At 61.2% G+C, this 56,599-nt stretch carries 55 protein-coding genes and 2 tRNA genes (2 of these 57 running past the window's edge); 47 read left to right on the forward strand and 10 right to left on the reverse strand.

Annotation, left to right across the window (positions count from 1 at the left end):
* Window positions 1-438: the 3' end of an aspartate aminotransferase family protein gene (locus KP004_RS04960; RefSeq protein WP_216801278.1), read on the forward strand. 858 nt of this gene lie to the left of the window's left edge; the window shows 438 of its 1,296 coding nt (coding positions 859-1,296); the start codon falls outside the window, past its left edge; it ends in the stop codon at window positions 436-438.
* A gap of 51 nt (window positions 439-489) precedes the next feature.
* On the opposite strand, the gene KP004_RS04965 is transcribed toward KP004_RS04960, so the two are convergent.
* On the reverse strand, window positions 490-1,077 hold the full coding sequence (locus tag KP004_RS04965; protein ID WP_216801279.1) for a response regulator: 588 nt from the start codon (window positions 1,075-1,077) through the stop codon (window positions 490-492).
* A 131-nt stretch (window positions 1,078-1,208) separates the two neighbouring features.
* Window positions 1,209-2,429, reverse strand: a complete 1,221-nt coding sequence (locus tag KP004_RS04970; RefSeq protein ID WP_216801280.1) for an ammonium transporter — start codon at window positions 2,427-2,429, stop codon at window positions 1,209-1,211.
* 238 nt (window positions 2,430-2,667) lie between these two features.
* Here KP004_RS04970 and KP004_RS04975 point away from each other — a divergent pair, with 238 nt between their 5' ends.
* The 12 genes from KP004_RS04975 to KP004_RS05025 all read left to right on the forward strand — a co-directional run bounded on the left by KP004_RS04975 (window position 2,668) and on the right by KP004_RS05025 (window position 12,946).
* On the forward strand, window positions 2,668-3,825 hold the full coding sequence (locus KP004_RS04975) for an acetoin utilization protein AcuC (protein ID WP_216801281.1): 1,158 nt from the start codon (window positions 2,668-2,670) through the stop codon (window positions 3,823-3,825).
* Window positions 3,803-4,606, forward strand: coding sequence for a hypothetical protein (locus KP004_RS04980; protein WP_216801282.1), 804 nt, complete (start codon window positions 3,803-3,805; stop codon window positions 4,604-4,606). The genes KP004_RS04975 and KP004_RS04980 overlap by 23 nt, the downstream gene beginning before the upstream one ends.
* A 20-nt stretch (window positions 4,607-4,626) precedes the next feature.
* Entirely contained in the window at window positions 4,627-5,571 is a 945-nt protein-coding gene (locus KP004_RS04985; protein ID WP_216801283.1) for a tetratricopeptide repeat protein, read from the forward strand.
* 8 nt (window positions 5,572-5,579) lie between these two features.
* On the forward strand, window positions 5,580-5,675 hold the full coding sequence (locus KP004_RS21265) for a twin-arginine translocase TatA/TatE family subunit (RefSeq protein WP_199389149.1): 96 nt from the start codon (window positions 5,580-5,582) through the stop codon (window positions 5,673-5,675).
* 124 nt (window positions 5,676-5,799) lie between these two features.
* Complete coding sequence (locus KP004_RS04990) at window positions 5,800-6,204, forward strand: CoA-binding protein (RefSeq protein WP_216801284.1); 405 nt, start codon at window positions 5,800-5,802, stop codon at window positions 6,202-6,204.
* Between the two features lie 39 nt (window positions 6,205-6,243).
* Window positions 6,244-6,678, forward strand: coding sequence for a hypothetical protein (locus KP004_RS04995; protein WP_216801285.1), 435 nt, complete (start codon window positions 6,244-6,246; stop codon window positions 6,676-6,678).
* Between the two features lie 183 nt (window positions 6,679-6,861).
* The gene (locus KP004_RS05000; RefSeq protein WP_216801286.1) at window positions 6,862-7,695 is read left to right on the forward strand and encodes an ABC transporter ATP-binding protein; all 834 of its coding nucleotides are present in this window, start codon (window positions 6,862-6,864) and stop codon (window positions 7,693-7,695) included.
* Window positions 7,696-8,697 carry a DmsE family decaheme c-type cytochrome gene (locus KP004_RS05005; protein WP_216801287.1) on the forward strand — a complete coding sequence of 334 codons (1,002 nt, stop codon included), beginning with the start codon at window positions 7,696-7,698 and terminating at the stop codon, window positions 8,695-8,697.
* Window positions 8,698-8,711: 14 nt separating this feature from the next.
* The gene (locus KP004_RS05010) at window positions 8,712-10,982 is read left to right on the forward strand and encodes a porin family protein (RefSeq protein ID WP_216801288.1); all 2,271 of its coding nucleotides are present in this window, start codon (window positions 8,712-8,714) and stop codon (window positions 10,980-10,982) included.
* A gap of 62 nt (window positions 10,983-11,044) precedes the next feature.
* On the forward strand, window positions 11,045-11,962 hold the full coding sequence (locus KP004_RS05015) for an ABC transporter substrate-binding protein (RefSeq protein ID WP_239026945.1): 918 nt from the start codon (window positions 11,045-11,047) through the stop codon (window positions 11,960-11,962).
* A 16-nt stretch (window positions 11,963-11,978) separates the two neighbouring features.
* Complete coding sequence (locus tag KP004_RS05020; protein ID WP_216801289.1) at window positions 11,979-12,365, forward strand: response regulator transcription factor; 387 nt, start codon at window positions 11,979-11,981, stop codon at window positions 12,363-12,365.
* 191 nt (window positions 12,366-12,556) lie between these two features.
* Window positions 12,557-12,946, forward strand: a complete 390-nt coding sequence (locus tag KP004_RS05025) for a hypothetical protein (RefSeq protein ID WP_216801290.1) — start codon at window positions 12,557-12,559, stop codon at window positions 12,944-12,946.
* A gap of 10 nt (window positions 12,947-12,956) precedes the next feature.
* Here KP004_RS05025 and KP004_RS05030 read toward each other — a convergent pair whose 3' ends face one another.
* Window positions 12,957-13,421 (reverse strand): metallophosphoesterase family protein, encoded by a 465-nt coding sequence (locus KP004_RS05030; protein WP_216801291.1) that lies wholly within the window; start codon window positions 13,419-13,421, stop codon window positions 12,957-12,959.
* A 391-nt stretch (window positions 13,422-13,812) separates the two neighbouring features.
* Here KP004_RS05030 and sppA point away from each other — a divergent pair, with 391 nt between their 5' ends.
* From sppA to KP004_RS05090, 12 genes are all read left to right on the forward strand, one after another.
* A complete protein-coding gene (gene sppA / locus KP004_RS05035; RefSeq protein ID WP_216801292.1) occupies window positions 13,813-14,694 on the forward strand; it encodes a signal peptide peptidase SppA in 882 nt (293 codons plus the stop codon).
* A gap of 147 nt (window positions 14,695-14,841) precedes the next feature.
* Window positions 14,842-15,378, forward strand: coding sequence for a YceD family protein (locus tag KP004_RS05040; protein WP_216801293.1), 537 nt, complete (start codon window positions 14,842-14,844; stop codon window positions 15,376-15,378).
* A 13-nt stretch (window positions 15,379-15,391) separates the two neighbouring features.
* A complete protein-coding gene (rpmF, locus tag KP004_RS05045) occupies window positions 15,392-15,574 on the forward strand; it encodes a 50S ribosomal protein L32 (protein ID WP_015721360.1) in 183 nt (60 codons plus the stop codon).
* A gap of 53 nt (window positions 15,575-15,627) precedes the next feature.
* The gene (gene plsX / locus KP004_RS05050; protein ID WP_216801294.1) at window positions 15,628-16,680 is read left to right on the forward strand and encodes a phosphate acyltransferase PlsX; all 1,053 of its coding nucleotides are present in this window, start codon (window positions 15,628-15,630) and stop codon (window positions 16,678-16,680) included.
* Entirely contained in the window at window positions 16,677-17,657 is a 981-nt protein-coding gene (locus KP004_RS05055) for a beta-ketoacyl-ACP synthase III (protein WP_216801295.1), read from the forward strand. The genes plsX and KP004_RS05055 overlap by 4 nt, the downstream gene beginning before the upstream one ends.
* A gap of 146 nt (window positions 17,658-17,803) precedes the next feature.
* Complete coding sequence (gene fabD, locus KP004_RS05060) at window positions 17,804-18,736, forward strand: ACP S-malonyltransferase (protein WP_216801296.1); 933 nt, start codon at window positions 17,804-17,806, stop codon at window positions 18,734-18,736.
* Window positions 18,736-19,476, forward strand: a complete 741-nt coding sequence (fabG, locus tag KP004_RS05065) for a 3-oxoacyl-[acyl-carrier-protein] reductase (RefSeq protein WP_216801297.1) — start codon at window positions 18,736-18,738, stop codon at window positions 19,474-19,476. Before fabD ends, fabG begins: the two co-directional genes overlap by 1 nt.
* A gap of 137 nt (window positions 19,477-19,613) precedes the next feature.
* Window positions 19,614-19,847, forward strand: coding sequence for an acyl carrier protein (acpP, locus tag KP004_RS05070; RefSeq protein ID WP_012531540.1), 234 nt, complete (start codon window positions 19,614-19,616; stop codon window positions 19,845-19,847).
* Window positions 19,848-19,931: 84 nt separating this feature from the next.
* Window positions 19,932-21,164 carry a beta-ketoacyl-ACP synthase II gene (gene fabF, locus KP004_RS05075; protein WP_216801298.1) on the forward strand — a complete coding sequence of 411 codons (1,233 nt, stop codon included), beginning with the start codon at window positions 19,932-19,934 and terminating at the stop codon, window positions 21,162-21,164.
* A 2-nt stretch (window positions 21,165-21,166) separates the two neighbouring features.
* Window positions 21,167-21,613, forward strand: a complete 447-nt coding sequence (gene rpiB / locus KP004_RS05080; protein ID WP_216801299.1) for a ribose 5-phosphate isomerase B — start codon at window positions 21,167-21,169, stop codon at window positions 21,611-21,613.
* Window positions 21,614-21,741: 128 nt separating this feature from the next.
* Window positions 21,742-22,989: a serine hydroxymethyltransferase gene (gene glyA, locus KP004_RS05085; protein ID WP_216801300.1), complete on the forward strand. Its 1,248-nt coding sequence runs from the start codon at window positions 21,742-21,744 to the stop codon at window positions 22,987-22,989.
* 306 nt (window positions 22,990-23,295) lie between these two features.
* Complete coding sequence (locus KP004_RS05090) at window positions 23,296-24,180, forward strand: radical SAM protein (RefSeq protein WP_216801301.1); 885 nt, start codon at window positions 23,296-23,298, stop codon at window positions 24,178-24,180.
* 3 nt (window positions 24,181-24,183) lie between these two features.
* Here the strand turns inward: KP004_RS05090 and KP004_RS05095 are convergent, their stop codons facing one another.
* A complete protein-coding gene (locus KP004_RS05095; protein ID WP_216801302.1) occupies window positions 24,184-24,639 on the reverse strand; it encodes a hypothetical protein in 456 nt (151 codons plus the stop codon).
* Window positions 24,640-25,008: 369 nt separating this feature from the next.
* Between KP004_RS05095 and KP004_RS05100 the strand changes: the two genes are divergently transcribed.
* The 3 genes from KP004_RS05100 to hisS all read left to right on the forward strand — a co-directional run bounded on the left by KP004_RS05100 (window position 25,009) and on the right by hisS (window position 30,321).
* Window positions 25,009-27,366: a DNA internalization-related competence protein ComEC/Rec2 gene (locus KP004_RS05100; RefSeq protein WP_216801303.1), complete on the forward strand. Its 2,358-nt coding sequence runs from the start codon at window positions 25,009-25,011 to the stop codon at window positions 27,364-27,366.
* A 75-nt stretch (window positions 27,367-27,441) separates the two neighbouring features.
* Entirely contained in the window at window positions 27,442-28,821 is a 1,380-nt protein-coding gene (locus KP004_RS05105; RefSeq protein ID WP_216801304.1) for a GGDEF domain-containing response regulator, read from the forward strand.
* A 252-nt stretch (window positions 28,822-29,073) separates the two neighbouring features.
* Window positions 29,074-30,321, forward strand: coding sequence for a histidine--tRNA ligase (gene hisS / locus KP004_RS05110; RefSeq protein ID WP_216801305.1), 1,248 nt, complete (start codon window positions 29,074-29,076; stop codon window positions 30,319-30,321).
* 215 nt (window positions 30,322-30,536) lie between these two features.
* On the opposite strand, the gene KP004_RS05115 is transcribed toward hisS, so the two are convergent.
* Window positions 30,537-31,259 carry a pirin family protein gene (locus KP004_RS05115; RefSeq protein WP_239026946.1) on the reverse strand — a complete coding sequence of 241 codons (723 nt, stop codon included), beginning with the start codon at window positions 31,257-31,259 and terminating at the stop codon, window positions 30,537-30,539.
* A gap of 227 nt (window positions 31,260-31,486) precedes the next feature.
* On the opposite strand from KP004_RS05115, the gene dnaE reads away from it, so the two are divergent.
* The 3 genes from dnaE (at window position 31,487) to KP004_RS05130 (ending at window position 37,161) form a co-directional block, all read left to right on the forward strand.
* Window positions 31,487-34,963 carry a DNA polymerase III subunit alpha gene (gene dnaE / locus KP004_RS05120; RefSeq protein WP_216801306.1) on the forward strand — a complete coding sequence of 1,159 codons (3,477 nt, stop codon included), beginning with the start codon at window positions 31,487-31,489 and terminating at the stop codon, window positions 34,961-34,963.
* Window positions 34,964-35,014: 51 nt separating this feature from the next.
* Window positions 35,015-35,974, forward strand: a complete 960-nt coding sequence (locus KP004_RS05125; protein ID WP_216801307.1) for an acetyl-CoA carboxylase carboxyltransferase subunit alpha — start codon at window positions 35,015-35,017, stop codon at window positions 35,972-35,974.
* A gap of 362 nt (window positions 35,975-36,336) precedes the next feature.
* On the forward strand, window positions 36,337-37,161 hold the full coding sequence (locus tag KP004_RS05130) for a hypothetical protein (protein ID WP_216801308.1): 825 nt from the start codon (window positions 36,337-36,339) through the stop codon (window positions 37,159-37,161).
* 160 nt (window positions 37,162-37,321) lie between these two features.
* Here KP004_RS05130 and KP004_RS05135 read toward each other — a convergent pair whose 3' ends face one another.
* A complete protein-coding gene (locus KP004_RS05135) occupies window positions 37,322-38,584 on the reverse strand; it encodes a DUF445 domain-containing protein (protein WP_216801309.1) in 1,263 nt (420 codons plus the stop codon).
* Window positions 38,585-38,684: 100 nt separating this feature from the next.
* Window positions 38,685-39,656 carry a YncE family protein gene (locus KP004_RS05140; protein WP_216801310.1) on the reverse strand — a complete coding sequence of 324 codons (972 nt, stop codon included), beginning with the start codon at window positions 39,654-39,656 and terminating at the stop codon, window positions 38,685-38,687.
* Between the two features lie 225 nt (window positions 39,657-39,881).
* Between KP004_RS05140 and KP004_RS05145 the strand changes: the two genes are divergently transcribed.
* The gene (locus KP004_RS05145) at window positions 39,882-40,670 is read left to right on the forward strand and encodes a pseudouridine synthase (protein WP_216801311.1); all 789 of its coding nucleotides are present in this window, start codon (window positions 39,882-39,884) and stop codon (window positions 40,668-40,670) included.
* 194 nt (window positions 40,671-40,864) lie between these two features.
* On the opposite strand, the gene KP004_RS05150 is transcribed toward KP004_RS05145, so the two are convergent.
* Window positions 40,865-41,371: a Ros/MucR family transcriptional regulator gene (locus KP004_RS05150; protein WP_216801312.1), complete on the reverse strand. Its 507-nt coding sequence runs from the start codon at window positions 41,369-41,371 to the stop codon at window positions 40,865-40,867.
* Between the two features lie 192 nt (window positions 41,372-41,563).
* Between KP004_RS05150 and KP004_RS05155 the strand changes: the two genes are divergently transcribed.
* The 9 genes from KP004_RS05155 to hrpB all read left to right on the forward strand — a co-directional run bounded on the left by KP004_RS05155 (window position 41,564) and on the right by hrpB (window position 48,991).
* Entirely contained in the window at window positions 41,564-41,767 is a 204-nt protein-coding gene (locus KP004_RS05155) for a 4Fe-4S binding protein (RefSeq protein WP_216498335.1), read from the forward strand.
* A gap of 141 nt (window positions 41,768-41,908) precedes the next feature.
* A complete protein-coding gene (locus KP004_RS05160; protein ID WP_216801313.1) occupies window positions 41,909-42,979 on the forward strand; it encodes a 3-methyl-2-oxobutanoate dehydrogenase subunit VorB in 1,071 nt (356 codons plus the stop codon).
* A 22-nt stretch (window positions 42,980-43,001) separates the two neighbouring features.
* Window positions 43,002-43,742, forward strand: coding sequence for a thiamine pyrophosphate-dependent enzyme (locus tag KP004_RS05165; protein WP_199389179.1), 741 nt, complete (start codon window positions 43,002-43,004; stop codon window positions 43,740-43,742).
* Window positions 43,743-43,808: 66 nt separating this feature from the next.
* Window positions 43,809-44,363, forward strand: coding sequence for a 2-oxoacid:ferredoxin oxidoreductase subunit gamma family protein (locus tag KP004_RS05170; protein WP_216801314.1), 555 nt, complete (start codon window positions 43,809-43,811; stop codon window positions 44,361-44,363).
* Between the two features lie 41 nt (window positions 44,364-44,404).
* A tRNA-Gln gene (locus KP004_RS05175) sits at window positions 44,405-44,478 on the forward strand.
* 38 nt (window positions 44,479-44,516) lie between these two features.
* Window positions 44,517-44,591 (forward strand) — tRNA-Glu (locus KP004_RS05180).
* Window positions 44,592-44,805: 214 nt separating this feature from the next.
* On the forward strand, window positions 44,806-45,624 hold the full coding sequence (locus KP004_RS05185; protein ID WP_239026947.1) for a phosphatase PAP2 family protein: 819 nt from the start codon (window positions 44,806-44,808) through the stop codon (window positions 45,622-45,624).
* Window positions 45,625-45,835: 211 nt separating this feature from the next.
* Window positions 45,836-46,510, forward strand: a complete 675-nt coding sequence (locus tag KP004_RS05190; protein ID WP_216801316.1) for an HAD family hydrolase — start codon at window positions 45,836-45,838, stop codon at window positions 46,508-46,510.
* 3 nt (window positions 46,511-46,513) lie between these two features.
* Window positions 46,514-48,991: an ATP-dependent helicase HrpB gene (gene hrpB, locus KP004_RS05195; protein WP_216801317.1), complete on the forward strand. Its 2,478-nt coding sequence runs from the start codon at window positions 46,514-46,516 to the stop codon at window positions 48,989-48,991.
* Window positions 48,992-49,153: 162 nt separating this feature from the next.
* Here hrpB and KP004_RS05200 read toward each other — a convergent pair whose 3' ends face one another.
* The gene (locus tag KP004_RS05200) at window positions 49,154-49,900 is read right to left on the reverse strand and encodes a peptidoglycan DD-metalloendopeptidase family protein (protein WP_216801318.1); all 747 of its coding nucleotides are present in this window, start codon (window positions 49,898-49,900) and stop codon (window positions 49,154-49,156) included.
* Window positions 49,901-50,309: 409 nt separating this feature from the next.
* Between KP004_RS05200 and KP004_RS05205 the strand changes: the two genes are divergently transcribed.
* The 3 genes from KP004_RS05205 (at window position 50,310) to glnA (ending at window position 54,517) form a co-directional block, all read left to right on the forward strand.
* Window positions 50,310-52,358, forward strand: a complete 2,049-nt coding sequence (locus KP004_RS05205) for a glutamine synthetase III family protein (protein ID WP_239026948.1) — start codon at window positions 50,310-50,312, stop codon at window positions 52,356-52,358.
* 370 nt (window positions 52,359-52,728) lie between these two features.
* Window positions 52,729-53,067 (forward strand): P-II family nitrogen regulator, encoded by a 339-nt coding sequence (locus KP004_RS05210; RefSeq protein ID WP_012531513.1) that lies wholly within the window; start codon window positions 52,729-52,731, stop codon window positions 53,065-53,067.
* A gap of 37 nt (window positions 53,068-53,104) precedes the next feature.
* Window positions 53,105-54,517, forward strand: coding sequence for a type I glutamate--ammonia ligase (glnA, locus tag KP004_RS05215; RefSeq protein WP_183348026.1), 1,413 nt, complete (start codon window positions 53,105-53,107; stop codon window positions 54,515-54,517).
* Between the two features lie 78 nt (window positions 54,518-54,595).
* Here the strand turns inward: glnA and KP004_RS05220 are convergent, their stop codons facing one another.
* Complete coding sequence (locus tag KP004_RS05220) at window positions 54,596-55,285, reverse strand: hypothetical protein (protein WP_216801320.1); 690 nt, start codon at window positions 55,283-55,285, stop codon at window positions 54,596-54,598.
* Between the two features lie 239 nt (window positions 55,286-55,524).
* Here KP004_RS05220 and KP004_RS05225 point away from each other — a divergent pair, with 239 nt between their 5' ends.
* The 3 genes from KP004_RS05225 to gluQRS form a co-directional block, all read left to right on the forward strand.
* Window positions 55,525-55,872, forward strand: coding sequence for a hypothetical protein (locus tag KP004_RS05225; RefSeq protein WP_216801321.1), 348 nt, complete (start codon window positions 55,525-55,527; stop codon window positions 55,870-55,872).
* Between the two features lie 72 nt (window positions 55,873-55,944).
* Complete coding sequence (ppnP, locus tag KP004_RS05230) at window positions 55,945-56,256, forward strand: pyrimidine/purine nucleoside phosphorylase (RefSeq protein ID WP_216801322.1); 312 nt, start codon at window positions 55,945-55,947, stop codon at window positions 56,254-56,256.
* Window positions 56,257-56,305: 49 nt separating this feature from the next.
* Window positions 56,306-56,599, forward strand: the 5' end (the start) of a protein-coding gene (gene gluQRS, locus KP004_RS05235) for a tRNA glutamyl-Q(34) synthetase GluQRS (RefSeq protein WP_216801323.1). It continues 639 nt past the right edge of the window; only the first 294 of its 933 coding nucleotides appear in the window; it begins with the start codon at window positions 56,306-56,308; the stop codon falls past the right edge of the window.

The raw sequence follows: 56,599 nt of genomic DNA on the forward strand, positions 1-56,599 counted from the left end.
TCCCAAGCGCTCATGAAGAGATGGGACTCCCCCTCCCACGGCTCGACGTTCGGCGGGAACCCCGTCTCCTGCGCTGCCGCCTTGGCGACACTGCGGGTGATCAAGGAAGAGGGGCTTCTGGATCGCGCCTGTGTCGCCGGCGCCAGGATGGTTTCCTATCTGCAGGAAGTCGCCATGCACAACCCGAGCATCGGCGAGGTCAGGGGCATGGGATGCATGATCGGGGTGGAGTTCGTGGACGAGGCGGGCGCCGCCGACGGCAGGCTCTGTCAGAACATGATCGACGAGTGCCTGGCCAAGGGGGTGATCCTGATCGGCTGCGGTTTGAAGCGCAACGTGGTGCGGCTGATACCGCCTCTGAACGTGACCGACGCCGAACTTAAGGAGGCGCTGGGGATCTTTTCCGATGCGTTGATCGAGCTGACCAGGAGAAAGTAGGGGGACCCGGCAGCGACTGGGGGGGGCTGCCGGGAAAATGGGGCGATCGGTTCAGGCGGGGGGAGCCGTGTCGGGCTCGCGGTACTTGTCCATGATCTCGAAGGCGCGCTTCACGCGGGAAACGACGCGGATGGTCATGACCGGTTTGGCGATGAAGTCGTGGAACCCGGCCTTGAGCGCGCGGTGCTCCTCCTCGGGGGAAGCCTTGGAGGTGAGTAGGATCATAGGCGTTCCGGCACTGGCGGGGTTGGCCTTGATGGCGCGCATGAGCGCGTAGCCGTCCATCCTCGGGGAGGTTGCGTCGCACAGGATCAGGTCGGGCTTCTGCGAGAAAGCGATCTTCAGCCCCTCAACCCCGTCGCGAGCGATGAAAACCTGGTACCCCTCCTTTTTGAGGGCTCCTTCCACGTCGCAGTTCATGGCTGCCGGGTCATCCACCAGCAGGACCTTCATCTCCGCCAACGCCTGGGCCTGCTGCCCCAGCGCCTCACGCAGTTCCTCTGCGGTAATAACTCCCATTTCCAGGAGCACTTCACCAAGCCTCAGGCCGCATCCCTGCTGCCGCGCCAGGGCCCGATCCAGTGTCTTTACCGTTATGATGCCGGATTGAACCAGCAACTGTCCCAAGGGTATCTTCATGATAAGGTACGCCTTTTAGGGTAATGAGAAATAATTAACATCGCAAATAATACATTCTTCTCGTAAAAATACAAAACAAAAAAAAAGAGGCCCCGATTGGGGCCTCTGCGTTGCTGGAGGTTGGTGCCGGGCTAGCGGATGTGGTCTTCCGGGTAGGCGCCGATGCTGTGGATGGAGAGGTCGGCACCGGCGAACTCTTCTTCCTGGCTCAGCCTGATGCCAACCGTCTTGGCGAGCACGCCGTAGACGATGAAACCGTTGATCAGGGCAAAGACGATGGCGGAGAGCGAACCTAAAAGCTGCGAGACGAAGGTGATGCCCCCCAACCCGCCCAGGGCCTCGTGCCCGAAGATGCCGGCGGCGATGCCCCCCCAGGAGCCGATGATGCCATGCAGCGGCCAGACGCCCAGAACGTCGTCGATCTTCAGTTTTTCCTGCTCGATGTGGAAGCCGTATACGAAGATCACCGAGGCGATGGCGCCGGTGACGAAGGCGAAGAGCGGGTGCATGATGTCGGAGCCGGCGCAGACGGCGATGAGACCGGCCAGCGCGCCGTTGTGGACGAAGCCCGGGTCGTTCTTGCCGGCGATGAGGGCCGCCAGCACCCCGCCCACCATAGCCATCAGCGAGTTGACCGCGACGATGCCGGAGATCTTGTCCAGGTGACCGGCGCTCATGACGTTGAAGCCGAACCAGCCTACCGCCAGGATCCAGGACCCCAAGGCCAGGAAGGGGATGTTGCTGATCGGGATCGGGTGCGACTTGCCCTTGATGTAGCGCCCCATGCGCGGCCCGAGGATCAGGACCGCGGGAAGGGCCAGCCAGCCGCCGATGGAGTGCACCACCACGGAACCGGCGTAGTCATGGAACTCGGCCCCGCCGAACTGCTTGAAGAGCCCCTGCAGCGAGGAGCAGTTCTGCCCCCAGATCAGGGATTCGAAGAGAGGGTAGGTGAGGCCGGCGAAGATGGCGCCGGCGATTACCTGCGGCCAGAACTTGGCGCGCTCGGCGATGCCGCCGGAGATGATGGCCGGGATGCAGGCCGCGAAGCAGAGCAGGAAGAAGTAGTGGGTGATGTCGTAGCCCTGGTTCGGCCCCAGGAGCTCCTTCACCGGCTTCAGGAAGCTGATGCCGTAGGCGATGGGGAAGCCGATCAGGAAGTAGACCACGGTGGATACGGACCAGTCGGTCAGGATCTTCACGAAGGCGTTCACCTGGTTCTTCCGACGCACCGTTCCCACTTCGAGAAAGGCGAATCCGGCGTGCATGGCGAATACCATGACTGCCCCGAGCATCAGGAAAAGTACATCGCTGCTGTTGGCAAGTGTCGTCATCGTTGACATCCCGTTCATTTGCTACCTCCGTTGGTATCTCGCTCCCCGTCGTTGGAGAACACCACGCACTAGCAAGCACTCTGCCAAGCCGTTATCCCCTTGAAATCACGTGGTAGCCGTTGTGGGGCTAATGAGAGGATGACGGAGAATTGCCTGGAAAACAGGCAGCGATGCTTAAGGCGTGGGCAGGATTTAAAGGTTGACCTGTAAACGGCCAGCAGGTAAATTTGTGCAGAATTTCGCCGGAGGTGGCCCGTTGCTGCGCAAGACCGCACTCATCGCCTGTACCGACCTGTCCGGGTACTGCTACGGCGAACAGCACCCGTTCAAGGTGCAGCGTTACCGGCTGGCGCGCGACCTGATGGACGCCTACGGCCTGCTTGACCTGCCCGCCATGACCCAGGTGCGTCCTCGCCCGGTGAGCGAACCGCAGCTGTTGAGCGCCCACTCTGCCGAGTACCTGGATCGGCTGCGGGAGTTCAGCGCGGCCGGCGAGCCCAGGGCCGACTTCCGCTACGGGCTGGGCGACGTGGAGAATCCCGTCTTCCCCGGCGTTTACGACTGGGCCTGTCTGGGGGTCTCCGGTACCCTGGAGGCGGCGCGGCTGGTATCCGAGGAAGGGTATGCCGCCGCCTTCAACCCCTTGGGCGGCTACCACCACGCCCAGGCGGGGCGGGCCTCGGGCTTCTCCTACCTAAACGATGCCGTGGTCGCCATCAACCACCTGCTTGAGCAGGGAAAGACGGTGGTCTACCTCGACCTGGACGCCCACCACGGCGACGGCGTGCAGAACGCCTTCTACGCCGACGACCGGGTGCTCACCATCTCCATGCACGAGAGCGGGGTCTACTTCTTCCCGGGGACCGGATTCGAGAACGAGACCGGGGAAGGGGCGGGGCGGGGTTACTCGGTGAACCTTCCCCTTTTGGCCCACACCGACGACGCTTTATTCATGAAGGCCTTCGATGAGGTGGCGTTCCCCCTGATCGCGGCCTTCGACCCGGACGTCCTCTTCACCCAGCTCGGCGCCGATACCTTCAGGACCGACCCCCTCACGCGTCTCGAGGTGACCACCCACGCCTACTCCTATATCATGAGGAAGTTGCGGGCCCTGGAGATCCCCTGGGTAGCGGTGGGGGGAGGGGGGTACGACCAGATGAACGTGGCGCGCGCCTGGACCATCGCCTGGGGCATCATGAACGACCGTGAGCTTGCGCCGCGGCTCCCCGCCCGGTTCGTGGAGCTGATCGCCAAGCTTGGCTACCCACACCGGATGCTCCTCGACGCCATGCACTGGGCGGAAGAGGACGACCGCAACCGGGCGCTCGACGCGGTGGAGAAAAGCATCGCCTACGTGCGCGACCACATCTTCCCGGTCCTGATCGGCGACTATGGCATACGAAACCGGACATGAGGCACTGAGGGACAGCGGGGGGAGGCAGCTCTTCTCCCTGTACGACATCAACCGGTTGCCTGCCGCGGAGAAGGAGGCGATCTACGGCAGACTTCTGCCCGGCCGCCTGCTGGAGCTGGTCCGGGACCGGGGCAGCATCGAGGTGATCGCGCCGCAGGGGCTTCGCTTCCTGCGCCTGGTGGTCCGCCGCGCTCCCGAGGACCGCGACCCGGTGTTCTTCCTGGAGCTGTGCGACACGCATCACGGCCAGATGGAGCTCTCCTTCTGCACCATCGCGGACCCGGCCGCACCCCGGTTCGACGTCGACCTCGACGAGCACGGCAAAAACAACGTCTTCGCGTCCCTTGGGCGCAACCTGGCGGAAGAGGAGCGCGCCATGGAGGCCGGGCTCTTCCCGAACCAGACCCGGCGGGGACTCAGGATGTTCGGGGAGTTTCTGCCGCTTCTGGAGCAGTTCACCGCGGCCCTGGGCATGCAGCTCATCGTCGGGGAGCCCTTAACCTACGACAATGCGATCCGCTACGAGAAGTACGGGTTCGACTACACGGTAGGCAAGAGGCTGATGCAGGAGATCGACGCCGGCTTTGCCCCGGGCGGCGTCTTGTACCGCAGGTTGGACGGTTCCACCCCCTTCCGGCGGCCCGGGATGGAGAAAAGCGTGCAGGGGCGCAGTTGGGCCATCCACGACGGCATACTCGACGAGCCCTGGGACGAGGTGCGCATCTACAAGACCATCGGCGTGCACGCCGGTGTCAACACGTTCCCGGGACGGGAGCGTTAGCGGAAAAAGGAGTGCGTTGCATGGAAAGAGATATGACCCCTCTCACAGGTATCAGTTACTATCGCCCCCCACAAGGGACCGAGGTGAGCGGGCTGGACGGCAAGGTCGTCTTCACTGTGGGGCCGGAGCCGATCCCGCTGCTGGACGAAGACTACAAGGCCCTCGATGGGCAGGTTCCCGGCTATGACGTCGTGGGGCGCGGCGTGTACCAGGCGCTACGCCAGGATCCCGGCTGCCGCTACTGCGAGCTCTACGCGGAGATGCTCAAGGGATACCCGCACTACGTCTCCGAACTGGCCAGCCACATCCTGATGCTCGGGGAGAAGGACGTCGAGGTCCCCTACCTGGAGCGGCGCGTGAAGCTGTTGCGCATCTTCGCCCTGATGGAGCCGGAGAACGCGCACTTCCCGCTGGAGATCGGGGCCACCCTTTTGGAGCAGGCCTGTCGCTTCTCGGCGCTGCACCTCTCCACGGTCACCCTGTTCAAGGCGGAAGGGTACCTGGAGCGCGCCCGTGAGCTGGGAGGCGACCAGCCGCGCTGCCTCACCACCCTGGCCGAGGTCTCGTTTCTTTTGGGCAAGTACGACAAGGCGGCCTCGCTCTGGAGCCTGTTGTTGCCGCAGGTCGAGGCAGCCGCGCAGGCCGAGCTGAGGGCGCGCCTGGAGCGGATCGAGCGGGGCGAGGTGCCCCGGGTGCCGGCGGTGGACTACCTGGAAGCGATCGCCGGCGCCATGGCCCTGCGCGAGGACGGCGGCTACCAGGAGGCGACCGCGATCCTCAACGACGTCATGGCCGACGCCTGGTTTGCGCTCGAGTTTCCCATGGCCGAGATCCCGTACCTGCTGGCGCTGTGCTGCAAGGATCTCGGCGCCGCCGGGGACGCGCGTTTTTACCTGCGTCAGGCCTTGAAGATCAACCCGGATTTTGAAGAGGCCAAGACCACGCTGCAGCAACTGGAACAGTAGGAGGAACTATGTTTGGATTCAGCCCGGCAGATTGGATCTTCATCGCCGGCGTAATGGTGGTAATCTTCTTCTTCGTCGCCATAAGCGGCATGCGCAAACGGTAATCGCGAAAAGCGGTTACGCTCCAGCTCTCCCCCTCCCTTGACGGGAGGGGGTTAGGGGGTGGGGGCACTGCAACATCCTAACCGGACAACAACGCATCCTGATACTGGTCTCAAGGAGGTTCTTATGCAAGTTCCCGACATCAAAGAGATTCTGACCAAGTATCGTACCGTCGCCGTGGTGGGGCTCTCCCCCGACGCCGGCAAGCCCAGTCACGAGGTCGCCGCCTATCTCAAGCGGGCCGGCTACCGCATCATCCCGGTGAACCCCGCCGTGGACGAGGTGTTCGGCGAGAAGAGCTACCCGAGCCTCGCCGAGATACCCGAAGCGGTGGAGATCGTCGACGTGTTCCGCCGTTCCGAGTTCGTGCCCGAGATCGTGGAGCAGGCGATCGCCAAGGGGGCCAAGGTGATCTGGATGCAGGAAGGGGTGGTCCACGAGGACGCCGCGCGGCGCGCCCGCGAGGCCGGGCTCGAGGTGGTGATGGACCGCTGCATGTTGAAGGAACACGTAAAGTGGGTGAAACGTTGATACTGCTGCATGTTGGTAGGAAAAACGGCGGGGTGCCCCATGACCGTTGAAAACGGCAGGCGCCCCGCCTCGCTGTGGCCCCTGGTCCTGCTCACCTCTTTCTCGCTGCTGCTCTGTTTCTCCAGTTACGGCAACCCTTTTCCCTTCATGGGGACCCTCTACCAGGGAGGGGCCGCCGAACGCTTCGTCTTTGCCGACAGCCTCATCTCGCTGTACCTGCTGATCGGGGTGCTCAAGCGGCAGCGGCTCACCGTCTGGCTTTTGATCGGCTACAACCTGTGCGACATCTTGAACGCCTGGGTCAACCTCGCCCTGATCCCCGCGGCCGAATACGCGCGCCTGGCGGGGGCTCCCGTCCCGGAAGGGGATCTGCTTTCCACGACGCTCCTCGCGACCATCGCCCTGATCCTCATGAACATGTACATCTTCAGGATCAGGCGTGCATTCGACAATCCCTCCCCGTATCTTTTCTGACTGTCACCGGTCCAGCCAAGATTGTGTAAACGTTAAGTGTCCTCAAATATTCCCCCTTGCCAGCGGCCTCACAACTCTGGTAGTATGTGCGCGCTTCTTTGCAACGGCAGATGGCAGAATTTACTGGCAAAGCCGATAGTATCACGGCGGCCGGCGTGACACTTCGTTCTCAAAAGGATAGCGATGTTCGAGAAGCTTAAACACGGCCTCCCCGGGTCTTTCTTTCACTCAGAGAACGGCCAGCAAGCCGTCAACCTGCACGACACCAGGGGCGTGGGGATCAGGATAGAGCAGTTGAACAAATCTTTCGGGCCCAACCACGTGCTCAAGGACGTGAACCTCGAGATCCGGGCCGGAGAGACCTTCTGCATCATCGGTCCGTCCGGCACCGGCAAGAGTGTGCTGCTCAAACACATCGTCAAGCTGGAGACCCCCGACAGCGGCGAGATCTATATCGACGACCTCCCCATCTTCGGAGAGGGCGCCAAACCCGCGGCGCACGACTACCGCTACAGCATGGTGTTCCAGTCCTCGGCCCTGTTCAACTCCCTCACCGTGGGTGAGAACGTGGGACTGTGGCTTCGGGAGAAGAGGGTCTGCAAGGAGCTGCAGATCCGCGAGATCATCAAGCAGAAGCTGGAGATGGTGGGACTCGTCGGCAAGGAGGAGCTGCGCACCTCCGAGCTTTCCGGCGGTATGAAAAAGCGCGTCGCCATCGCGCGGTCGCTGGCGATGAACCCCGACCTGATCCTGTACGACGAGCCGACCGCGGAGCTCGACCCGGTCACCACGGACGAACTGGCCAACACCATCCTGAAGCTCAAGGAGAGCACCAGGAACACGACGGTGATCGTGACCCACGACCTGAACTTCGCGCTGTACATCTCGGACCGGATCGCCATGATGCACGGCGGGTCGGTGGTCGAGATCGGCACGCCGCGCGAGATCAAGAAAAGCGACAATCCCATCGTGCGCGGTTTCATCTACACCACGACCAAGGGGATAAGGGGGGAATAGATGGCAGCACGTCTTCTGCGCCGCGGCAAATTCGTGATCCTCATGGCGCTTTTTCCCCTTATTTCGGTCTCCTGCGCCGACCTCAAACAGAGCAAACCCATCCTTCCCATCCGCGACTATGAAAAGATGATCGTGGGCCGGCTCGATGCCGAGTACGTCGGCACCAACAACTGTGTCTCCAAGTGCCACGCCCACGACAAGATCACCGACGACTTCAGCCACAGCATCCACGGCGAGCAGATCAAGCCCGAGACCGGTCTGCCGCTGGTCAACTGCGAATCGTGCCACGGTCCCGGCAGCCTCGCCATCGCCCACCTGAGCGACGACCGCGAGGAGAACACCCGCCTCAAGAAGAAGTGCGACACCTCGACTTTCCTGGACATCATGCACCTGCCGCCCCAGGCCCAGTCCCTGATCTGCCTGAAGTGCCACTCCGCCGCCTCGATCCCCGTGCTCTCCCACTGGAACGCCAGTCCGCACGCGCTGCACGACGTGAGCTGTTTCGATTGCCACAAGTTGCACCAGGGACCGCAGCAGAAGGTGAGCCGGCAGGCGATGTCGGAGATGTGCTTCAGCTGCCACCCCGAGGTGCAGGCGGAGAATTCCCTGTTCTCTCACCATCCGCTGCGGGAGAAGAAGATGTTCTGCGTGGACTGCCACGAGGTGCACGGCTCGACGCAGGATCGTCTGCTCAGGGGGAACACCCCCAAGGAAACCTGCACCAGGTGCCACATGGAAAAGCAGGGGCCGTTCGCGTTCGAGCACGGTGACGTCACCGAGAACTGCATGAACTGCCACACGCCGCACGGGTCCATCAACAACAAACTCCTGAACGCCGCGATGCCGTTTTTGTGCCTGCAGTGCCACACCGGGCACTTGGCCACCAACACGCCGGGGCTGAAACAGCTTTTCGTCAACCGCTGCACGGACTGTCATTCCCAGGTGCACGGCACCGATACCCCCTCTCCGGCCATCACCGGCAGGGGCACGCTGCGCCAGTAAAGGAAAGGAGCCGGATGGTGGAAAAACCACTCATATCAACGGTCGTCTCACCTCTGCTGCTTCTGCTGCTGGCGGTGGGTGGGGTCGCTGCGGCCGAACTGGAGCCGGTTCCTGCCGCGAGCCTGGAGTCTGCCGCGGCTGCGGAGAAGGATGCTCCTGCCGACGAACCGTCCGGTCCCGCCACGGACCAGGAGGGAACAGCGGTCGCCCCTGCGCCTGCAGAGCAGGAGCCCGCGGAGCAGGCGCCCGCCGGCGGGGAGACGCTGCCGCTCCCGGCAGTCCAGGAGCCCGAAGTACAGCCGCCGACAATCGGAGCGGTGCCGCTGCCCGAAGACGAGCGCCAGGTGGAGGTGCTGGAGCAAAAGGGCGGGGTGCTGGGCTACAACTTCGTCTTCGGAGATGACAACCGCGGGCGTGCACTGGAGTACGGCTTTCTCAAGTCCAGCCGAAGCGGCGGGCTCTTCTACCGGCACATGGAGAAAGACACCAACTTTGAGCTGGAAGGGTTCTACCTGAACGAGAACGACTACCACGCCGACCTGCTCATGGACTACAAGGGCGATTACCGTCTCCATCTCAGGACGGAATCCCTGTACCACAACCTGGACCGAGAGCTCCTGTTCACTCCCTCCTTCCCCAGCGGGCGGACCGACGACCGCACCTCACCGGCTGAATACAGATCTGTTCAGGACCCGGTTACGAACTACGGGGTGAGCGTGGTGCAGGACCGGGCCGATTTCCGCTACCGGTTGCACAACTTCCCCCTGCACGTCAATCTCGGTTACTGGCGCTACGTCAAGGAAGGGACCATCCAGCAAATCTTCGCCGATACCGCCTTCGAGGGGCCTCTCAACACGGTCTACGCCGAGCGGCGAGGCGTGAACCAGCAGATTCAAGAGGGGCGCGTGGGGCTGGACACCCACCTCGGCCCGGTCGACTTGATCTATGACTTCAAGGTAAGCTACTTCGAGGACCGGCTGCCAACTCCGGTGCACGATTATCAGGAGCGCAGCCACTTCAACGGCGCGGATGATTTTGCCGGGGGGGTGCGGCAGCACAACGAAAACCCCGACAGCAGCTTCTTTTCCCACACCATCAAACTGCACACCTCGCTGGCCGGCGGTCTGGTCGGCTCCGGTTCGTACAGCTTCGAACAGCGTGAGAACCTGTCCGAGCTAAGCGACACCACCGGCGCCCGCCATCTGAAAAGTTACCTGCAAAACGCCGCCGGGGACCTCACCTATACCCCCAGTCGCGAGTACACCTTCGCCCTGAAATACCGGCGCCAGGAAATCGATCACAGCAAGCGCGAGCCACTCACCAACAGCGCCTTTGCCGATCCGGACATAACCGTCAAGTCCCCTATCGAAACCACCCGCGACCTGGTAACCGGCACGTTCTCCTACCGTCCCATCCTGGACCTCGCGCTGGTAGGTGAGTACCGCGGCGACTTCCTGCGCAGGAACAACGTGTCGGAGTTGCCGACGGAGACCAGTTGGGGGCTGCCGGAAAGCACCTCGACCCATACCGGGTCGCTCTCCGCCTACTACCGCCCCATCAAGGGGCTCAGGACCAGCGCCACCCTTAGCTATGCCAACGCCGATCACCCCGCCTACGGCGCTTCCTTCCAGAACCGTCAAGAGGCGAAACTGCTGGCGACCTACACGCTCAACAACCGTTGGGGGCTTACCAGCCATGCCATCTTCCGCCGCGACGAAAACGACGAGGTGCGGAAGTACCTGGTGAATTACCCGTTCGAACCGCTCTCCTTCTCCCTGGCCCCTCTGACCTCCCGGAGCGCCAACAGCGAGAACGCGAACATCGGCGTGTGGTGGGTGCCGCTGCAGGGCCTCACGGTCGGGGCGAACTACTCGTACCTGCACCAGGAGGTGGAACAGGGCATCCTTTTCACCGGCGTGGTGGTCGGCAGCGAGGCCGTCTCGCAGTTTTCCAGCAGATCCCACATTTACGGCGTCAACGCCTCCTATGTCTTGAGCGCGAAGAGCGATCTCGCGGTGGCGGCGCAGCAGATCAGATCCTCGGCCGCGTTTGCGCCGAGCGATATCAACTTTTCGACTACCAGCAGTACCGACGGCATTAAGGAGATCACTGAGCAGGACACCGTGATCACCTCGCTCTCGGCGCGCGGCGAGTACCGCTTCACGAGTGCACTTTCCACCACGTTGGAATATTCATTCAACGATTACAACGAGATGAAGTCCGCCTACAAGAGTTACAGCGGCACCGTTCACACCATCGTCGCCGGCCTCGCGGCCAGGTGGTGACCAAGGGGTAACGTATCAAGACACTGGTCCGTTCCATATTCCTGCTCCTGCTGCTTTGCGCGGTGATCCCCGCGGCGGACTCCCGTGCGGCCGGAAAGCTGGTCGCGGCGTTGCTGACCTGCGACCTGCCGCGCTACCGCGAGGCCCACAAGGCCTTCGTGAAGGCGCTGGTGCAGAAGGGATACGACCAGAGCAACGTCGAGGTCATCACCCAGACCCCCAACCCGGACCTCATCTCCTGGTCCAACAGTGTCAGGAAGTTCAATGCCATCGGCGCGGACGTCATCGTCGCCTACGGCACCTCCGCCACGCTGGCCGCCATGCGCGAAGCCCAGGACATCCCGGTGGTGTTTGCCGACGTGTACGGCCCGGTGGAAACCGGGATCGCCAAGAGCATGAATTCCACCGGGCATAACAGCGCCGGGATCAGTTCGAAGGTTCCGCTGGTAACGCTGATCAAGACCGCCATGGACCTAAAGCAGATCAAGACCCTCGGCATCATCTGCGCCAACCGGGAGGAAGGAGCCCTGGTGCAGCTCAAGGAGGCCCGCAAGATCGCGGCCCAGTCCGGGGTGGTGCTGGTGGAAACCAATGTGGGTTCTGCGACCGCACTGGACGCGGCCTTGGCCACCCTCTTCGCCACCAGGGTCGACTGCGTCTACGTCACCGAATGCACAGCGGGAAGCCGCTCCTTCGAGAAGATCGTCCATCGCTGCAATGAATTGAAGATCCCGGTTATATCGCAGATGCCCGGTGCTGCCCACAAGGGGGCCCTGATCTCCCTGGAGGCGGACCCCGCCGAGCAAGGGCAGATCGCCGCGGAGTACGTGGCGCGTGTCCTGAGCGGGAAGAAACCGGTGCACCTGCCGGTGGCCACCCCCAAGCGGGTGGATCTCATCGTGAATATGAAAGCGGCCCGGCTGCTTGACCTGAATGTCCCCTTCCCGGTGCTCACCGCTGCGACCCGGGTGCTTAAGTAGATACATAGAGGTATGGATGGGAAAAATTCTGATCGTTGATGACGACGCCGCTTTCGTGGGCGCACTGAGGGACAAGATCCATGCGCTCTACCCGCTGTTGGACGTGATAACCTGCACCGAACCGCTGCTGGCCCTGACCATACTGAGGCAGGGGAAGGTCGACTTGTTGCTGGTGGACCTGGAGATGCCTACCCTTGACGGCTCCAAGATTTTCAACTATGCCCTTTCGGTCGGGATCGACAAGAACCGGATCGTGATCCTTTCCGGGCGGGACTCGGACTATCTGCACGAGCAGTTCCCCATGGGGACCTGTCTTGCGGTGTTGAACAAGTACGAAGCGAAGCAGAAGGCGGTGCTCGACATGATCTTCAGCTCGATGCAGAGAAAGGCCGCGGGGAGTTAAAGGCGGGGACTAGGGGCTAGACGGGCGAGGTCAGAGGTCAGAGGTCAGAGGTCAACAGAGACTTGGGAGTTGGTCGGCTGTTGCCACGAGAGAACAATTTATTACAGGGACAGGTGTTGAGAAGGGAAGGGCGGTTTTACCAGCCCCTAGCCCCCAGCCCCTAGCCCCTTGGTTTTAGGAGTTAACACAGCATGGCAAAACAGATGAGACTGACCTGTTACGGACGCAGCAAGAGCAAACCGGAGTGGGAAACGATCCTTTCGGGATTCACCTTTGATATCTTCTTCGCGGAGCTGGCGCAGGAACTGCAGCGCTTCGGGATTACGCTGGAACTGGGGGAGGACCCCGGGCAGGTGATAGAGGTTAACGGCTACGGCGACCTTTTGAATTCCATCCGCATCGCTTCGCCGTCGGACGGCATCAGCAACGTCTGCGTCGGCCACGTTATCGGCCAGAGCCCCCGGCTGGACCTGCAGGAGGACATCAGGCGCGCGGTGAACCGGATCGCCTTCGCGCCGGAAACCGTCGCTCCCGACGCTGAGAACCGCAAGGTCTGCCACAACTGTGGCTGCGGCTGCTAGAGAGAGAAAGCTAGAGAGGGAAGATCTCGGCCTTGGCCGTGGCCCCCTCGACGGTGACGATGGCGTAACTCCCGGGCAGTCCCTCCTTGAGGGCTCCCGGGTTTACCAGCAGCATCCCGTCCGTTGCCTCTACCGCTGCGCAGTGGGTATGGCCGTAGAGCACTACCGACGCCCCCAGTTGCATTCCCCTGTTTATCAGAAGAGATAGCCCGCTCTTTACGTGCTGACGGTAACCGTGGGTCAGCAAGAACCGGCATTCACCGAGCTCGAGGGTGAGCTCAGCAGGTACGCGGCGATCGAGGTCGCAGTTGCCCGCGACCCGGTGTACCGGCACCGCCAGCACTTCCTCCAACATGCGAGCATCCTCGCAGCCGTCCCCGAGATGAACGATGTGATCCACCGGACCGGCCAGTTCATGCGCCCTGAAGGCGTGGGCGTAGTTGCCGTGGCTGTCGGAGATTACCAGTACTCTCATAGTCCCTCTTCCCGTATCTCTTTCACGACAGCAGGATACTCAGTCGAGACCCCGCTGCGGGATATTTGATTTTGCGCCGTGCCTTGCATAGTGTAGAGTTGTTGGCGGCGTGCGAAATGTTTTATGTCACCCTACTGTTCAGATATAGGACAGAGTCTCGGTAAAAGACAAGCAAAATAAGCTGTAAACGTTTGTTCCTGTAGGGACAATCAATATCCCCCTTTTCCTGGTGCCCAATCTCCAGCTTGGGAACCCCATATGGCGCAAAGCTCCAGCTTTGCATCCGAGGAGGTTGAAGCTTCCGAGAGGCTTTGCGTTCCCAAGGTGGACCTTGGGAACGAGATCACAGATGTGCGTAACAATGTCAGCATATGGAAGAGACGGAGGAATCATGAAGAAATTGCTACTGTGGATCGCCGCCTTCGTTGTCGGCCTGTTCCTCCTTTTCAGCGCCTGCGTCGCCGTGGTCACGGCCCTGGTCGGCGACCGCGACACCCTCTCCGGAGGAGACGGCGTCGGCATCGTTGAACTCAAAGGGGTCATCGTCGACGGACAGGAGACCATACGCCAGTTGCGGGAGATGAAGAAGGACGAGCACGCGAAAGCCGTGGTGTTCCGGGTCGATTCCCCGGGCGGCGTCGTCGGCCCGTCGCAGGAGATCTACGCGGCGGTAAAGGATCTGGCCAAAGCGAAAAAGGTCGTCGTCTCCATGGGGAGCGTGGCTGCTTCCGGCGGCTACTACGTCTCGGCGCCGGCCACCCTCATCTACGCCAACCCCGGCACCATCACCGGGAGCATCGGTGTCTTGATGAAGTTCTCCAACATGGAGGGGCTGATGGACAAGGTCGGCATGAAGGCCTTCACCATCAAGACCGGCAAGTTCAAGGATACCGGCTCCCCGGCGCGGCCCATGACCGACGAGGAAAAGGCGATGCTGCAGGGGGTGATCGACTCCACCCACGGGCAGTTCGTGAAGGCGGTGGCCCAGGGGAGGAGGCTTCCGGAAGCGCAGGTCAGGAGCATCGCCGACGGCAGGATCTTCTCAGGGGAACAGGCGCTGGCCCTGAAACTCGTGGACCGCATCGGGTCGATGCAGGACGCGATTGACGAGGCCGCGCGGCTGGGAGGGATCAAGGGTGAACCGCGGCTGATCCGCCCGGCGAAGAAGAAAGGGCGAGCACTGGATTACCTGGTGGAAAGCGCGGCCCATCGGCTGGGTGTGTTGTCCGACTCCGACAGCAGTGTGAGCGTCGATTACCGTCTCGGCTGGTAGAGTGCGCGGCGAGTCCGGAGCCTGACAGCAGCGGTGCTGACACAGGCTGAACCCTTGCCAGTGGCCCCGCCGCTCTCTTTAGATTTACCTTGACAAAAAAACCGCCATCTATATACTGGGAAACTTTGAAAAAGGGGAGATCTTCCTTTGAAGATAGAGATAGAAAAGGTGAAAAAGAAGCAGCTCGACCTCTCTGAGTCGGAGCCTGCAACACACTTCCCGGCACTGGTAGAGATGGAAAAAGCGGGCGAGTGTGTCTTCACCGCACCGGTCGACGCCCAGGTCACCGCGATCTGGGAATACGATCACGTGAGGGCCGCCGGCAAGGTGGAGAGCGCGGTGCGCCTCACCTGCTCCCGCTGCCTGGCCGAATACGATTACCCGATCTCCTCCGACTTCACCATCTTCTATACACAGAGTAAGGGTGAAGAGCTGGACGAGGAGGTCGAGCTTTCCGACGAGGAACTGATTTCGGCCACCTACAGCGGCGACGAGATCGACATGGATCCCGAAATCGCCGAGCAGGTCGCGCTGGAAGTACCCTATAAACCGTTATGCAGCGAGTCGTGCCGCGGGCTGTGCCCCGAGTGCGGAGCTGACCTGAACGCCGGAGAATGCGGCTGCGATCGCGGCGGGATAAATCTGAAGATGGCCGCCCTGAAGAAGATCAAGATAGAAAAGTAAAAAGGAGAACACCATGGCTGTACCTAAGAAGAAGACCTCCAAGTCGCGCAAGAACATGAGGCGTGCACACGATTTCCTCACCGCTCCCACCGTCTCGACCTGCCCGCAGTGCAAGGCTCCGAAGCTGCCGCATTGTGTCTGCCCGTCCTGCGGCACCTACAAGGGGCGTCAGGTGCTGAAGGCTGAAGAGCTCTAGGATTTCGTCTCACCTAAGCCGTGACTGTTCGGAATCCGCTCCCTAGGGGAAATATGAGAGTTGCTGTCGATGTAATGGGGGGCGACAACGCCCCTCATGTTGAAGTAGAAGGTGCAGTAGCTGCGGCCAGAGAGTTCGGTATCCCGGTAACTCTGGTCGGAGACGTTGAAAAGGTGCAAGCCGAGCTGGCCCGCCACGACTGCAAGGGGCTGGACATCGAGGTGTGGCATGCCTCTGAAGTAGTGGGCATGCACGACTCCGCCTCCGATGCGGTGCGCAAGAAGAAGGATTCCTCGATCCGCGTCGCCTTCGAGCTGGTCAAGGGCGGCGAGGCCGTCGCCGTGGTAAGCGCGGGGAACTCGGGCGCCACCATGGCGGCCGGCATGTTCGTCCTGAAAAGGATGAAGGGAATCGACCGCGCCGCAATCGCCCAACTCTTTCCCACCGTTACCGGTAAGACCCTCGTTCTCGATGTCGGCGGCAACGTCGACTGCAAGCCGATCCACCTGGTTCAGTTCGCCGTCATGGGCGAGGTGTACGCCAAGTTCGTGATGGGTGTCGATAAACCCAGGGTTGGCCTGCTCTCCAACGGGGAGGAGGACAGCAAGGGTAACGAGCTTACCCGGGAAACCAGCACCCTCCTGCGCGAAAAGCCCATCAACTACATAGGTTACGTGGAAGGCAGGGACATCTTCAACGGCTCGGTCGACGTCGTGGTCTGCGACGGCTTCGTCGGCAACGTGGCGTTGAAACTGTCCGAGGGGCTGGCCGAGGCCGTGGGCAAGATGCTCAAAGCCGAGATCAAGCGCAGCTTCTTGTGCCAGATCGGGTACCTCCTGAGCCGCAAGGCTTTCAACAATTTCAAGAAGACCGTAGACTACGCCGAGTACGGCGGCGCGCCTCTGCTTGGGATCAACGGCGTGGGGATGATCTGCCACGGCGGCTCGAACACCAAGGCAATCAAGAACGCGATCCGCTTTGCCCATGAATACGCACTCAAAGGGGTCAACGGCCGCATGGCCGAAAAGCTCAACGAGAGCTTCCCCGGTGAGCCTCGCGAGCGTACCGGCCAGAACCCGGACGCCACAGAAAGGGTTGCTTCATGATTAGACCGAGAATCACCGGCACCGGCTCCGCCGTGCCGGAGAAAGTGCTGACCAATTTCGACCTGGAGAAGATGGTGGACACCACCGACGAGTGGATCGTCACCAGGACCGGTATCCGGGAACGCCGCATCGCCGCCGAGGGAGAATACACCTCGACCTTCGCCATCGCCGCCGCCGAGCGGGCGCTGGCCGCAGCCGGAGTGAAGGCAGAGGAAATCGACATGATCGTGGTGGGCACGCTCACCCCGGACTTCCCGTTCCCCGCCACCGCCTGCATCGTCCAGCAGGCCCTCAAGGCCACCAACGCCTTCTGCTTCGACCTCTCCGCCGCCTGCTCCGGTTTCATCTACGCCCTCGCCACCGCACAGAAGTTCATCCTCTCCGGACAGGTGAAGAAGGCCCTGGTGATCGGCGCCGAGGTGCTGTCGCGCATCGTCGACTGGAACGACCGCAACACCTGCCTGCTCTTTGGTGACGGCGCCGGCGCGGTCGTGCTCGAGGCGCAGGAAGGGGAGAACGGCATCCTCTCCACCCACATGCACAGCGACGGCAACTACTGGGAGATCCTGTACCAGAAGGGCGCCGGCAGCCGCAACCCCGCCAGCCACAAGAACGTGGACGAGGGGCTGGTCTACCTGACCATGCAGGGGAACGAGGTGTTCAAGCTGGCCGTCCGTTCCATGGGCGAAGTCGCCATGGAGGCACTCGAGGCCAACGGTCTCACCGCCGCCGACGTCAACCTGTTCATTCCGCACCAGGCCAACCAGAGGATCGTCGACTCCGTCGGCAAGCGCCTCGGCATCACCGGCGAGCGCGTCTTCGTCAACCTGGACCGCTACGGCAACACCTCGGCGGCGTCGATCCCGATCGCGCTGGACGAGGCGGTGCGCGCCGGGCGCCTGAAAGAAGGCGACCTGCTGCTGCTCGACGCCTTCGGCGGCGGCCTCACCTGGGGCTCAGCACTCGTTCGCTGGTAAATAGTCCCCCTCTAACGTTCCCGCCCCCGGAGGGGGAGGGACAGGGAGGGGGTGCCTAGCGGCTCGATACGGCTTCCCCCCACCCGGCCTCCCCCCTCCGGGGGAAGGTGCCCAGTCGCTGAACTAAAAAAGAAAAGAGGTTACCTATGCAATCCTATGCATTCATCTTTCCGGGGCAGGGCTCCCAGCACGCCGGGATGGGGAAGGATCTGGCGGATAACTTCAAGACCGCCAAGGTCGCTTTCGAGGAGGCCGACGACGCGCTCGGCTTCTCCCTTTCGAAACTCTGCTTCGAAGGGCCCGAGGAGGACCTGAAACTCACCGCGAACACCCAGCCGGCCATCCTGGCCGCCAGTGTCGCGGCATTCCGGGTGCTCAAGGAGGAGTCGCCGCTGGTTCCCTCCTTCGTGGCCGGCCACTCGCTGGGTGAATACTCGGCACTGGTCGCCGCGGGCGCGCTCGACTTCGCCGATGCGCTCCGGACCGTCAGGGCCCGCGGCAGCTACATGCAGGACGCCGTCCCGGTCGGGGTAGGGGCCATGGCCGCCATCCTCGGCGTCGAGGCGGACGTGCTCAAAGAAATCTGCGCGGAGGCTGCGCAGGGCGAGGTGGTTTCCCCCGCCAACTTCAACTCCCCGGGCCAGATCGTGGTCGCCGGCCACACCGGCGCCGTGAACCGCGCCATCGAGATCGCCAAGGCCAAGGGGTTCAGGAAGGCGATGCTCCTTCCGGTTTCCGCACCCTTCCACTGCGCGCTGATGAAACCGGCCGCGGACAGGCTGGCCCAGACGCTCGAAGCCGTGCAGGTGCACGCGCTGACCGCCCCGGTGGTCAGCAATGTCGAGGCGAAGCCCAACTCCGACGCCGCCCGCGTCAAACCGCTCCTCGTGGAGCAGGTCTGCGCGCCGGTCCTTTGGGAACAGATCATCCAGAACATCGTCGCCGCCGGCGTCACCAATTTCGTCGAGATCGGCCCGGGCAAGGTGCTGGCCGGCCTGGTGAAGAGGATCGACAAGGAAGCTGCCTGCGTCAACGTGCAGGACGCGGCAGGCGTAAAAGCAATCACGGAGGTGGCGTAATGAGCCTGAACGGACAGGTAGCAGTCGTAACCGGCGCCTCCCGCGGCATCGGCAGGGCCATCGCCCTCAAACTCGCGCAACAGGGCGCCGCCGTGGTGGTGACCGCCACCACCGAGCAGGGCGCCGCCAAGACCGCCGACGAGATCGTCGCTGCGGGTGGCAAGGCGCTGGCGGTAAAGGTCGACGTCTCGGTGGCTGCCGAGGTGGAGAACCTCTTCAAGCAGTCGGTTGATGCCTTCGGCAAGGTAGACATCCTGGTCAACAACGCCGGTATCACCAAGGACGGCCTCTTACTCAGGATGAAGGAAGAGGACTGGGACGCGGTGCTCGATATCAACCTGAAGGGGTGCTTCAACTGCACCCGCGAGGCGGCCAAGCTCATGTCCAAGGCGCGCTTCGGCAGGATCGTCAACGTCTCCTCCGTCGTGGGTGAGATGGGTAACCCGGGCCAGGCCAACTACTGTGCCTCCAAGGCGGGCATGATCGGCCTCACCAAGTCGGTGGCCAAGGAGCTCGCCCGGAGAAACGTCACCGTCAACGCGGTCACCCCCGGTTTCATCGAGACCGACATGACCTCGGAGCTGTCCGACAAGACCAGAGAAGCGCTCCAGGAGCAGATCCCCATGGGCAGGCTGGGGAGCGCGGATGACATAGCGGGGGCGGTGCTGTTCCTCGTTTCCGACGCCGCGGCATACGTCACCGGGCACGTTCTTTCGGTGAACGGCGGCATGTACATGTGAGTCGTCTAACGGCGTTGTTTTTACTTTCAGCGCCAAAAATACCTTTTGCAAATTCTACTTTTCATGCTATGAAATAGCAGTCTTTGGCACAACAAATCAAATAACGTCTAACGTTACAATCAAATGGAGGTAATTGAATGGCTTCGATCGAGAAACGCATTAAAGAGATAGTCGCTGAGCAGCTTGGTGTTGACGAGGCTCAGGTGACCAACGAGTCCTCCTTCATGGACGACCTGGGTGCCGACTCCCTGGATACCGTAGAACTGGTTATGGCCCTTGAAGAGGAGTTCGAAATCGAGATCTCCGACGAGGACGCCGAGAAGATCCAGTCGGTACAGGACGCAATCGACTACATCACTGATCACACCTAGTAGAGAGGGGGGAGTTATGCTTCCCCTTTTTCATGCCGCCTCCGGGCGGCCATGAGTCAACAGTACCTAAGGAGAGTTCAGAGTATGAGAAGAGTTGTTGTCACGGGGGTAGGCGTGGTCTCCCCGCTGGGGACCGGTAACGGCAAGAACTGGGACGCACTGGTGTCCGGCACGTCCGGCATCGCTCCCATTACCCGTTTCGATGCCTCCGACCTGCCGGTGAAGATCGCTGGCGAGGTTAAGGACTTCGTCGCCGAGGATTTCATCGACAAGAAAGAGATCAAGAAGATGGATCTCTTCATCCAGTACGCGCTGGCGGCGGCCCATTTCGCCATGGAAGACTCCGGTCTGCAGATCACCGAGGAGAACGCCGAGCGTGTCGGCGTCCTGGTTGGTGCCGGCCTGGGCGGGCTCCCCGCCATCGAGCGTTACCACTCCGCGCTGCTGGAAGGGGGATACAAGAAGGTCTCCCCGTTCTTCATCCCGATGCTGATCATCAACCTGGCTCCGGGACACATCTCCATCAAGTACGGCGCCAAAGGCCCGAACGTCTCTTCCGTTTCCGCCTGTGCTACCGGCACCCATTCCATCGGTGACGCCTACCACATGATTCAGCGCGGCGACGCCGACGCCATGATCGCAGGCGGCACCGAATCCACCGTGACCCCGCTGGGTATCGGCGGCTTCGCGGTGATGAAGGCCCTCTCGACCAACAACGACAACCCGGCTGGCGCATCCCGTCCGTTCGACAAGGGCAGGGACGGCTTCATCCTCTCCGAGGGTGCCGGCATCGTCGTACTCGAGGAGTACGAGGCGGCCAAGGCGCGCGGCGCCAAGATCTACGGCGAAGTCGTGGGTTACGGCCTGTCCGGCGACGCCTACCACCTGACCTCTCCCGCCCCGGGCGGCGAAGGTGCGGCGCGCTGCATGAAGATGGCGCTGCGCACCGCGGGCATCAACCCGGAGCAGGTGGACTACATCAACGCCCACGGCACCTCGACTCCGTTCGGGGACGTCGGTGAGACCACCGCAATCAAGACCGTCTTCGGCGATCACGCCTATAAGCTGATGGTTTCCTCCACCAAATCGATGACCGGCCACCTGCTCGGTGCCGCCGGCGGCGTCGAGGCCGTCTTCTCGCTGCTGGCAATGAAGAACTCGGTAGTGCCTCCGACCATCAACTACAACGAGCCGGATCCCGAGTGCGATCTCGACTACGTGCCCAACACGGCACGCGAGGCGAAGCTCGAGTACGCCATGAGCAACTCGTTCGGCTTCGGCGGCACCAACGCGTCGCTGCTCTTCAAGAGGGTCTAGGCATGATAGTCCTTGGTAGCGATCACGGTGGCCTCGAGCTGAAGAACCAGATCAGGATGCTGCTCGAAGAGCGCGGGCTTGCCTGCGAAGACCTAGGTACCCACAACGGCGATTCCGTCGACTACCCCGATTTCGGGATAGCGGTGTCCCGCCGCGTCTCCGAGGGGACTGCCGAGAAGGGGATCCTGGTCTGCGGCACCGGCATCGGCATGTCCATCGTGGCCAACAAGTTCCCCGGCATCCGTGCGGCGCTGGCCACCGACGTCTTCATGGCGACCATGGCCAAGGAGCACAACAACGCCAACATCCTGGTGCTGGGCGGCCGCGTGCTGGAAACCGAAAAGGCGCGCGAGATGGTGGCGGCCTGGCTCGACACCGAGTTTGCCGCGGGCAGGCACCAGAAGCGGCTGGACAAGATCGCCGAACTGGAGCGCGAGCTCAAGGGATGATGCACCACCCACAAGCGAGCGGATCAGCACAGCGGCACTGGTAAGACAAACGATTCTAAAGCACAGAACGGGACTCCCAGAGTCCCGTTTTCTCATTTCAACGCACTTTTTCACTAGGAGAGTCAGACATGTCAGTACTGGAAACATTCGACCCGGCAGTGGCAGAAGTCATCAGGCACGAGACTGAGCGCCAGGAGTACAACCTCGAACTGATCGCCTCGGAGAACTTCGTCTCGCAGGCCGTGCTCGAGGCGCAGGGATCGGTCCTTACCAACAAGTACGCCGAGGGGTATCCCGGCAAGCGTTACTACGGTGGCTGCCACGAGGTCGACAAGGTCGAGAACCTGGCCATCGAGCGCGCCAAGGAACTGTTCGGCGCCGACCATGTCAACGTTCAGCCGCACTCCGGTTCCCAGGCCAACATGGCGGTCTACTTCTCCGTGCTGAAGCCGGGCGACACCGTGCTGGGCATGAACCTCGCCCACGGCGGTCACCTGACCCACGGCTCCCCGGTCAACTTCTCCGGCAAGCTCTTCAACATCGTTCCCTACGGCGTCTCCCAGGAGACCCAGACCATCGACTACGAAGAGTGCGAGCGTCTGGCCGTCGAGCACAAGCCGAAGATGATCGTGGTGGGCGCCTCCGCCTACCCGCGCGTCATCGACTTCGAGGCCTTCCGTCGCATCGCCGACAAGGTTGGCGCCGTGGTCATGGTGGACATGGCTCACATCGCCGGCCTCGTTGCCGCCGGTCTGCACCCGAGCCCGGTTCCCTACGCCGAGTTCGTCACCACCACCACCCATAAGACCCTGCGCGGACCGCGCGGCGGCATGATCATGTGCCGCGAGGACTGGGCCAAGACCCTGAACTCCAACATCTTCCCGGGCATCCAGGGCGGCCCGCTGATGCACGTCATCGCCGCCAAGGCGGTCGCGTTCAAGGAAGCGCTCACCCCCGAGTTCAAGCAGTACCAGCAGCAGATCGTGAAGAACGCCCAGGCGCTCGCCGCAGGCCTCATGAGCCGCGGCTTCAAGCTCACCTCCGGCGGCACCGACAACCACCTGATGCTGGTCGACCTCTCCCAGACCGAGCTGACCGGCAAGGTTGCCGAGGAAGCGCTCGACCGCGCCGGCATCACCGTGAACAAGAACGGCATCCCCTTCGACACCCGTTCGCCGTTCATCACCTCCGGTATCCGTATCGGTACCCCGGCAGCCACCAGCCACGGCCTCAAAGAAGCCGAGATGGAGCAGGTGGCAGGCTTCATCGCCGAGGTTCTGGGCAACGTGGGTGACGAAGCCAAGCTCGCCGCCGTGAAGACCCAGGTGAACGCGCTGATGAAGCGTTTCCCGATGTACGCCGACCGCCTGAAGTAACGAGCGGCCGCTACTGCAGTAAAGGAAAAGGGGACGATGTCATCGTCCCCTTTTTTTTATTTATTTGGGAGCAAAGGGCGTCTCGTGCATCCTATCAAGCACTGCACGCGAACTGACGTCCTCCCCTTTGCGAAGGGGAGACAGAGGGGATTTGCTTTTTGGGGGGCGCAGTCGCCAGTTGAAGGATGGCACGCAGGAAATGCTGCAACAGCTCATGACACAGTCGGGGGGGATTTGCTCTTTTGCCGTTTCTCAGCTACATTACCCGCCGCAGAACCAAAATGGCCACGCTCAGGGGATCACCGCATGTTCTTCCACTACCACGAACCGCTCTTTCGCCCGCCTTCCGAGGCCGGCAGCCTCATCTTCCAGATCACCATCGGCTGCTCCCAAAACCGGTGCAGATTCTGTGGCATGTACAAGATGAAGCAGTTCCGGGTCCGCTCGCTGGAGGAGATCTTTAGTGAGATCCGGTCCATCCCGGCGCGCTACCGTTCGGGCGTGCGGCGCGTGTTCCTGGCTGACGGCGATGCCCTGATCTATCCGCAGGAAGGGCTGGAGCTGATACTCGACGAACTGAACGATGTCTTTCCCTCCCTTACCCGCGTGGGCGCCTACGCCTCGCCCAACAGTCTAAACCTCAAGAGCGGTAACGATCTGGCCGTCTTGCGTGCGAAGAAGCTGCGCATCCTCTACTACGGGCTGGAAAGCGGCGATGCCGAAACGCTGCGCCTGGTCGACAAGGGATTCGAACCGGACCAGATGCTGGAGCAGTGCCGAAAAGCGATGGCCGCCGGCATGAAGCTCTCCATAACCGCGATCCTCGGGCTGGCCGGAAGAAAGCGCAGCGCCGAGCATGCTGCCGCCACCGCGGAGTGGGTGACGGCACTGTCGCCGGAATACTTCTCCCTGCTCACCATGTTCCAGCGTCACAACGACGACTTCCTGAAGCTGATCGAGCCGTTGAGCCACGGGGAGATCCTGCTGGAGACCCGCGCGCTGCTCGAGCGGCTGGCGCCCCAGGGTACGATCCTGCGCTCCAACCACGTCTCCAATTTTCTCAGCCTAGCGGGAAGCTATCCAAAGGACCGGCAGCGTCTCATCGATACCGTCGACGCTGCGCTTGTGGAAGCAAAAAGGGACCCCCGCTGGTATGCGGAGATCCCTTCCTATCACGAGGAGTACTACTAGCAGTTATCTTGATACGCCGCAGAGTCTCAGTTCGCTTTCCAGCTTCTCTCGGGATATGCCGAGTACCCGGCAGGCCTGCTCGCGGTCGCTCTGGTAGCGCTCCATCACCATCAGCAGGAGAGCCTTCTTCAGCGATGCGGAGAGCTTATCCATGACACCCTGCCCATGGGTCGCCGCCAGGGAAGAGACCAGCGGTTCGAGGTTCTTCTGGAACAGTTCGGCGCTCTCGTTCACGGTGTGGCGTACCGGTTCGGTCCGCTTGAGCCGCACCACGTTCCCCACGCACTGATCCATGTTGTCCTGCACGAAGCGCAGGGTGTCCCAGTGGCTATCCACGGACATGTAGCGCAGGTCGTCCTTGGTCCCTTCCGGCGCCCCCTTCTTCCTCAGGCGTACTTCCATGATGGTATAAGCGTAAGAGCCAGACCTTTCATTGGTGCTGCGATCTCTGTATGCCATGATGTCCTCCCGGATGTTGTGCCGTTTTCCCTTTCTTTTACAACTGGCGTACCAAAAGAGGCCAAGATGATGTCGCATGTGTAAATGCTTGATATTGCATGTCAAATTGTTGAAGGGTGTAGGCTCTCCCGGCATGCTCGGCGAAGCCTTGTCTGTGCTAAACCTGCACAATCCAGCTGTTCGTTCTTTGGTTTCTGCTGTAATTCCGGTGGCTTGGGTGCGTTGCGAAGTCTGAACAGCAGTAGGGGAATGCACAGACGCCGTTGTACAACCCTTGCCGTCTGCTATAACGTGTGTTGTTTTTAATCGTTTTGGTGATGGCGCTCACACCCGGAAGCGGGGAGGTGACCTCTGGAAAGACCTCTGCTGGTGCCTCTTGCCGCGCTGATCGCAGGCCTGGCGACCACTGACCTGCTCAATACCTTCCCACCCACCTGGTGCCTCGCCACCCTTCTCGGCATGACTCTGGCCGCCTCCTTCTTCCGCTCCCGATACCCCTTTTTGATCCTTTTGGCCCTGCTCTTTTTCGTGTGGGGGCAACTGTCGTTGCAGCCGTTCCTCAGACCGCAGCCAGGTCTGGAGCGGTTTGCATCGGACCGGCCTGTGGCGATCGAGGGGACGCTGGATTGCAGACCCGAGCCGACATCCACCGGAGGGAGCAGGGTTTATCTGCGGGTGGCAGGGGTAAGCGTCGACGGCCAGGAACAGCGGGTGTCGGGGCGGCTACTGGTCTACGTGAAGGAAGGGCGGCCCGAGCTCAGCACCGGGGACAGGATACGGTTTATTTCCCGGATCAGGATGCCGCACAACCTGGGGCTGCCTGGCGAACTCGATTCGGTGCGCAGGTTGGCTTACCAGCAGGTACACGTCACCGGCTTCGTGCTGGCGGCAGAGGACCTGGTGCTGCTGCGGGCAGGTGCGGGCCGGCTGCACGACATCGATCTGCTGGCGGCAAGGTTGGGGAATTTCATCACCAGGATCGAGCCGGGGCGGGAAGGGGGAGTCCTGAAGGCACTGCTCCTTGGGGACAGGTGGGACGTGCCGGAGCAGTTACAGGACGCTTTCGCCCGCAGCGGGGTGAATCATATCCTCTCCATTTCCGGTTTCCATGTCGGCATCGTGTTCCTGTCTCTGTGCCAATTCCTCTATTTCCTCGCCCGGCGGTCCGAGTGGCTTGCCCTGCATCTCAAGTTGAAGCCGCTGGTCATGCTGGCGTCCCTGCCGATGGTGGTGTTCTACCTGTTCCTTTCCGGCCAGGCTCCCGCAACGCTGCGCAGCGTGCTGATGATCTGCGTCGTCGTGGCGGCGCTGCAAATGAAGCGCGAAGTGGACCCTATCCACACGATCATGCTGGCCGCCTGCGCTATCCTGTTCGCCGCGCCGCAAACCGTCTTCGACGTCTCCTTTCAACTTTCTTTCCTGGCCATCTGGGGGCTGTCCGTACTGACGCCGACCCTGCCGCCCCCGCAACACAAGGGACGCCGGATGGTACGATGGGTGCTGCTGTTGCTGATCGCTTCAGTGGCAGCGATACTGGCGACTTCGGTCCATGTCGCCTACTACTTCCAGCGTGTGTCGCTGGTGGGGCTGATCGCCAATCTCCTGGTGGTGCCGCTCATGGGCTACGGTGCTGTGGCCGTCGGTTTCAGCGGCCTGGTGCTTGGCTGTCTTTGGGAGGCACCTGCGGCTTTGTTGCTGCACGTTGCCGCCGCCTTGGTGCGCTGGTCGGACCGAGTCGTGGAGCAGTTGGCGCGCGCACCGGTGCTTACCGGTTACATCCCGGATCGCTTTGACCTCCTGCTGGCATGCCTGGTCCTTTGCGCGATTACCTTCCTAAAGACCAGGCAGCATCGTGCAGCATTCGCGATCCCGCTGCTGGTCACCCTCGCGCTTCGCGCCGTACCGGCGGCACAAGCAACGGATGGACTTTTGCGGCTGTACTTTCTGAGTGTGGGGCAAGGGGACGCTGCACTGGCTCATCTGCCGGATGGAAAGTGGATGCTCGTTGATGGTGGCGGCAATGCGACCGACGCCGACACCCGGGTGGGATCACGCCTGCTGGTGCCTGCCTTGCGGGCCCTCTCGGTGCGGCGCATCGATTACCTGGTGCTGTCACACAGTCATCCGGACCATCTGCAGGGCGTGCTGTACCTGGCCGCGAACTACGAGGTAGGTCAATTCCTGGCCCACCCGCTCACCCTGGCGTCACCGGAGGTCCAGCAGCTGAAATGGGTGCTCGCCGCGCGCGGTATCCCGGTGCGGGAGCTTAGGGCGGAGCAGCCTCGTCTGCAGGTCGGGGGCGTGCAACTGCAGCCGTTGTGGCCGGTTGCCGGAAGCGAGCTGCAGTCGGACGCGAATGCCACATCACTGGCCTTCAGCCTGAGTTACGGTAGGGCATCGGTTCTATTCACTGGTGACATTGGCATGAGAGAAGAGCAGGAGCTTCTTGAGCGGAGAGCTTGGCATCCCTGCAGTCTGTTAAAGGTGGCGCATCATGGCAGCAAGTACTCTTCCTGCGAGCCGTTCCTGGTAGCGGTGCAGCCGGTGGCGGCAGTCATCTCTGCAGGCTACCGAAATGTCTTCCATCTCCCTGCCATGGCAACCCTTTACAGATTGCAACGGCAGGGGGCCAGGATCTACCGAACCGACCTCGAAGGTACCATCGTGGCGGACTGCAAAGCGGATGGTGTTGTTATATTATCGAGTCCTTGGGGGCATTTTAATTGACACTCCAGACTGCTATCTGCTAGTTTATGCTCGCATTGTCCCGCGTATAACCCGACAATCCAGGAGATCCGTAGTATGGAGAGGATTCTTTTAGTCGAAGACGACAGCTTTTTCCGAGAGGTCTATACAGACCTGCTCAAGGAAGACGGCTATAGCGTCGAAGTGGCTGCCTCCGGAGAAGAGGCGCTGGAAATGATCGGTAGGGGAGGGTACCACCTGGTCGTCACCGACCTGGTGATGCGCGACGTGTCGGGCCTCGATATCCTGTCGGAGGTGAAGAGGCTGGATCCGGCAACCGCGGTGATTATGGTCACCGGGCATGCAAACGTAGAAACCGCCATATACGCCCTTAAAAATGGCGCCACCGACTATCTCATCAAGCCCATCAACCAGGATGAGTTCCGCCACATCGTCGCGCACTGCATGGAACAGCGCAGGCTTCTTGACGAGAACCTCGAACTGAAGGGGCTGGTCAACCTGTTCCAGGTGAGCCAGAACATCGCCAACTGCCTTGAGCTGGATCGCATCTACTCGATGCTCACGGATGCCGTCGTAAAAGAAGTAGGCGCCACCCGGGCCCTGGGATATTTCACCGACAACGGACAGCTGATGCTGCGCGAACTGAAGGGGATCGAGGAGTTGAACGCGCACCTGCTGGGACAGGCGGTGATCAGCGAATGCGATCTTCGGGATGACGGCAGCTCGAATCTGCTGCTCCTGAGGAACTTCCTCCCGGAGGGCGCCGATTACGGCAACGGAGTCACCGAGGCCATGTGCGTATATCTGCGGCAGAAGGCGGAGCTGCAGGGGGTGATCATCCTGTTCAACGACCCGGGAGTCCTGTTGCCCAGGGACGTCAATCGCAAACACATCTCATTCCTGCTCGATCAAGGATCTCTAGCTCTGGACAATGCAGCACGTTACAACATCGCAAAAGATCTCCTCTACATAGATGAGTTGACCGGCCTGTACAACTACCGCTACCTCGACGTCGTGCTGGAGCGGGAACTGAAGCGCTGCGAGCGCTACGGCTCCAACCTCGGCATCCTGTTCCTCGACATCGACCTGTTCAAGTCCGTGAACGACAACTTCGGGCACCTGATCGGCAGCCGCGTGCTGCGCGAGGTCGGCTCTCTGGTCAGGAAAAGCGTGCGTGACGTGGATTCGGTGATCCGCTACGGCGGCGACGAGTACACCATCGTGCTGGTCGAGACCGGTATGGACGGGGCCGCTATCGTAGCCGAGCGTATCCGGAAGACCATCGAGGCCCATACCTTCTCCAAGGCGGATGGTCTGGCCATCAAGCTCACCGTAAGCCTCGGCTATGCGTGTGCTCCCGATGACGCCACCACGAAGGCGGAACTGCTGGAGATGGCGGACCAGGCCATGTACCGCGGCAAGAGCGCCGGCAAGAACCGGGCTTTCCATGCGGAAAGGCTGACCACGCCGCCGTGAGGTAGCTGGGGCAGGACAAAGGGACGTCGCACCGGACCGGGCACGGCTGCCGAGCCGGTTTTTTTGTTTTTAAGGCCTTAACGCAAAGGCGCCAAGGCGCGAAGCCGCAAAGGTGAACCGAGAATCTTAAGGATTCTGGTTTTATCCGGCTTCCGATTTTCTTGGCGCCTTAGCGGCTTTGCGTCTTTGCGTTAAATTTTCAGGTCTGTTCGTAGGCACATTTCATTTCGCAAGCGAAGAGAGGGATTAACCGTGGCAATCACCGGTATCAAAGGTTTCAACGACATTCTCCCGGGCGAGGTCGAGAAGTGGCAGCACATCGAGGCCACGGCACGCCGGGTTTTCGAGCTTTACGGGCTTTCCGAGATCAGGATCCCGATCCTGGAGAAGACCGAGCTGTTCTGCCGCTCCATCGGTGACGCCACCGACATCGTGGAGAAGGAGATGTACTCCTTCGAGGACAAGGGCGGCAACAAGGTGACCATGCGCCCGGAGGGTACCGCGTCGGTGATGCGCGCCTACGTCGAGCACAAGATGCACGCCCTGGACCCGGTGGCGCGCCTGTACTACATGGGACCGATGTTCCGCTACGAGCGCCCGCAGAAGGGGCGTTACCGCCAGTTCCACCAGATCGGCGCCGAGATCACCGGCGTTGCCGCTCCCACGGTTGATGCCCAAGTGCTCACCATGCTGACCCATTTCTTCCAGGAACTGGGGCTCACCGAGCCTTCGCTGCAGATCAACTCGCTGGGGTGCCCCTGCTGCCGTCCCGCGTATCGCGAGGCGCTGAAGAAGTTCCTGCTGGACCGCATCGACCAACTCTGTGACGACTGCAAGCGCCGCTACGAGACCAATCCGCTGCGCGCGCTGGACTGCAAGTCCGCGGGCTGCCAGGAAGCGACCCAGGGCGCTCCTTCCATGCTGGATCACCTCTGCGCCGAGTGCGGCGACCACTTCGACAAGACCAGGAAATACCTGGAGTTGGTCGGTACTCCGTATAGCATCAACCAGAGGATGGTGCGCGGCCTCGACTACTACACCAGGACCACCTTCGAGATGGTGACCACCATGCTGGGCGCGCAGAGCGCCGTCGCCGCCGGTGGCCGTTACGACGGACTTATCTCGTCCATCGGCGGTCCGCAGATCCCGGGTATTGGTTTCGCCATGGGGGTCGAGCGTGTCGCGCTGCTTTTGGCCGAGAAGGATTTCTCCCGTCGCCCGGATCTCTTCATCGCCGCCCTTGGTGACGAGGCTCATGCCGAAGCCTTCCGCCTCATGAGCGCCCTGCAGCGTCTGGGTCTTGCCGTGGAGATCGACTACGAAGGGAAGAGCCTGAAGAGCCAGATGCGCCGTGCCGACAAATTCAACTCTCGGTTCACGCTCATCATCGGCGGCGACGAGATCTCCCGTGGCACCGCCCCCTTGAAGAACATGGACGGCGGCACCCAGGACGAAGTTGAGCTGAAGGCAGGGGCCATTAGTTCAGCAATGACGGCGTAATTTTAGTTCCGAAAACTGAGCGGTTCGTGCAAAGGATCGAGTGACAGTCCCCTCCCCCGGAGGGGGAGGGTTAGGGAGGGGGAGCGATAGCTACAACCTTTCCCCCCTCCCGACCTCCCCCCTCCGGAGGGAGGAGTGTCACCGCTCACATCAAAAAGGGGACAGGCTACTTTTTACCGTAAAGTAGCCTGTCCCCTTTTTATCTGCACAATCGCTTACGGCAGTTCGAAGACCAGCGCCTCGACCGCTTCTTTCGCGGTCAGGCGCAGCAGGTCTTCGTTGCTGACCGCTGCCCCGTCTCCTGCCTCCAAAAGATGGCCGTTCACGAGCAGTTTGCCCCGCGCTACCTGCACCCAGGCATGCTGTCCCGCCGGGAGGCGATGCACGATTTCCTCGCCCGAGTCCAGGAGTGTCGCGTATAACCGCACGTCCTGGTGGATGGTAACCGAGTCGTCATGCCCGTCCGGGGAAGCAATCAGGCGCAGGCGGCCACGCTTCTCCTGGTCCGAGAAGTACTTCTGCTCGTAGCTCGGGGTGATCCCGGTCCGCTCGGGCAGGATCCAGATCTGGAAAAAGTGGAGCGGGTCGACCTTGCTGTCGTTGAACTCGCTGTGGGTAATGCCGGTGCCGGCACTCATACGCTGCACGTCGCCGGGGCGTATCACGGAACCGGTCCCCATGCTGTCGCGGTGCGCGAGCGCGCCTTCCAGTACGTAGGAGATGATCTCCATGTCGCGGTGCGGGTGGGTGGGGAAGCCCACTCCGGGTTTTACCCGGTCCTCGTTGATGACCCGCAGGTCCCTGAATCCCATGTAACGCCGGTCGTAGTAATCGGCGAAGGAAAAGGTGTGGTAGGTGTTGAGCCAGCCGTGATCGGCATGGCCTCTGTCGTTTGCTCTTCTGACGGTGATCATGGCGTCCTCCTGCCTAAGTTTCACGAATCGTTACAAAAGCCAAACCGTTTGACCTTGTATAATTTGATATTAAAGTATATAGCTCCGGTTTGTCAACGGTGTGTCATACTTTGGCCTTTACATCGGCAGCCCCCTAGTGCTAAAACTTCCCTTATTTTTATTGCTCATCAGCAACTGGAGCCCGTTGAGCCACGGCTCCTTTTGTCTTTTCTATTCAATCAGTTTCGGTTTCTCGTTAGGGCCTCGGATTTATGGATTCACCTGCCAATTTCGTACATCTTCATCTGCACTCCCAGTACTCCCTGCTGGACGGCGCCATCCGCATCGGCGACCTGGTCAAGAAGGCCAAGGAATACCACATGCCTGCGGTGGCGGTTACCGACCACGGCAACATGTTCGGCTCCCTCGAGTTCTTCCTGAAGGCCCAGGACAAGGGGGTCAAGCCGATCCTCGGCTGTGAAGTCTATATCGCCCCCGGCTCCCGTCTCGACAAGAAAGCCCCCACCGCCGCTGACCCGGTCACCAGCTACCACCTCATCCTGCTGGCCGAGAACATGACCGGTTTCAAGAACCTCTGCTACCTCAGCTCTGCCGGCTACAAGGACGGCTTCTACCGTCGCCCCCGCATCGACAAAGAACTGCTGGAGAAGCACAGGGAAGGTCTTATCTGCCTCTCCGCCTGTCTCCAGGGAGAGATCGCCTACCTCGCGGGCAGGAACAAGATGGAGGAGGCCAAGGCTGCCGCCATCTGGTACGCCGACATGTTCCCGGGGAGCTACTATCTCGAGATCCAGGAGAACGGGATCCCAGAGCAGACCATCGCCAACAGGCGGGTGATGGAGATCGCGCGCGAGCTCAACCTGCCGCTGGTCGCCACCAACGACTGTCACTACCTCAACAAGGAAGACGCCAAGGCGCACGAGATCCTGCTCTGCATCCAGACCGGCAAGACCATGAGCGACCCGAGCCGGATGCGCTTCACCACTGAGGCCTTCTACGTGAAGAGCCCGGAGGAGATGGCACGGGACTTCCACTATTGCCCCGAGGCGCTGGAAAACACGGTCAAGATCGCCGAACGCTGCCATTACGAGTTCGATTTCAAGACCTATCACTTCCCGGCCTATGAGGCGCCGCCGGGCGAAACCCTCGATGACCAGCTGGAGCGCGAGTCCATCCAAGGACTCAAGCTGCGCCTCGAGAAGATCAAGATCAAGTACCCGGACCTGACCCCGGAACAGGAGCAGGCCTACCACGACCGCCTGCGCATCGAGCTGGACTGCATCAGGCACATGGGGTTCCCGGGCTACTTCCTCATCGTTGCGGACTTCATCAACTGGGCCAAGGACCACGGCATTCCGGTCGGGCCGGGCAGGGGCTCGGCGGCCGGTTCGCTGGTCGCCTTCTGCATCAGGATCACCGACATCGACCCGATGCCCTACAACCTGCTGTTCGAGCGATTCCTCAACCCCGAACGTATCTCCATGCCGGATATCGACGTCGACTTCTGCCAGGACCGCCGCGAAGAGGTGATCCAGTACATGGTCGAGCGCTACGGCAGGGAGAAGGTCTGCCAGATCGCCGCCTTCGGTACCATGGCGGCCCGCGGCGTCATCCGTGACGTCGGGCGCGCCCTCGACCTCACCTTCGCTGACGTGGATAAGATCGCCAAGCTGGTTCCCGAGGTTTTGGGCATCACCTTGGACAAGGCCATCGAGCAGGAGCCCAAACTCAAGGAGTTGATGGCGGCCGACGCGAAGGTGAACGAGGTCATGACCGTCGCGCTGCGCCTGGAGGGGCTTGCCCGTCACATCTCCACCCACGCGGCGGGCCTCGTCGTTGCGCCCCGGCAGATGGAAGACTTCTGCCCGGTCTACAAGGACCAGAAGACCGGCTCGCTGACCACCCAGTACTCGATGAAGTACGTGGAGAAGGTCGGCCTGGTGAAGTTCGACTTCCTCGGCCTCAAGAACCTCACCGTCATCGACAACGCCTGCAAGCACATCCGTAACGGCAAGGATCCCAACTTCGACATCACCCTGTTGACGGACGACGATCCCGAAACCTACAAGCTGCTGCAGGCCGGCAACACCACCGGCGTGTTCCAGCTCGAGTCCAGCGGCATGAAGGAGCTCCTGGTCAAGCTGAAGCCCTCCTGCTTCGAGGACATCATCGCGGTCTGCGCCCTCTACCGTCCGGGCCCGCTCGGCTCCGGCATGGTGGACGACTTCATCGAGAGAAAGCACGGCCGCAAGCAGACCGTCTACGACCTGCCGCAGTTGGAGCCGGTCCTCAAGGACACCTACGGCGTCATCGTCTACCAGGAACAGGTCATGCAGATCTCCCGTTCCCTGGCAGGTTACTCGCTCGGCGGCGCCGACCTCTTGCGCCGCGCCATGGGTAAGAAAGACGCCGAACAGATGGCGAAGGAACGCCTGAAGTTCATGGAAGGCTCCGAGAAGCTGGGGCTCGATTCCAAGAAGTGCGCCGCCATCTTCGACCTCATGGCGAAGTTCGCCGAGTACGGCTTCAACAAGTCGCACTCCGCCGCCTATGCCCTGGTCGCCTACCAGACCGCATACCTCAAGGCCCACTACCCGGTGGAGTTCATGGCCGCCCTCCTCACCGAGGACATGAGCAACACCGACAAGGTGATCAAGAGCATCGGCGACTGCCGCGAGATGGGGATCGAGGTGCTCCCGCCTGACATCAACGAGTCGCTGCGCTCTTTCCGCGTGCTTGATACCGCCATGCGCTTCGGCTTGGGCGCCGTCAAGAACGTGGGCGAGGGGGCCATCGAGGCGATCCTGGAGGCCCGCGGCGATGAGCCCTTCAAGGACATCTTCGACTTCTGCGAGCGGGTCGACCTGCGCCGCTGCAACAAGAGGGTCATCGAAGCGCTCATAAAAAGCGGTGCCTTCGACTGCACCAAGGCGAAACGCGCCCAGCTCATGGCCGTACTGGAAGACGCCGCCGCGCAAGGGCAGCGCGTGCAGCAGGAGCGCGAGAGCGCCCAGGTGTCGCTCTTCGGCATGGCCGAGATCCAGCGCGGCTCCAACGGCGGCGGCAACCGGCTCCCCGATATCCCGGAGTGGGACGAGAAGTATCGCCTTGGCTGCGAGAAGGAGGCTATCGGCTTCTTCATCACCGGCCACCCCCTGGACCGCTACGTGGCCGACATGCGCCGCTTCTCCAACGTGGACTGTTCCTCCATCAACGAGGCGAAGGACAAGAGCGAGGTGAAGATCTGCGGCGTCCCGGCAAGCCTCAAGGAGATCATGACCAAGAAGGGTGACCGGATGGGCTTCGTTACCCTCGAGGACCTGGTCGGCTCGCTGGAGGTGGTGGTCTTCTCCGATGTCTACGCGCGCTGCTCCGAGTTTCTCAAAGGCGACGATCCGGTGCACATCACCGGTACGGTCGAGCATGGCGAGAAAGGGGCCAAGATCATGGCCAGCGACATCGTCCTGTTGCGTGATCTGGTGGAGCGGGAGACGCGCAGGGTGAACTTCACCATAGACGCAAAAGAGGCCGATCCCGGGAAGCTGAAGACACTCAAAGACATCATCTCCCGCTACCAGGGGATCTGTCGCAGCTTCCTGCACCTTGACATAGAAAACAGTTCGCGAGTCACCATCCGCCTTTCCGATGTATACAAAGTGGCCGCCAGCGAAGAATTAACAGTGGAAGTGAGTAACCTCTTCGGCTATAATGCCGTGTCCTTCGAGTAGCCTCAGGACGAATGCGGTTATTTTTATTTGAAACCAAGGAGATAGAGATATATGGCACTGCAGCAAAGCTATCTGGACTTTGAGAAGCCGCTGGCGGAACTGGACAAGAAAATCCAGGAACTGCTGGCATTTTCCACTGAGGGGGTCGATCTCTCTGTAGAGGTCGCCAAACTTGAGGAGAAAGCCGAGAAGATGCGTGAAGACATGTTCGCCAATCTTTCCCGCTGGCAGACGGCCCAGGTGGCCCGCCATATCAACCGTCCTTTCACCCTTGACTACTTAAGCCTCATCTTCACCGAGTTCGTCGAACTGCACGGCGACCGCAACTTCGGCGACGACCATGCCATCGTGGGCGGCCTGGCCAGGCTGGACGGCGAGCCGGTCATGGTGATCGGCCACCAGAAGGGGCGCGACACCAAGGAGAAGGTGTTCCGCAACTTCGGCATGCCCAACCCGGAAGGGTACCGCAAGGCGCTGCGCCTGATGGAGATGGCCGAGCGCTTCAAGCTTCCCATCATCACCTTCGTGGACACCCCGGGCGCTTTCCCCGGCATCGGCGCCGAGGAGCGCGGTCAGGCCGAGGCCATTGCCCGCAACTTGAGGGAGATGTCCCGTCTCACCGTACCCATCATCGTCGTCATTACCGGCGAAGGGGGCTCCGGCGGCGCACTTGCCATCGCCGTGGGCGACCGGGTCCTAATGCTGCAGCACTCCGTTTATGCCGTCATCTCGCCGGAAGGATGCGCCGCGATTCTGTGGTCCGACGGTACCAAGGGAGCCCAGGCCGCCGAGGCTCTGAAGCTCACCGCCAAGGACATCAAGGATCTCGACGTCATCGACGAGATCGTCCCCGAGCCTGCAGGCGGCGCGCACCGTGATCACGAGGCGATGGCCAAAAATCTGCACGAGGCTCTTTCCAGGAACCTGAAGGAGCTGAAGGGGATCGCAGCTGACGAACTGATCGAGCAGCGCTACCAGAAGTTCAGGAAGATGAGCCGCTTCACCGAGTAAGTAGCCTCGAATATTGTCTCATTAGGCGCATCCCATGTTTGGGTGCGCCTTTTTTTGTGGTCTTTCAACACCAAAAGCTCACGAGTAAAAACCTCATTAAAATGAAGCACTTGACTGTGATAAGGCGGAGGTCGCCGCGAAATGACATGATTGGTTTTCGGCGTAAAAAGCTTTTCTTAATTATTTCGGGATAGTGAGGATCGGCACACAATCTGCTAGCGTAAACAAACCGATCTCTCCAGATATGCATCCAGCGGAACTGGCGAGCCGGAGATGTACTCTGTCGCAGGATCAGAGACAGACGTAGCTACGGGCATCATTTTAATCGCCAGTTCTGGCGCAATCAAAAGGGAGGTATGTCTATGAAGAAGATTTTGTTGTTGATCGTGACCTTGTTTCTCGCAGCATGTGGCGGCGGTGGCTCATCGACCACCGATGTGAACAGCTCGACCCCCACCGGTGCACTGTCCATCACCTTCGCGGGTCAGCAGGGCGCTGCTAAAACCAGTGGTGGCGTTACTACCATACTGGACCACAACCGTGTGCGTGTCATCATCACCAACCCGAACCTCAGACTGAACGGCGCTCCCTTCAAGGCTATGCAGGATGTAGCGGCAGTACCGGGGGCAACCTTCAGCTTCGCGCTTCCTCTGGCCACCGGCTACCTCGTCGAAGCACTTACCTACAACGAGCTCTCCGCCACCTCCAAAGTCCCCGTCGAGTATGCCGTAGCGAAGGCCGTTTCCGTTGTCAGCGCAGACCCGACCGGCAACAACGTCACCCTGGTCTTGCAGCCTGTCGAGGCCAAACTGGTCGTCCCCGCAACCGTGCTGCAAGGGAAAGCGGTCACCGTGCTCGCCAACCTCTCCACTGCGTTGGGTCGCACGGCCACCCCGCTGCAGAGCGCATGGTACATGCCGCAGCCGAAATCCTCGCCTGCCCTCATTTTCACCAACCAGACCAGCGCCTACTCCTACAAGGGCCTCCAGACTGCGACCGCATGGACCGTTACCGGCCCCGGCGAGAGGATGTACTTCAAAGGCGTGTTCACTCTGAAACCGTACATGCTTGATCCCACCAAGAATGAGACCCTGAAAATGTGGTCTTTCGGCGCTCCCGACCCTGCCTTCGGGAACGTTTCCTCCGCGATCCTGGCTCCGTATAACGTGAGCATCCCGGTGCCCTAGGGGGAACTGCAAAGAGTAATGAAATGATGAGTTAATGGTGTAATGGAGTGATTGGGGGGGCATGGCTGCGATAGCCATGCCCCCTTTTTATGTCCGTTGTGCCGATGCTGGGCTTCCGGCGCAGAACTCTTTGGCGGTGATGTGGGAAGGGGGAGGGGGGTTAACCTAAGACAAGCGACGCCGCGTGCAGCAGGATGCCGATCATACCGCCGACGAGCGTCCCGTTCATCCTGATGAACTGAAGATCGGACCCTATGCTGAGCTCGATCTCGTCGATGAATTCCTCGTTCTCCCACTCTTTGACCGTCCCGGCGATGTGTCTGGCCAGGCCGCTTCTCAGATCGCCGGCGTACCTTCTCACCACGCCCTCCAGGTGCTCGTTGATGGAATCGGTCAACTCGCCGCTCCGGGACAGGGTGTTCCCCAGCGCCACGGCCGCGTCGGCAACCTTTTTCTGGATGTTCGAGTGCTCGCGGGCCAGGTCCTGCACCATCCAATCCTTCAGGTCGGTGACCAGGCCCTTGGCATAGTGGGAGAGCTGCTGGTTGTTGACCAGTTCCTGCTTCAGTTCGGCCACCTTGGCCCGCATCACCTCGTCGTGCTTCAGCTTCACGATGAAGTCACTCACCGCCCGGTCGAATTCGTGGCGCAGTTCGTGAGTCGGGTCAGCGTTGACCGCCTCCAGGAAACCGCTCACCTTCCTGACGATCTTCTCCCCGGCGTTACGGGAGAACTGGGGACGGTTCGGAATGAACTTGCTCAAAAGCGGGTACTCGGCATCCACCCAGTTGTCCAGGGCAACCGCCACCTTCTCCTGCGATTCCGGGGTCGCCAGCCATCCTCCCAGGCGTCTGAGCAGTTCGTCGAGCACCACCTGGTGCCTGCTCTCCTTCCTCAGACTCTCCAGGACGTTTGCCGCCGAGGCGGCCGCGTCGAACCTGTCGATCCGCTCGCCCAAAGCCGCGCTCACCACCTTGCCGACCCGCTCGTCCTCCAGGAACTCGATCGACTCCGAGATGACCCGGGTGATGCCCTTTGCCAGCCCCTCGGCGTTGTCACGGCTAATAAGGTAGTTGCACAGGTGCCGGGCCGGATCGAATTGCCGCATCCGCTCCACCAGGACCTCGGTGGCGAGGAACTTCTCCTGGATGAAGCGCCCCATGTTGTCGGCGATACTCTCCTTTTTCTCCGCGACGATGGCCGTGTGCGGGATGGGGAGCCCCAGCGGGTGCCGAAACAGGGCCACGACCGCGAACCAGTCAGCGAGAGCGCCTACCATGGCGGCCTCGGCGAAGGCGGCGACCCAGCCCCAGGCCCCGGCGCCGTGGTTCAATCGTGCCACGATGAAAAGCAAGGCGGCGCCCACAAGCAGGGCGCCGGCAATGGTTTTGTTTCTTTTGAGTGTTGCCTGTCTGATATCCATCTGTTTCGACTCCTTGTTTCCTGGCATTACTGCTGCCGATGGCGGCCCACCTTTTTATCAGGTTGCCGGAAACAAGGCAATAACCAGAATGGCGCTGTAGCTAAATGGTGACCCCTCCGGCCGGGCCGGTGACAGTGACATGGCTTGCCACTTCCGGCGGGTGCATGGTCATGTCGAAGGTCACCAACTCGTTTGCGCTCACCATGTACAACTTGGTGCCGTCCGCGCTGAAGGTCATCGGGCCGGGCGCATAGGCATTGGTGAAGAAGAGGGCGGTGCCAAGCGGAATGGTTGAGACGTCATAAACAGCGTAGTTTCCCAGCCCGCCGGCGGGTTCGGCATAGCCCATGAGGAGCAGATCTCCGTCGGGGCTGAGCGCCGCGCCGTTCACCTCGCCGCTGCCTACCGTCGACAACAGCACCGGTGGGGTGGCGGCCGCATCGAAGACGTTGATCCCACCCTGTCTGAAGCTTGAGATGGCAAAGGAGCCGGTCGGATTGACATAGACGAATTCGGGGCTCTCGTTCTGCCCGGCGACGGCGGCTATCAGTACCGGTGCGCTGGCGGTGATGTCATAGACGGAGAGGCTGTCGTTGATGGTGTCATCCTTGGGACCGCCGGTGACAAAGAGGCGTTTGCCGTCGGGCGACACTGCCATGCCACAAAACAGGATGCCGCGTACGGGTGTGGAACTTTGCAGCACCGGCGGCGTGACGGTAAGGTCGATGATCTTGATGCTGCCGTCGTCCATGGGGCCGCAGCTCACGAAGGCCCTGGTCTGTTCCGGATCGATCGATATGGCATAGGGCTCCGCCCCCAGCGACACAGTGGCAATGACCTCCATGGGAGCGGTGGTTGTGTCTATGATGGTGATACTGTCCGACCCTCTGTTGATGGCATACAGCCGCGTCTTGCTCCTGTTGGTCGCCAGCTGTTCAGGCTGCATGCCGACCTTGATGGTTTCCACCAGCTTCGGCTTTTCTTTGCCGATGTCCATCACGCAGATGCTGTCCCCTGTTTTCTGGGAGAAGTAGAGGTACTGCTGGCCGTTTCTTCGGTAGGGATTGGTCATGTGCAGGATTCTCCTTTGTGAGAGGTAACCGTGGCGTTGCGGTGCAGGGTGTCCGATCTCGAACCACGAAAGGGTATCAAAGTATGATTAAAAATCTATAACCATAAACGGGCGGGACGGATTGGTCGTGAGAGTCCGGGGTGGGGTTAAAGCTTGCGGTTGCCACAGCACCATGTTATGAGTAACTTCGTTCACAATACCGGTGGATCCGGGTAAGGAGACTAGATGCAGGAGCGTTTGCAAAAGATACTTTCGCAGGCTGGAATCGCCTCACGGCGCGAGTCTGAAACGATCATCGCGGCGGGACGGGTGGCCGTGAACGGCGTGGTGGTCACGGAACTGGGAACCAAGGCCGATCCCGACAACGACGCCATCACCGTGGACGGCAAACCGATCACGGTCACCGAGAAGCGGCTCTATCTGCTCCTTTACAAGCCGGTGGGCTACATGACCACGATGAAGGATCCCGAGGGGCGTCCCATCGTCACAGAACTGCTGAAGGGGATCAGGGAACGCGTGTATCCGGTGGGGCGGCTGGACTACAATACCGAGGGGTTGCTGCTTTTGACCAACGACGGCGCATTCGCCAACATGCTGATGCACCCGAGCCACGAGGTGGACAAGGGGTATCTGGTCCGGGTGAGCGGGCAGGTGTCGGCTGAGCAGATCCGCAAACTGGCCGAAGGTGTCAAGCTGGAGGATGGCATGACCGCGCCGGCCAAGGTGCTCCCCGTGAGCGAAAGCGAGAACAACTCCTGGATATCGATCACCATCCACGAGGGACGCTACCGCCAGGTGCGGCGCATGTGCGAGGCGGTGGGGTTGAACGTGGTGCGTCTGAAGAGGTCGCGTTACGACTTCCTCGAGATCGGCGACATGAAACCGGGGGACTTCAGGCACCTCACTGCCGAAGAGGTGGCCAAGCTCAGGAGGAAGACGGTCCCCAGCGGCACCGGTCGTGGCCCCCGCAAGACTGGCATAGTGGCAAGGAGAAAGACCGCTCCGCGCCGGTGAGCTTTCGCTCGAGCCGGTAATCAGACAGAAGAAAAGCCGCCTTGGGGCGGCTTTTTCGATACCGGATATATTCAAAACTGCACGCACGGGGGGGACTCAGGCCGAGGGTGGGCTGCTCCCGCCGGAATCGTCCTGTGGCTCAGGAAACCCCGAGCCGTCCCACTGGAAGCAGGCAGACATCATCACATGTTGTGCTACGCGCTCATCTGCTGTTTCTGTTTCGGCACACGCGGCGTCTTCGCGGGCTTTTTTTCGGCACCGCCTTTGGCAGCCAGCTTCGCCGCCCGCACGGCGCGCGCCTTGGCCAGGTTGTCTGCAAGTCCCTTCTCCTGTGCCATTCTTCTGCGCGCCTCGGAGAAGTTCTTGGCAGTCAGGGCCTGGTTGCTGGGAATACCGAACTGCTTGCGGTACTCGCCGGGTTTGATGCCATGCACCTGTGCCAGGTGGCGTGCGAGGGTCTTCATGCCGCTCTTGCCGCAGAGCATGCAGCTCACCTGATCAGGCTGAAACGCCTTTTTCAGGGGAACGGCAGGCCCTTTGCCCTCGACCCTTTCCACCCCCTCACCGGTTTCCACTTCGAGCTTCTGCAGGGCGCCGTGCACCTTCTGCAGTTCTAGAAGCAAATCTTCGCCTGACATCTCTGTAACCGAGGCATGTGAAGAGACTATGCTTGCCGTCAATTCGAGCAGTGATGATGCCATCGTTTCGCTCCTCCTTTTAGATTTTTAAGGTGCGTACATGAGACGCTTATTATTAAACTATACACAGATTTAAAAGCAAGTGATAAATCACATGTGTAAACAAAAAAGTTGACTGGCTTCACAAATTTCTGCTAGTTTCCAGCGCTGATTGCATGGTCGGAGCAGGCCACGAGACAATAGGGGACTTAAGGCATGGGGAGAATTGTAATAGACGAAATGCGCTGCAAGGGTTGCGGTATCTGCACCATTGCTTGCCCAAAGAAGCTGATCAGGCTGTGCGAAAAGGTCAATATCCAGGGATATGCACCTGCTGAGGCTCCCGATCTGGAGCAGTGCACCGGGTGTGCTCTCTGCGCCGAAATCTGTCCGGACGTTGCCATCACTGTCTTCAAATAGTCATCTCCGATCACACTTAATAACTGTTTTGCCTGCTGATTGAGTTGCCGGTCACCGCGCCGCAGCGATCGTGGCGCGTTCGCATCGGGTGCTGCACCTGACTGCCGCACCTTCGGTCGGCAGGATCCGTGGGAGGGTCAATTGTCTAAACGGCTTTTTGTCAAAGGAAACGAGGCCGCTGCCATGGGCGCGGTAGAGGCGGGCTGCCGCTACTACTTCGGATATCCCATCACCCCGCAAAGCGACATCCCTGAATACCTTTCGCGTGAACTCCCCCCCCTGAACGGCGAGTTCATCCAGGCCGAGAGCGAGATAGGGGCGATCAACATGCTTTTGGGCGCCTCCGCAACCGGAGCGCGCGCCATGACCTCCTCCTCGAGCCCCGGCATCTCGCTCAAGCAGGAGGGGATTTCCTATATGGCCGGAGCCGAGCTCCCCGGCGTCATCATCAACATCTCCCGATCCGGCCCGGGTCTGGGCGGCATCGACGCCTCCCAGTCGGACTACTTCCAGTGCGTCAAGGGCGGCGGCCACGGCGGCTATCACATCCCGGTGCTCGCCCCCAACTCCGTGCAGGAGATGTACGACCTCACCATGCACGCCTTCGACCTGGCCGACCTGTACCGCACCCCGGTCATGCTGCTGGGAGATTCCGTCATCGGCCAGATGAAGGAGGCGCTCATCCCCAACCCGCGTCCGGTGCGCGAACTGCCGGCCAAGGGGTGGGCGGTGCGCGGCAAGAGCGGTGCCGAGCAGCGTGTGGTCAAGTCCCTGTTCCTGGGTGACGGCGAGCTCGAGGCGCACAACTGGCACCTGCACGCCAAGTACCAGGTGATGAAGGAGAAGGAGTGCATCTCCGAGGAATACGAGACTGCCGACGCCCGCCTCATCGTCGCCGGTTTCGGCTCCGTTTCCCGGATCGCCCACACCGCGGTGACCATGGCGCGCGCCGAAGGGATGAAGGTGGGGCTGTTCCGCCCGGTCACCCTGTTCCCGTTCCCCGAGCAGGCCCTGGCGCAGGCCGCGGCACGGGCCGGCAAGGTGCTCGTCGTGGAGCTCAACACCGGACAGATGGTCGAGGACGTCCGTCTCAGCGTGGGTGCCGCCGCGCAGGTCTCCTTCTACGGCAGGCCGCCGGGAGCGGGTTCCCTTCCTTCACCGGAGGAACTGCTCGAAGTGATCAGGAAGAACTACCAGGAGACGGCGCGCTAGGCCGGGAGAGGGGTTGAGCCATATGCAACAGGTTTTCAAAAGACCGCAGAGTTTGAAGGACGTGCAGACCCATTTCTGCCCCGGTTGTCACCACGGCACCATCCACCGCCTGGTGGCCGATGCCATGGATCTCTACGGGGTACAGGACCGGACCATCGGCGTGGCGTCGGTCGGCTGTTCCGTCTTCCTGTACGGCTATTTCGATATCGACGTGGTCGAGGCTCCCCACGGCAGGGCGCCCGCCGTTGCCACCGGCGTGAAGCGCGCCCGGCCCGACAGCTTCGTCTTCACCTACCAGGGTGACGGCGATTTGGCCGCCATCGGCACCGCCGAGATCATCCACGCCGCCAACCGCGGCGAGGACATCACCGTCGTCTTCGTGAACAACACCACCTACGGCATGACCGGCGGCCAGATGGCTCCGACCACCCTGGTGGGGCAGAAGACCTCCACCTCCCCCTACGGCCGCGACAAGTCCAAGGACGGCTCTCCGATCAAGATGGCGGAGTTGATGGCGCAGTTGGGCGGCGTCGCCTACTCCGCGCGGGTGGCGGTGGATTCGCCCAAGCATGTCCTCGAGGCCAAGAAGGTGATGCGCGAGGCCTTCGGCTACCAGGCCCAGGGCAAAGGGTTCTCGTTTGTCGAGGTGCTCTCCGCCTGTCCCACCAACTGGGGCATGAACCCTCTCAAGGCCAACGCGAGGATCGGCGAGGAGATGATCCCCTACTTCCCGCTGGGCGTGTTCAAGAAGGAAGAGGCGTAGCGCAGGTAACTTAGAACGTAGAACATAGAACGTAGAACATGTTCTGATGTTTTCGGAGGGACGCGGATGCGTAAAGATGTCTTGATAGCGGGATTCGGTGGTCAGGGGGTGCTTCTGGCCGGCAACCTGCTCTCCTATGCAGCGATAGATGAAGGAAAGAACGTCAGCTACTTTCCCGCCTACGGGGTGGAGAAGCGCGGCGGTTCCGCTACCTGCACGGTCGTCATCGCCGATGGAGCGGTGGGCTCGCCCGTAGTCGGGCAGCCCTCGGTACTGGTGGTGCTGAACCAGGCATCCCTGGAGCGCTTCGGCGCGCGGGTCCGTCCCGGCGGCGTCCTCATCGTCAATTCGTCCCTGGTCGACGTCTCTTCCCTGGGGCGCACCGACATAGAGATCGTGTCGGTCCCCATGAACGAGATAGCGACAGAGTTGGGCGATCTCAGGATGGTGAACATGGTCGCGGTCGGCGCCTACGTTGCCCTGACCGACGCGGTGCAGCTCCCGTCTTTGGCTGCCGCGCTGTCCCATGCGCTCCCCGAGCGCAACCACAGGTTCATCCCGGCCAACGTCAAGGCGATAGAAACCGGGGCCGAGACGGCCAGGGCGAAAAAAGAAGCTTGACTTTGGCATCCCAGTTCTGGTATTTAACTGGTCTCTCGCGATGGGGTATCGCCAAGCGGTAAGGCAACGGACTCTGACTCCGTCATCCAAGGTTCGAATCCTTGTACCCCAGCCATACCAGCCCCAGCTTCTTTTGAAGCTGCTACATAGTCAGGTCCCATCGTCTAGTGGTTAGGACACCGGCCTTTCACGTCGGTAACAGGGGTTCAAGTCCCCTTGGGATCACCACCTTAAAAACAGCGCCAGAAGCAGGGCGCTGTTTTTTTTTAAGCTGTGCCCGCGGACCGGGCTGGCGTAGCGTCGTCGGCCGCCGTTTCCTCCCAGGAGTTGCTCGAAGAGTGAGATAAATACAGAACGGAGAAAGTCGATGACAGTGGCCGTTTCAGGAAGCACCTCGCCAGCGCAGCAGTCTGCACCAGATTTCCCCATTTTTTGCCGTCCCTTGTTTGCCGGATTTCCCGTCGTATTCCTGCTCTGGCTCGTCCTCTGCCAAGTGGCCATCGTTACGCCGGTGCATGCCGCCGAGAACGTCTTTACCAGCACGACCGCCATCAAGGAAGAGACGGTGCGCTTCGCGGGAGAGGGGACGCTGTTCCTGAAGGGGCCGGTCGATCCTTACCTTACCGGGACCGTGGTGACTGCCGGTCTCTTCGGCCTCACCTATCTCTTCGACGAAAAGATCCGGGATGAATTCGCCGGCTCGCACCACGGCGTTATGAGGGGGGTTACCGACGCCGGTAACGCGGTGAGCAACCCGCTGCTCCACCTCGGCGTTGCAGCCGCCTTTTATGGGACCGGTGCCCTTACCGACCAGGTGAAGGTGATGCAGCTGGGCGAGGAAATGGGGGAGGCCCTGCTTCTTGCCGACGGCGCCACCTTCGTTCTCAAGGGGGTGATCGGGCGGGGGCGTCCATACCAGGTGGACAGCAGTACGAGCTACCGCCCCTTCCAGTTCAAGGACGGCTACGACTCGCTCCCCTCGATGCATACCGCGAGCTCGTTTGCCCTGGCCCACGTCTTCGCCGACAAGACAGACAATTTCTACGGGAAGGCCGCCTGCTATGCCGCCGCCGGCCTCGCCGGATTTTCCCGGGTGTACCAGAACAAGCACTGGGCGAGCGACGTGGTCCTCGGCGCAGCCATAGGGGAACTGGCCGGTGCTGCCGTAACGAGGTACCGTTCCGCCCCGGCGGGAAGCGTCACCGTGGCGCCCATGGCCATCGGCGGTGCGCCCGCAGTGGCGCTTTTGGGCAAATTCTAGGTTTCACCGGGGTGCGACTCGAGGCCTCCCCCTCCCTTGACGGGAGGGGGCAGGGGGGTGGGTGAAGCCGCAAGCGACTGCGATGATGTCACCCTCCCCCACCTCCTAACCCCCTCCCGCAAGGGGAGGGGGGACGACGGCAAATCTTCCTGAATCCCCCTTTGTTAAAGGGGGACTTTCCATTTCGCAGTTGTATCAAAAGGAGCTTCGCATGCTGAAGGCAGTCATCTTCGACTTCGACGGGATCATCGTGGACACCGAGCCGTTACACTACAAGGCGTTCCAGGAGTTGCTGGTGCCGCTCGGCCTGGGTTACTCCTGGCAGGAGTACCTCGATCTCTACATCGGCTTCGACGACCGCGACGCCTTCCGCGAGGCCTTCCGGGTGCACGGCCGGGCGCTTACCGACCAGGAGCTCAAGGAGCTGATCAAGGGCAAAGCCGCGGCTTTCCTGAAGATCGTCTCGGGCGGTGTGGCGCCGTACCCGGGCGTGGTGGAACTGATCCGCTCCATCTCCGGCAACCTCCCGCTTGCCCTGTGCAGCGGGGCCCTCAGTAGCGACATCGAACCGATCCTGGCCCAGCTCGGACTGACCGATGCCTTCGACGTCAAGGTAACCGCCGACGAGGTCGCGGCGAGCAAGCCCGATCCGGAAAGCTACCGCCTCGCCGTGCAGCGGCTCCAGGAGCGTTTCCCGGGCAAAGTGGACGCGGCGGGCTCCATCGCCGTCGAGGACACCCCTGCCGGCATCGCCTCGGCGACCGGGGCCGGTCTCAAGGTGCTGGCCGTGACCAACAGCTACCCGGAGGAACGCCTGACCGGTGCCTGCCGCGTGCTCGATTCGCTTGCCGGTGTCGACCTCGAGGGTCTGCGCCTGCTCATCTGATCCATGCTGAAACCCGCCGTCATCGACACCATACTCCCCGAACTGCTCGCGGCGCTGCAAAAGGGTAACGTCGCCGTGCTGCAGGCGCCTCCGGGGGCGGGCAAGACCACGCGGGTGCCGCTCGCCCTGCTCGATGCGCTTTCGGACCGCGGCCGCATCGTCATGCTGGAACCGCGCCGCCTCGCCGCCGTGAACGCCGCCCGCTACATGGCCCAGTGCCTGGGCGAGGAGGTGGGGAAAACGGTCGGCTACAGCATCCGCTTCGAGCGCAAGGTTTCCAAGGCAACCCGCATTGAGGTGGTGACCGAGGGGATCCTGGCCCGCCGGCTGCAGGGCGACCCGCTGCTGGAAGGGGTTGCGGCGGTAATCTTCGACGAGTTCCACGAAAGAAGCCTTACCTGCGACCTTTCCCTCGCTCTGTGCCGCGACGTTCAGCTCGGGCTGCGCGAGGACCTGCGCCTGCTGGTCATGTCGGCGACCCTCGATGCCGAGCCGGTGGCGAGGCTTCTTGGGGGCGCGCCGCTTGTCACCAGCGAGGGGCGGCAGTTCCCGGTCGAGCTCCGTTATCTGAAGAGCGAGCCGACAACGAGGCTGGCCGAGACGGCGTGTGCCGGGGTGATGAAAGCCCTTGCCGAGACCGAAGGGGACATCCTGGTATTCCTGCCGGGCGCCGGCGACATCAGGCGCTGCGAAAGCATCCTCCAGGCCCAGGTCGGCCCGCAGGTGATGATCGCCGTCCTCTACGGGGACCTCCCCTTCGCCGCCCAGGAGCGTGCCATCCTCCCGGGCGACCGCCGCAAGGTTGTGCTCGCCACCAACATCGCCGAGACCAGCCTCACCATCGAAGGGGTGCGGGTGGTAGTCGACACCGGCTACTCCCGCCAGCTCCGCTACGATCCCTCCACCGGCCTCAACCGCCTCGACACCATGCGTATCTCCGCGGCCTCCGCCCAGCAGCGCGCAGGTCGTGCCGGCAGGGTCGCCCCGGGCGTCTGCTACCGCCTCTGGACCGAGCACACCCATAGTGCCCTTCTTCCCTTCACCGCTCCCGAGATCAAGGTTTCCGACCTCGCGCCGCTTGCGCTCGACCTGGCGCAGTGGGGGGTAGCCGATCCCGCCTCGCTGAGTTTTCTCGATGCGCCTCCGGCCGCCCACCTCGCCGAGGGACGCGCGCTGCTGAAAGCCTTGGGCGCTCTCGATCAGCGCGGCGCCATCACCGCACTGGGGAGCAGGATGGCTGCACTCCCGATGCATCCGCGCCTTGCCTCCATGCTGGTGGGCTCGCTCGACGCCGGACACGCGCCGCTTGCCTGCATGCTGGCCGCCATCCTGTCCGAGCGCGACATCATGCCGCGCGGCAGCGGCAGCATCTCTGAAAGCGATCTGCTGGACCGGCTGGATGCGGTTCGCGAACGCCGCGACCCGCAGGGGGCGCGGACGGTGGAACGCCTGGCTGCCTATTTCCGCGGCACTCTCGGCGTACCCGACGCCCCCGTGCGTGCCGATGCCGACGCCGTCGGCCGCTTGCTCCTTATGGCCTATCCGGACCGGGTGGCGCGTGAGCGGAATCCCGGCTCCGGACGCTACCTCATGGCCAACGGCACCGGTGCCAAACTGTCCCCGCGCAGCAACCTGCGGGCGCAGCCTTTCATCGTCGCCGTCGAGGTCGAGGGGGGCGCGGGGGAAGGAGACATCCACATGGCGAGCGCCGTTTCACTGGAGGCGATCCGCTCGGGATGCGCGGCCGCCATAACCCGGGAGCGCAGGGTGTTCTGGGAGGAACGCGAGGGGAGGGTGGTGGCCCGGGATGAGGAGCGGCTGGGCGCCGTCATCCTTTCCGAGCGGGCGGCGGCTCCCGAGAAGGAAGAGATCGCCGCGGCGCTGCTGCTGGGGATACTGTCGGGGACTGGCATCGGCGGGCTCAACTGGAGCGAGCATGCCTTGCAGTACCGGAACAGGGTGCGCTTCCTGGCCCGGGTGCTCCCCGAGGAGCAATTACCCGACCTCTCCGACGAGGCGCTGGCGGCCGGCGCGGGACAGTGGCTCCTCCCCTATCTGCAGGGGGTGCGGACCCTCGCCCAACTGGCCAAGGTCGACCTGCTGCAGCCTTTGAAGGCGCTCCTCGATTACCGCCAGCAGCAGCTCGTCGAGAAGGACGCGCCCACGCACCTGCAGGTCCCGAGCGGCTCACGCGTCGCGTTGGAGTATCCGGCAGAGGGGGAGCCGTTTCTTGCGGTCAAGCTCCAGGAGATGTTCGGGCTGGCCGAGACGCCTCGGCTTGCGCGGGGCAGGGTGCCGGTGCTGATCCACCTGCTGTCGCCGGCGCGGCGTCCCATCCAGGTAACGGCCGATCTGAAGAGTTTCTGGAACGGGGCCTACCGTGAGGTGTGCAAGGAGTTGAAAGGTCGCTATCCGAAACACCCTTGGCCCGACGACCCCTGGAATGCCCCGGCTACGCGGCATGTGAAGAAGAGAATGTGAAACGGCAATTGACAATGGATAATTGACAATTGACAACGCTGAATCTTTTTGTGTGAGTGGGGAAGGGCGGAGTGGGGGGCGGTAAGCCGGCAACAGATGGAAAGAGAACGCCAAATTGTCAATTGTGCATTGCCAATTGTCCATTCCCAATTGTCCATTGCCTCAATTGATATTGGTGAAGACGAGTGAGCCGTCCTTGTGGAGGTAGCTTCTGATGCTGCCGGTCACCTCAGGTATGCCGGCGCCGTTGTCGAGGTAGTTGCGCGTCACGTTGATGCCGTTTTTCCATAGTTCGAAATGCACGTGGGGCCCGGTCGATCTTCCCGTCGAACCCGACAGCGCCACGGTCTGTCCCGCCTCCACCTGGTCTCCCACCTTGACCTCGATCTGCGAGTTGTGCCCGTACATGGACACCATTCCGTCGGCGTGTTGGACGGTAACGAGGTTCCCGTAGCCGCCGTGCGTTCCGCTCTCGATCACCTTCCCTGCCGCTATCGCCTTGACCCTGGTGCCGGTCGGCACCGCGATGTCGACGCCGTTGTGATGTCTCAGCCCGCCATCGATCGGGTCGTGCCGCAGGCCGTATCCGGAGGTGATTACCCCCTGCACGGGGAGCTTGGCATCCAGGCCGGTGAGATCCGGTGTTTCCTTGCCGGGTGTCGAAGCGGTGGGAGCCTGCTGCATCCTGGCCTTTGGCTTGGGCGGCTTCACTTCGCGCAGCACCCGCACCGCGCCGCTGGTGGTCGGGGTGTTGGTGAAGACCTCCACGCCGTTGTCGTCGGTGTAACGGAAAAAGTCGGCCTGCGCCGGCGCGACGCAGAGCGCGCCAACCACGGCAGCTGCAGGCAGTAGTGCGCGTGCCAGCCGCGACGCTCCGTTGCATAGTAGTGTGTGTGCCTTTTTCTTCACCGTCGATCCTTCGCCCAAACTCCGGGCCGCCCCATCCCCGCGCTTACAGCAGGTCGTACTATAGTATTACAGCCGCCGCTTGGCAAGTGGCGAGTCGCATGCAGGTTTCCCTTGCCTGCTGACTGGCAGGCGGGTCTCACTGCCCGGCAGGTGCCGCCCTGGCCTGTCAGTGGGAGGTAGGCGGAGATCGACTGCACCGGCGGCGTAGGAGGTGTGTAAAGAATAATCACGAGGGGGCCGTACTGGGCACTTCTCTTGCTACAGATTGAAGATCTGACGCAATGGGCCTGTAAGTCATTGGAACTTCATTTCGTTTGATAAGCATTCTGCTTATTTTTTAGACACTGCTGCACAAAAAGGAGGCTGTATCGTGGAGATGTTCGGGCAAAACGTGTTTAACCAGTCTGTGATGAGAGAGAAGCTGCCGAAAGCTGTGTTCAAGAACCTGAAGAAAACTATCGACGAAGGTCTGCCGCTGGATCCCTCCATTGCAGATGTTGTCGCAGCGGCAATGAAAGAGTGGGCCGTTGAAAGGGGCGCAACGCACTTCACCCATTGGTTCCAGCCGATGACCGGCATCACCGCGGAAAAGCATGACGCTTTCCTTTCGCCGACCGAGAGCGGGGCGCTGTTGGAGTTTTCCGGCAAAGAACTGGTCAAAGGCGAGCCGGATGCCTCCTCCTTCCCCAGCGGCGGTCTGAGGGCCACCTTCGAAGCCAGGGGCTACACCGCCTGGGACTGCACCTCGCCTGCCTTCCTGAGGGAAGAGGCCGACGTCATCACCCTCTGCATCCCCACCGCGTTCTGCTCCTACACCGGTGAGGCCCTGGACAAGAAGGTTCCCCTGCTTCGTTCCATGGAAGCGCTTTCCGCGCAGGCTGTGCGTGTGCTCAAGCTGTTCGGCAACAACGACGTCACCAGGGTTACCTCGACTGTCGGCGCCGAGCAGGAGTACTTCCTGGTCGACAAGTCTTTCTACCTGCAGAGGCCGGACCTGATGATGGCAGGCAGGACCCTTTTCGGCGCCATGTCCTCCAAGGGGCAGGAGCTGGAAGATCACTACTTCGGCAGCATCAAGGAAAGAGTGCTTTCCTACATGAAGGAAGTGAATGAAGAGCTGTGGAAACTCGGCGTCACCGCCAAGACCCAGCACAACGAAGTGGCACCGGGACAGTTCGAGATCGCACCGATTTTCGAGAACACCAACATCGCCACCGACCATAACCAGATGGTCATGGATGTTCTCAAGCGCGTCGCCCTGAGGCATGACATGGTCTGCCTGCTGCACGAGAAGCCGTTCGCCGGCGTCAACGGCTCCGGTAAGCACAACAACTGGTCCATGAGCTCCAACGATGGCCAGAACCTGCTCGAGCCGGGTCGCACCCCCCATGACAATGCCCAGTTCCTCACCTTCCTCATGGCCACCATCAAGGCCGTCGACACCTACGCCGGCCTGCTGCGCTGCTCCTGCGCCAACGCCGGCAACGAATACCGACTGGGCGCCAACGAGGCACCTCCGGCGATCATTTCGGTCTTCCTCGGCGAGCAGCTGGCCGACATCATCGACCAGATCGTTGCGGGCGTAGCCAAGTCCTCCGCAATGAGCGGTCTCATGGACATCGGCGTAAGCACCCTTCCGGCGCTGCCCAAGGACGCCACCGACAGGAACAGGACCTCGCCGTTTGCCTTTACCGGCAACAAGTTTGAGTTCAGGATGCTCGGTTCATCCTTCTCCATCTCCGGGCCGAACATCATCATCAATACCATCATCGCTCAGGCGCTGAAGGAATTCGCCGACGTGCTGGAGAAATCCACCAACTTCGACGCCGACCTCGACCAGCTGCTGCAGGAAACCGCGAAGAAACACCAGCGCGTGATCTTCAACGGCAACAACTACTCCGACGAGTGGGTCCAGGAAGCGGCCAAGCGCGGCCTGCCGAACATCCCGAGCACTCCCGACGCACTCAAGGAGCTGGTCTCCAAGGAAGCGCAGGAGGTGTTCGCAGCTCACAACGTATTCAGCGAGAAGGAGCTGCACGCTCGTTACGAAATCATGGTCGAGCAGTACGTGAAGACCCTGAACATCGAAGCGCTGACCATGATCGACATGGCCAACCACAGCATCATCCCCACCGCCATCGAGTATGCGACCACGGTGGCATCGTCGATCAATGCGGTTACCGCGGTATCCAGCAAGCTGGACGTCTCCACCCAGAAGGAACTGCTGGAAGAGCTCAGCGACAAGCTTGCCGCGATGAGCGCCAACACCAAGGCGCTGGAGAAGGCGCTCGAAGAGGCCAATGGTATCGCCGATGCCGACAAACAGGCCGCCGCATTCCGGGCCAACGTCTTCACCAAAATGCTCGAGCTGCGCGCCACCGGCGACGCGCTGGAGAAAATCATCGCTGCCAAATACTGGCCGCTGCCGACCTACAGGGAAATGCTCTTCGTCCTGTAATCCCTGGATTGATTACCTGCCTGACAGTAGGAGCCCCATTACGGGGCTCCTATTTTAGCTTTGCCCCAAGACAGGAGCAGTAGGACTGTCTTAACAAAGAACTTTTAAAATAGGTCGGGAGTCAGCCGGATATATTGCCGCAAGCGTCTGCCTAACTATTAGGCGACGGTCGTGCCGCTTTCGAAGCGGCAACGCCTCCTGGCTGGTTAAGTTTCTGAAATTACAAGTACATGATAGCCTTCAGTCGATTGGCCGAAGTCTTGCAGCTAGAGTTACCAACAATCAATCCGCGGTTTATTAGAACTTGCAATTCTATGGCAAGGTATCTATAATTCGCGGCGCACTGAACGACAAGCGGAGGATAACTGCCTTGAAAAAAGTCGAAGCAATCATAAAACCTTTCAAGCTTGATGAAGTGAAAGAAGCTCTCAACGAGATCGGCATCCAGGGGATCACCATCGGTGAGGTGAAGGGTTTCGGTCGCCAGAAAGGGCACACCGAGCTTTACCGCGGCGCCGAGTATGTCGTCGACTTCATTCCCAAAATCAAGATGGAGATCATCGTTTCCGACGAAGTGGTCGGCAAGGTCGTTGACGCCATCGAGCAGGCCGCAAAAACCGGGCGCATCGGCGACGGCAAGATTTTCGTCACCCCCGTGGAAGAGGTAGTCCGGATCAGGACCGGTGAAAGGGGCGAAGACGCTCTCTAATTGGCTGATTCTTTACTTAATTCGAAAGGAGATAGTAATGACACCAAAACAAGTTGTGGAGTTTGCCAAAGAAAACGGCGTGCTGATGGTCGATTTCAAGTTCATGGACTTCGTCGGCATCTGGCAGCACTTCACCGTACCGATGAGCGAGTTCGGTGAGGACACCTTTGAGGAGGGCCAGGGCTTCGACGGTTCCTCCATCCGTGGGTGGCAGCCGATCCACGCTTCCGACATGATTATCCTCCCGGACCCGACCACAGCAAAAATGGACCCGTTCACCGCGGTACCGACCCTCTCCCTGATCTGCGACATCTTCGACCCGATCACCAAGGAAAGCTACTCCCGCGACCCGCGTAACATCGCTAAAAAAGCCGAGAACTACGTGAAGTCGACCGGCCTCGCCGACACCGCCTACTTCGGACCGGAAGCCGAGTTCTTCATCTTCGACGACGTCCGCTACGACTCCACCGCCAACTCCTCCTTCTACGCCGTCGATTCCGTCGAAGGCGCCTGGAACACCGGCCGTGAAGAGTTCCCGAACCTCGGCTACAAGCCGCGCCACAAGGAAGGCTACTTCCCGGTTGCCCCGACCGACTCCCAGAACGATCTCCGTAACGAGATGGTGATGGAGCTCCAGAAGGTCGGCATCCGCGTCGAGTGCCAGCACCACGAAGTCGCCACCGGCGGCCAGGCCGAGATCGACATGCGCTTCTCGTCGCTGGTGGACATGGCTGACCAACTCCAGTGGTTCAAGTACGTCATCAAGAACGTTGCCAACCGCAACGGCAAGACGGTAACCTTCATGCCGAAGCCGCTCTACGGCGACAACGGTTCCGGTATGCACTGCCACATGTCCCTGTGGAAAGACGGCACCAACCTCTTCGCCGGCGACAAATACGGCGGGCTTTCCCAGATGGCTCTGTACTACATCGGCGGCATCATCAAGCATGCCCGCGCCCTGTGCGCCTTCACCAACCCGACCACCAACTCCTACAAGCGTCTGGTGCCGGGCTTCGAGGCTCCGGTGAACATGGCTTACTCCAGCCGTAACCGTTCCGCCTCCCTGCGAATCCCGATGTTCTCCAACAACCCGAAGGCGAAGAGGATCGAGTACCGTACTCCGGACCCGTCCTGCAACGGCTACCTCGCTTTCGCCGCCATGCTGATGGCAGGCCTCGACGGCATCGAGAACAAGATCGATCCGGGCCAGCCGCTGGACAAGGACATCTACGGTCTGTCCCCGGAAGAGCTCTCCACCATCCCGTCCGCTCCGGGGAGCCTGGAAGAGGCTCTCAACGCCCTCAAAGAGGACCACGAGTTCCTGCTCAAGGGCGACGTCTTCACCCCGGACGTCATCGACAAGTGGATCGAGTACAAGACCGAAGCCGAAGTCAACCCGGTCCGCATGCGTCCGGTACCGCTCGAGTTCGCTCTCTACTTCGACATCTAAGCAGTTGTGCTCATACGGGCAGCAAAAAAGGCGGGGGATTTACCCCCGCCTTTTTCGCGTTCTGCTCTGTATGTGCGGCTAGTTGTAGCCCAGGCTTTCCAGGACCGCCCTCGTGGTCTTGGTGGCGACGTAGGGGCCGTAGCTTGGTGCGACGTTCTTTATGAACTCCGGGGTGAGGTCGTCGTCGTACCCGGTGAAGGCGATGCCGCCGATGAGCGGTATGATGCCGATCTCGAGCCAGCCGACCTCGGTCCAGGTCCTGTCGATCTCGGCCTGACGGAACTCGTAGTGAGCGGGTATGGAAAGCTGCTGCGATTTCCCGCTCTTCACATTGGTGACGATGGCCTCGGTGCTGATATCCGCGGTGTAGCCATAGCCCCAGATGGCGGGGGCAAAGATGAGGAAGCCGGGCCAGTTCACGAAGAAGTTGGAACCCTTGCCGTCGTAGTGCGGCTTGACGGAAAGGTCGATGACTGCGTCGGCCTGGTCCTTGTTGTTGGCCGTCGTGTAGGGATAGATCACTCTTTCTACGGAGCTGTTTCTCTGCAGCGCATCGACAATGGCATTGATATATTTGCTGTTTTGGGGATGGCTGCTGTTAGTCGATGTGACACCGAGCTTGATAGTCTGTTTGGGCACTGCGGCAGGAGGAACAAAATAGTCATCGGCATTGGTAATTCTCATGTTGTGAGTGCAGCCGCTGCTCATCACGATGAGAAGCGATGTTGCCAGGACGCATGCGGTTTGCTTCTTTACCTTTTTAAACATCAACGACTCCTTGCTGTAACGGTTAACTAATTAGTCGGGACTATACAGATCCGGCTAATTACTGTCAAATGCTATACGAAATAATCTCGTCTTCATCCAGTAGGCGATCAACAAGGAACAGATACTTCAATTCAGACGGCAGGTGGAGTCTTTCTCCTTGAAGGCGGCATGAAAAACTGTTACCTTCACCACTTGCGGCATCGCGCCCCGGCGTCGGACCGCTGGCCCGGAGGGACTGATTGCAGCAGCATGAGAAAGTGACAAAGCTGGTAGCGTGGTTTGCCAATGCTGCCCAGCGCCACGCGCAGGCGCTGGAAGCCATGGCTGAAGAGAGTGCCGCCGCCGAGGTTGCAGATCTGACCCGTTATTACCGCGCGTTGCAGCGCGAGAACGGGATCGTTGAGTTGCTGCGCCTGCTCGATGATTCAGATCCCGTTGTCGCCGGCATGGTGGCCGTTTTCGCCATGCGTGAGGCTCCTGAGCGCTGCGTAGCGACGCTCACGGTGATCGCGAAGCAGCCGGGGCTGATCGGCTTCCGCGCCCAGGCGGCCCTGGAGCGTTGGGACAGCGGCGAATGGGAGAAGTAGGGGCAGGCCCGCTGCCGCAATGTCGCAATGCAGGGTTTTTCGCCCGATATCATACATTTGAGGGAGGTTACAGTGTCTGAGTTCAACAACGTAACGGTGGTCAAAGAGGCCAATGTCTATTTCGACGGCGGCGTCACCAGCCGCACCATTTTCTTCGCCGACGGGTCCCGCAAGACCCTGGGTATCATGATGCCGGGCGAGTACACCTTCAACACCGGTTCGGCCGAGCTGATGGAGATCATGTCCGGCGAGATGACCGTGCTCCTTCCCGGTTCTCCGGACTGGGTGGCCGTCAGGGGCGGTGAGGCCTTCGAGGTCCCGGAGAACTCCAGCTTCAAGCTGAAGGTCACCGCCGTCTCCGACTACTGCTGCTCTTTCCTGTAAAAGCGAAGCCCCTGGTCCTGGCCAGGGGCTTTTTCGGGTGCATCCATTGATGGCTGACTTACCGGACAACAAAATCGTCATCGGCCGTTTCGCGCCGTCCCCGACCGGACCGCTGCACCTGGGATCCCTGGTCGCGGCACTGGGAAGCTACCTGATCGCGAAGAAGGCGGGTGGTTTGTGGCTGTTGCGCATGGAGGACCTGGACCTGCCGCGCGTGATACCGGGCATCGCCGACGATATGCTGGCCACCCTTGAAAAGCTAGGTTTCCGGTGGGACGGGGAAGTGCTCTACCAGAGCCGGCGTATCGAATATTACCGCGCCGCCGCCGAGCAGTTGCAGCAG

The sequence above is a fragment of the Geomonas oryzisoli genome, assembly GCF_018986915.1.
Lineage (GTDB): Bacteria > Desulfobacterota > Desulfuromonadia > Geobacterales > Geobacteraceae > Geomonas > Geomonas oryzisoli.

Excerpts from the sequence above, each read along its gene's own strand:
- KP004_RS04965 (WP_216801279.1), bottom strand. The coding sequence starts at position 1,077 with ATGAAGATACCCTTGGGACAGTTGCTGGTTCAATCCGGCATCATAACG.
- KP004_RS04970 (WP_216801280.1), bottom strand. The coding sequence starts at position 2,429 with ATGAACGGGATGTCAACGATGACGACACTTGCCAACAGCAGCGATGTA.
- KP004_RS04980 (WP_216801282.1), top strand. The coding sequence starts at position 3,803 with ATGGCATACGAAACCGGACATGAGGCACTGAGGGACAGCGGGGGGAGG.
- KP004_RS04985 (WP_216801283.1), top strand. The coding sequence starts at position 4,627 with ATGGAAAGAGATATGACCCCTCTCACAGGTATCAGTTACTATCGCCCC.
- KP004_RS21265 (WP_199389149.1), top strand. The coding sequence starts at position 5,580 with ATGTTTGGATTCAGCCCGGCAGATTGGATCTTCATCGCCGGCGTAATG.
- KP004_RS04990 (WP_216801284.1), top strand. The coding sequence starts at position 5,800 with ATGCAAGTTCCCGACATCAAAGAGATTCTGACCAAGTATCGTACCGTC.
- KP004_RS04995 (WP_216801285.1), top strand. The coding sequence starts at position 6,244 with ATGACCGTTGAAAACGGCAGGCGCCCCGCCTCGCTGTGGCCCCTGGTC.
- KP004_RS05000 (WP_216801286.1), top strand. The coding sequence starts at position 6,862 with ATGTTCGAGAAGCTTAAACACGGCCTCCCCGGGTCTTTCTTTCACTCA.
- KP004_RS05005 (WP_216801287.1), top strand. The coding sequence starts at position 7,696 with ATGGCAGCACGTCTTCTGCGCCGCGGCAAATTCGTGATCCTCATGGCG.
- KP004_RS05010 (WP_216801288.1), top strand. The coding sequence starts at position 8,712 with ATGGTGGAAAAACCACTCATATCAACGGTCGTCTCACCTCTGCTGCTT.
- KP004_RS05020 (WP_216801289.1), top strand. The coding sequence starts at position 11,979 with ATGGGAAAAATTCTGATCGTTGATGACGACGCCGCTTTCGTGGGCGCA.
- KP004_RS05025 (WP_216801290.1), top strand. The coding sequence starts at position 12,557 with ATGGCAAAACAGATGAGACTGACCTGTTACGGACGCAGCAAGAGCAAA.
- KP004_RS05030 (WP_216801291.1), bottom strand. The coding sequence starts at position 13,421 with ATGAGAGTACTGGTAATCTCCGACAGCCACGGCAACTACGCCCACGCC.
- sppA (WP_216801292.1), top strand. The coding sequence starts at position 13,813 with ATGAAGAAATTGCTACTGTGGATCGCCGCCTTCGTTGTCGGCCTGTTC.
- rpmF (WP_015721360.1), top strand. The coding sequence starts at position 15,392 with ATGGCTGTACCTAAGAAGAAGACCTCCAAGTCGCGCAAGAACATGAGG.
- plsX (WP_216801294.1), top strand. The coding sequence starts at position 15,628 with ATGAGAGTTGCTGTCGATGTAATGGGGGGCGACAACGCCCCTCATGTT.
- KP004_RS05055 (WP_216801295.1), top strand. The coding sequence starts at position 16,677 with ATGATTAGACCGAGAATCACCGGCACCGGCTCCGCCGTGCCGGAGAAA.
- fabD (WP_216801296.1), top strand. The coding sequence starts at position 17,804 with ATGCAATCCTATGCATTCATCTTTCCGGGGCAGGGCTCCCAGCACGCC.
- fabG (WP_216801297.1), top strand. The coding sequence starts at position 18,736 with ATGAGCCTGAACGGACAGGTAGCAGTCGTAACCGGCGCCTCCCGCGGC.
- acpP (WP_012531540.1), top strand. The coding sequence starts at position 19,614 with ATGGCTTCGATCGAGAAACGCATTAAAGAGATAGTCGCTGAGCAGCTT.
- fabF (WP_216801298.1), top strand. The coding sequence starts at position 19,932 with ATGAGAAGAGTTGTTGTCACGGGGGTAGGCGTGGTCTCCCCGCTGGGG.
- rpiB (WP_216801299.1), top strand. The coding sequence starts at position 21,167 with ATGATAGTCCTTGGTAGCGATCACGGTGGCCTCGAGCTGAAGAACCAG.
- glyA (WP_216801300.1), top strand. The coding sequence starts at position 21,742 with ATGTCAGTACTGGAAACATTCGACCCGGCAGTGGCAGAAGTCATCAGG.
- KP004_RS05090 (WP_216801301.1), top strand. The coding sequence starts at position 23,296 with ATGTTCTTCCACTACCACGAACCGCTCTTTCGCCCGCCTTCCGAGGCC.
- KP004_RS05095 (WP_216801302.1), bottom strand. The coding sequence starts at position 24,639 with ATGGCATACAGAGATCGCAGCACCAATGAAAGGTCTGGCTCTTACGCT.
- KP004_RS05105 (WP_216801304.1), top strand. The coding sequence starts at position 27,442 with ATGGAGAGGATTCTTTTAGTCGAAGACGACAGCTTTTTCCGAGAGGTC.
- dnaE (WP_216801306.1), top strand. The coding sequence starts at position 31,487 with ATGGATTCACCTGCCAATTTCGTACATCTTCATCTGCACTCCCAGTAC.
- KP004_RS05125 (WP_216801307.1), top strand. The coding sequence starts at position 35,015 with ATGGCACTGCAGCAAAGCTATCTGGACTTTGAGAAGCCGCTGGCGGAA.
- KP004_RS05130 (WP_216801308.1), top strand. The coding sequence starts at position 36,337 with ATGAAGAAGATTTTGTTGTTGATCGTGACCTTGTTTCTCGCAGCATGT.
- KP004_RS05135 (WP_216801309.1), bottom strand. The coding sequence starts at position 38,584 with ATGGATATCAGACAGGCAACACTCAAAAGAAACAAAACCATTGCCGGC.
- KP004_RS05140 (WP_216801310.1), bottom strand. The coding sequence starts at position 39,656 with ATGACCAATCCCTACCGAAGAAACGGCCAGCAGTACCTCTACTTCTCC.
- KP004_RS05145 (WP_216801311.1), top strand. The coding sequence starts at position 39,882 with ATGCAGGAGCGTTTGCAAAAGATACTTTCGCAGGCTGGAATCGCCTCA.
- KP004_RS05150 (WP_216801312.1), bottom strand. The coding sequence starts at position 41,371 with ATGGCATCATCACTGCTCGAATTGACGGCAAGCATAGTCTCTTCACAT.
- KP004_RS05155 (WP_216498335.1), top strand. The coding sequence starts at position 41,564 with ATGGGGAGAATTGTAATAGACGAAATGCGCTGCAAGGGTTGCGGTATC.
- KP004_RS05165 (WP_199389179.1), top strand. The coding sequence starts at position 43,002 with ATGCAACAGGTTTTCAAAAGACCGCAGAGTTTGAAGGACGTGCAGACC.
- KP004_RS05170 (WP_216801314.1), top strand. The coding sequence starts at position 43,809 with ATGCGTAAAGATGTCTTGATAGCGGGATTCGGTGGTCAGGGGGTGCTT.
- KP004_RS05190 (WP_216801316.1), top strand. The coding sequence starts at position 45,836 with ATGCTGAAGGCAGTCATCTTCGACTTCGACGGGATCATCGTGGACACC.
- hrpB (WP_216801317.1), top strand. The coding sequence starts at position 46,514 with ATGCTGAAACCCGCCGTCATCGACACCATACTCCCCGAACTGCTCGCG.
- KP004_RS05205 (WP_239026948.1), top strand. The coding sequence starts at position 50,310 with ATGAGAGAGAAGCTGCCGAAAGCTGTGTTCAAGAACCTGAAGAAAACT.
- glnA (WP_183348026.1), top strand. The coding sequence starts at position 53,105 with ATGACACCAAAACAAGTTGTGGAGTTTGCCAAAGAAAACGGCGTGCTG.
- KP004_RS05220 (WP_216801320.1), bottom strand. The coding sequence starts at position 55,285 with ATGTTTAAAAAGGTAAAGAAGCAAACCGCATGCGTCCTGGCAACATCG.